Annotated in this window: 41 protein-coding genes; 22 read left to right on the top strand and 19 right to left on the bottom strand. The window is 71.3% G+C overall.

Going from position 1 to position 57,450, the window contains the following annotated elements; genetic code table 11:
• From VMR06_RS17210 to VMR06_RS17200, 3 genes are all read right to left on the bottom strand, one after another.
• A partial coding sequence (locus tag VMR06_RS17210) for an SDR family NAD(P)-dependent oxidoreductase (RefSeq protein WP_325378663.1) occupies nucleotides 1-542 on the bottom strand: 542 nt, incomplete at its 3' end.
• A gap of 168 nt (nucleotides 543-710) precedes the next feature.
• The gene (locus VMR06_RS17205) at nucleotides 711-3,905 is read right to left on the bottom strand and encodes a multidrug efflux RND transporter permease subunit (RefSeq protein WP_325378661.1); all 3,195 of its coding nucleotides are present in this window, start codon (nucleotides 3,903-3,905) and stop codon (nucleotides 711-713) included.
• Nucleotides 3,906-4,125: 220 nt separating this feature from the next.
• Entirely contained in the window at nucleotides 4,126-5,346 is a 1,221-nt protein-coding gene (locus VMR06_RS17200) for an efflux RND transporter periplasmic adaptor subunit (protein WP_325378659.1), read from the bottom strand.
• A gap of 201 nt (nucleotides 5,347-5,547) precedes the next feature.
• Here VMR06_RS17200 and VMR06_RS17195 point away from each other — a divergent pair, with 201 nt between their 5' ends.
• Complete coding sequence (locus VMR06_RS17195) at nucleotides 5,548-6,225, top strand: TetR/AcrR family transcriptional regulator (protein WP_325378657.1); 678 nt, start codon at nucleotides 5,548-5,550, stop codon at nucleotides 6,223-6,225.
• Nucleotides 6,226-6,415: 190 nt separating this feature from the next.
• Here the strand turns inward: VMR06_RS17195 and VMR06_RS17190 are convergent, their stop codons facing one another.
• Nucleotides 6,416-7,045, bottom strand: a complete 630-nt coding sequence (locus VMR06_RS17190) for a 2-hydroxychromene-2-carboxylate isomerase (RefSeq protein ID WP_325378655.1) — start codon at nucleotides 7,043-7,045, stop codon at nucleotides 6,416-6,418.
• Nucleotides 7,046-7,133: 88 nt separating this feature from the next.
• On the opposite strand from VMR06_RS17190, the gene VMR06_RS17185 reads away from it, so the two are divergent.
• The 3 genes from VMR06_RS17185 to VMR06_RS17175 all read left to right on the top strand — a co-directional run bounded on the left by VMR06_RS17185 (nucleotide 7,134) and on the right by VMR06_RS17175 (nucleotide 11,409).
• Nucleotides 7,134-7,697, top strand: coding sequence for an ECF-type sigma factor (locus VMR06_RS17185; RefSeq protein WP_325378653.1), 564 nt, complete (start codon nucleotides 7,134-7,136; stop codon nucleotides 7,695-7,697).
• Nucleotides 7,694-10,606, top strand: coding sequence for a tetratricopeptide repeat protein (locus VMR06_RS17180; protein ID WP_325378651.1), 2,913 nt, complete (start codon nucleotides 7,694-7,696; stop codon nucleotides 10,604-10,606). The genes VMR06_RS17185 and VMR06_RS17180 overlap by 4 nt, the downstream gene beginning before the upstream one ends.
• Nucleotides 10,607-10,719: 113 nt before the next feature.
• Nucleotides 10,720-11,409 carry a VIT family protein gene (locus VMR06_RS17175; RefSeq protein ID WP_325378649.1) on the top strand — a complete coding sequence of 230 codons (690 nt, stop codon included), beginning with the start codon at nucleotides 10,720-10,722 and terminating at the stop codon, nucleotides 11,407-11,409.
• A 177-nt stretch (nucleotides 11,410-11,586) separates the two neighbouring features.
• Here VMR06_RS17175 and VMR06_RS17170 read toward each other — a convergent pair whose 3' ends face one another.
• Nucleotides 11,587-12,444: an NAD(P)H-binding protein gene (locus tag VMR06_RS17170; protein WP_325378647.1), complete on the bottom strand. Its 858-nt coding sequence runs from the start codon at nucleotides 12,442-12,444 to the stop codon at nucleotides 11,587-11,589.
• A gap of 144 nt (nucleotides 12,445-12,588) precedes the next feature.
• Here VMR06_RS17170 and VMR06_RS17165 point away from each other — a divergent pair, with 144 nt between their 5' ends.
• Both VMR06_RS17165 and VMR06_RS17160 read left to right on the top strand, forming a co-directional pair.
• Nucleotides 12,589-13,032, top strand: a complete 444-nt coding sequence (locus VMR06_RS17165; RefSeq protein ID WP_325378644.1) for a helix-turn-helix domain-containing protein — start codon at nucleotides 12,589-12,591, stop codon at nucleotides 13,030-13,032.
• A gap of 32 nt (nucleotides 13,033-13,064) precedes the next feature.
• Nucleotides 13,065-17,459 carry a DEAD/DEAH box helicase gene (locus VMR06_RS17160; protein WP_325378642.1) on the top strand — a complete coding sequence of 1,465 codons (4,395 nt, stop codon included), beginning with the start codon at nucleotides 13,065-13,067 and terminating at the stop codon, nucleotides 17,457-17,459.
• 91 nt (nucleotides 17,460-17,550) lie between these two features.
• On the opposite strand, the gene VMR06_RS17155 is transcribed toward VMR06_RS17160, so the two are convergent.
• The 4 genes from VMR06_RS17155 to VMR06_RS17140 all read right to left on the bottom strand — a co-directional run bounded on the left by VMR06_RS17155 (nucleotide 17,551) and on the right by VMR06_RS17140 (nucleotide 20,364).
• The gene (locus VMR06_RS17155) at nucleotides 17,551-18,372 is read right to left on the bottom strand and encodes a YbaY family lipoprotein (protein ID WP_325378640.1); all 822 of its coding nucleotides are present in this window, start codon (nucleotides 18,370-18,372) and stop codon (nucleotides 17,551-17,553) included.
• 226 nt (nucleotides 18,373-18,598) lie between these two features.
• The gene (locus VMR06_RS17150; RefSeq protein WP_325378637.1) at nucleotides 18,599-19,510 is read right to left on the bottom strand and encodes a GGDEF domain-containing protein; all 912 of its coding nucleotides are present in this window, start codon (nucleotides 19,508-19,510) and stop codon (nucleotides 18,599-18,601) included.
• A gap of 210 nt (nucleotides 19,511-19,720) precedes the next feature.
• Nucleotides 19,721-20,020 (bottom strand): GlsB/YeaQ/YmgE family stress response membrane protein, encoded by a 300-nt coding sequence (locus VMR06_RS17145; protein ID WP_325378665.1) that lies wholly within the window; start codon nucleotides 20,018-20,020, stop codon nucleotides 19,721-19,723.
• A gap of 59 nt (nucleotides 20,021-20,079) precedes the next feature.
• Nucleotides 20,080-20,364: a hypothetical protein gene (locus VMR06_RS17140; RefSeq protein WP_325378634.1), complete on the bottom strand. Its 285-nt coding sequence runs from the start codon at nucleotides 20,362-20,364 to the stop codon at nucleotides 20,080-20,082.
• Nucleotides 20,365-20,507: 143 nt separating this feature from the next.
• Here VMR06_RS17140 and VMR06_RS17135 point away from each other — a divergent pair, with 143 nt between their 5' ends.
• Nucleotides 20,508-21,137, top strand: coding sequence for a DUF4126 domain-containing protein (locus VMR06_RS17135; protein WP_325378632.1), 630 nt, complete (start codon nucleotides 20,508-20,510; stop codon nucleotides 21,135-21,137).
• On the opposite strand, the gene VMR06_RS17130 is transcribed toward VMR06_RS17135, so the two are convergent.
• Nucleotides 21,094-22,104: a LysR family transcriptional regulator gene (locus VMR06_RS17130; protein WP_325378629.1), complete on the bottom strand. Its 1,011-nt coding sequence runs from the start codon at nucleotides 22,102-22,104 to the stop codon at nucleotides 21,094-21,096. The two genes, VMR06_RS17135 and VMR06_RS17130, sit on opposite strands and share 44 nt — an antisense overlap.
• A gap of 429 nt (nucleotides 22,105-22,533) precedes the next feature.
• Here VMR06_RS17130 and aceA point away from each other — a divergent pair, with 429 nt between their 5' ends.
• The 3 genes from aceA to VMR06_RS17115 all read left to right on the top strand — a co-directional run bounded on the left by aceA (nucleotide 22,534) and on the right by VMR06_RS17115 (nucleotide 27,915).
• On the top strand, nucleotides 22,534-23,838 hold the full coding sequence (aceA, locus tag VMR06_RS17125; RefSeq protein WP_325378627.1) for an isocitrate lyase: 1,305 nt from the start codon (nucleotides 22,534-22,536) through the stop codon (nucleotides 23,836-23,838).
• 161 nt (nucleotides 23,839-23,999) lie between these two features.
• Nucleotides 24,000-25,067 carry a GGDEF domain-containing protein gene (locus VMR06_RS17120; RefSeq protein WP_325378624.1) on the top strand — a complete coding sequence of 356 codons (1,068 nt, stop codon included), beginning with the start codon at nucleotides 24,000-24,002 and terminating at the stop codon, nucleotides 25,065-25,067.
• 202 nt (nucleotides 25,068-25,269) lie between these two features.
• Nucleotides 25,270-27,915 carry a putative peptide modification system cyclase gene (locus tag VMR06_RS17115; protein WP_325378622.1) on the top strand — a complete coding sequence of 882 codons (2,646 nt, stop codon included), beginning with the start codon at nucleotides 25,270-25,272 and terminating at the stop codon, nucleotides 27,913-27,915.
• Between the two features lie 47 nt (nucleotides 27,916-27,962).
• Here VMR06_RS17115 and VMR06_RS17110 read toward each other — a convergent pair whose 3' ends face one another.
• Entirely contained in the window at nucleotides 27,963-28,244 is a 282-nt protein-coding gene (locus tag VMR06_RS17110) for an NHLP-related RiPP peptide (RefSeq protein ID WP_325378619.1), read from the bottom strand.
• A 190-nt stretch (nucleotides 28,245-28,434) separates the two neighbouring features.
• On the opposite strand from VMR06_RS17110, the gene VMR06_RS17105 reads away from it, so the two are divergent.
• Nucleotides 28,435-29,601 (top strand): putative peptide maturation dehydrogenase, encoded by a 1,167-nt coding sequence (locus tag VMR06_RS17105; protein WP_325378617.1) that lies wholly within the window; start codon nucleotides 28,435-28,437, stop codon nucleotides 29,599-29,601.
• An 81-nt stretch (nucleotides 29,602-29,682) separates the two neighbouring features.
• Here the strand turns inward: VMR06_RS17105 and VMR06_RS17100 are convergent, their stop codons facing one another.
• Both VMR06_RS17100 and VMR06_RS17095 read right to left on the bottom strand, forming a co-directional pair.
• Nucleotides 29,683-32,616, bottom strand: a complete 2,934-nt coding sequence (locus tag VMR06_RS17100; RefSeq protein ID WP_325378614.1) for a serine/threonine-protein kinase — start codon at nucleotides 32,614-32,616, stop codon at nucleotides 29,683-29,685.
• A gap of 5 nt (nucleotides 32,617-32,621) precedes the next feature.
• Nucleotides 32,622-33,173, bottom strand: a complete 552-nt coding sequence (locus VMR06_RS17095) for an ECF-type sigma factor (RefSeq protein ID WP_325378612.1) — start codon at nucleotides 33,171-33,173, stop codon at nucleotides 32,622-32,624.
• A gap of 445 nt (nucleotides 33,174-33,618) precedes the next feature.
• Between VMR06_RS17095 and VMR06_RS17090 the strand changes: the two genes are divergently transcribed.
• Nucleotides 33,619-35,277 (top strand): hypothetical protein, encoded by a 1,659-nt coding sequence (locus tag VMR06_RS17090; RefSeq protein WP_325378610.1) that lies wholly within the window; start codon nucleotides 33,619-33,621, stop codon nucleotides 35,275-35,277.
• A 411-nt stretch (nucleotides 35,278-35,688) separates the two neighbouring features.
• On the opposite strand, the gene VMR06_RS17085 is transcribed toward VMR06_RS17090, so the two are convergent.
• From VMR06_RS17085 to groES, 3 genes are all read right to left on the bottom strand, one after another.
• The gene (locus VMR06_RS17085; RefSeq protein ID WP_325378608.1) at nucleotides 35,689-37,209 is read right to left on the bottom strand and encodes a hypothetical protein; all 1,521 of its coding nucleotides are present in this window, start codon (nucleotides 37,207-37,209) and stop codon (nucleotides 35,689-35,691) included.
• Between the two features lie 186 nt (nucleotides 37,210-37,395).
• Nucleotides 37,396-39,042, bottom strand: a complete 1,647-nt coding sequence (gene groL / locus VMR06_RS17080) for a chaperonin GroEL (RefSeq protein WP_325378606.1) — start codon at nucleotides 39,040-39,042, stop codon at nucleotides 37,396-37,398.
• Between the two features lie 66 nt (nucleotides 39,043-39,108).
• Entirely contained in the window at nucleotides 39,109-39,396 is a 288-nt protein-coding gene (gene groES / locus VMR06_RS17075; protein ID WP_067650820.1) for a co-chaperone GroES, read from the bottom strand.
• 492 nt (nucleotides 39,397-39,888) lie between these two features.
• Between groES and VMR06_RS17070 the strand changes: the two genes are divergently transcribed.
• The 9 genes from VMR06_RS17070 (at nucleotide 39,889) to VMR06_RS17030 (ending at nucleotide 50,621) form a co-directional block, all read left to right on the top strand.
• A complete protein-coding gene (locus tag VMR06_RS17070) occupies nucleotides 39,889-41,799 on the top strand; it encodes an endonuclease (RefSeq protein WP_325378571.1) in 1,911 nt (636 codons plus the stop codon).
• Nucleotides 41,800-41,896: 97 nt separating this feature from the next.
• Nucleotides 41,897-42,220, top strand: a complete 324-nt coding sequence (cutA, locus tag VMR06_RS17065) for a divalent-cation tolerance protein CutA (RefSeq protein ID WP_325378569.1) — start codon at nucleotides 41,897-41,899, stop codon at nucleotides 42,218-42,220.
• 22 nt (nucleotides 42,221-42,242) lie between these two features.
• Nucleotides 42,243-44,486: a protein-disulfide reductase DsbD gene (locus tag VMR06_RS17060; protein ID WP_325378567.1), complete on the top strand. Its 2,244-nt coding sequence runs from the start codon at nucleotides 42,243-42,245 to the stop codon at nucleotides 44,484-44,486.
• A gap of 3 nt (nucleotides 44,487-44,489) precedes the next feature.
• Entirely contained in the window at nucleotides 44,490-45,053 is a 564-nt protein-coding gene (locus VMR06_RS17055) for a TlpA disulfide reductase family protein (RefSeq protein ID WP_325378565.1), read from the top strand.
• A 122-nt stretch (nucleotides 45,054-45,175) separates the two neighbouring features.
• The gene (locus VMR06_RS17050; protein WP_325378563.1) at nucleotides 45,176-46,729 is read left to right on the top strand and encodes an AMP-binding protein; all 1,554 of its coding nucleotides are present in this window, start codon (nucleotides 45,176-45,178) and stop codon (nucleotides 46,727-46,729) included.
• Between the two features lie 2 nt (nucleotides 46,730-46,731).
• Nucleotides 46,732-47,688 (top strand): NAD-dependent epimerase/dehydratase family protein, encoded by a 957-nt coding sequence (locus VMR06_RS17045; protein ID WP_325378561.1) that lies wholly within the window; start codon nucleotides 46,732-46,734, stop codon nucleotides 47,686-47,688.
• A gap of 166 nt (nucleotides 47,689-47,854) precedes the next feature.
• Nucleotides 47,855-48,814, top strand: a complete 960-nt coding sequence (locus VMR06_RS17040) for a glycosyltransferase family 2 protein (RefSeq protein ID WP_325378559.1) — start codon at nucleotides 47,855-47,857, stop codon at nucleotides 48,812-48,814.
• On the top strand, nucleotides 48,804-49,190 hold the full coding sequence (locus tag VMR06_RS17035; protein ID WP_325378556.1) for a GtrA family protein: 387 nt from the start codon (nucleotides 48,804-48,806) through the stop codon (nucleotides 49,188-49,190). The genes VMR06_RS17040 and VMR06_RS17035 overlap by 11 nt, the downstream gene beginning before the upstream one ends.
• A 15-nt stretch (nucleotides 49,191-49,205) precedes the next feature.
• Nucleotides 49,206-50,621: a deoxyribodipyrimidine photo-lyase gene (locus VMR06_RS17030; RefSeq protein ID WP_325378554.1), complete on the top strand. Its 1,416-nt coding sequence runs from the start codon at nucleotides 49,206-49,208 to the stop codon at nucleotides 50,619-50,621.
• 16 nt (nucleotides 50,622-50,637) lie between these two features.
• Here VMR06_RS17030 and VMR06_RS17025 read toward each other — a convergent pair whose 3' ends face one another.
• Both VMR06_RS17025 and ilvA read right to left on the bottom strand, forming a co-directional pair.
• Nucleotides 50,638-50,958, bottom strand: a complete 321-nt coding sequence (locus VMR06_RS17025) for a hypothetical protein (RefSeq protein ID WP_325378552.1) — start codon at nucleotides 50,956-50,958, stop codon at nucleotides 50,638-50,640.
• Nucleotides 50,959-51,104: 146 nt separating this feature from the next.
• On the bottom strand, nucleotides 51,105-52,631 hold the full coding sequence (gene ilvA, locus VMR06_RS17020; RefSeq protein ID WP_325378549.1) for a threonine ammonia-lyase, biosynthetic: 1,527 nt from the start codon (nucleotides 52,629-52,631) through the stop codon (nucleotides 51,105-51,107).
• 102 nt (nucleotides 52,632-52,733) lie between these two features.
• Between ilvA and VMR06_RS17015 the strand changes: the two genes are divergently transcribed.
• A complete protein-coding gene (locus tag VMR06_RS17015; RefSeq protein WP_325378547.1) occupies nucleotides 52,734-56,027 on the top strand; it encodes a S41 family peptidase in 3,294 nt (1,097 codons plus the stop codon).
• A gap of 68 nt (nucleotides 56,028-56,095) precedes the next feature.
• Here the strand turns inward: VMR06_RS17015 and VMR06_RS17010 are convergent.
• Nucleotides 56,096-57,450 (bottom strand): hypothetical protein (locus VMR06_RS17010; protein ID WP_325378545.1); only part of this gene is annotated, 1,355 nt, incomplete at its 5' end.

Genomic DNA, 57,450 nt, shown 5'->3' with positions numbered 1-57,450 from the left:
TAGGCCAGCTGCACGGTCCACGCGTTCAGCGCAGACTTGGAGACGTTGTAGGCCGGCACCTTGAACGCGTAGATGCCCGAGGTCGGATCGCTGTGCAGCGTCAGCGAGCCGAGAATGCTCGACACGTTGACGATGCGCGCCGCCGGCGCCTTGTGCAGCAGCGGCAGGAACGCCTGCGTGACCGCGACCACCGCGAACAGGTTGGTCTCGAACGTCGCGCGCCAGACCTCCAGCGGCTGTGCGGACGGCGGCTTGGCGATATCGTCGAGCAGGATACCGGCATTGTTGACGAGGATGTCGAGACGGCCGTGGGCACGCTCCACTTCCGCCACGGCGGTGGCGATGCTGCCGGCGTCGTTGACGTCGAGCGCGATCGGCTCGACCGGCAGGCCGTCACGCTGCAGCTGGGCTGCAGCCTCGGCGGCCTTGCGCGGATCGCGTCCGGCCAGCAGCACGTGCACGCCGCGCTGCGCCAGCTGACGCACGGTTTCCAGGCCGATGCCGCGCGTGGCACCGGTGACGAGGGCGATGGTCTGGGTCATGTTCGAGTTCTCCGATGATGCCGGCGCGGTCGGTCCGCGCCGGAGAATGAGGGAAGGAAGGCTCCGCCGATGCCGGCGGCGGCCGGCACGTCGGAGCCGGGGCGCCTGCGCCGGCACGCCGTGGCGAGCATCCGCCGTCCGGACGAGCCGAAGCGCAGGCGCGGCATCTCAGTGCGCCGCCACCGGCGTCGAGGCCGGCTCGCCGGCGATCCGCGATGCCTGCGCGCGGCGGCGCCGCACCAGCAGATAGAACACCGGCGTCAGCAGCAGGCCGAAGAAGGTGACGCCGAGCATGCCGGAGAACACCGCCACGCCCATCGCACGGCGCATTTCGGCGCCGGCGCCGGTCGACAGCACCAGCGGCACCACGCCCATCACGAACGCCAGCGAGGTCATCAGGATCGGACGCAGGCGCAGGCGGCAGGCATCGAGCACGGCCTGCCAGACGGTCTCGCCCAGCGCCTCGCGGTCCTTCGCGAACTCGACGATCAGGATCGCGTTCTTGCAGGCGAGGCCGACCAGCACGATCAGGCCGATCTGCGTGAAGATGTTGTTGTCGCCGCCGGACGCGAGCACGCCGAGGATCGCGCAGAGCAGGCACATCGGCACGATCAGGATCACCGCCAACGGCAGCGAGATGCTCTCGTACTGCGCGGCCAGCACCAGGAACACCAGCAGCACGACCAGCGGGAAGATGTAGACCATCGTGTTGCCGGCCAGAATCTGCTGATAGGTCAGGTCGGTCCACTCGTAGGCCATGCCGTTGGGCAGCTCGGCGGCGAGCACTTCCTCGATCGCGCGCTCGGCCTGTCCGCTGCTGTAGCCCGGCGCCGGACCGCCGTTGATCTCGGCGGCCAGATAGCCGTTGTAGTGCGGCACGCGATCCGGTCCGGAGGTCTCGCGCGCGGTCACGAAGCTCGCCAGCGGAATCATGTCGCCGCGTGCGTTGCGCGTCTTGAGCCGGCCGATGTCCTCGGCGTGGATGCGAAAGCCCGGCTCGGCCTGCGCATTGACCTGGTAGGTGCGGCCGAAGCGGTTGAAGTCGTTGACGTAGAGCGAGCCCAGGTACATCTGCATCGTGTCGTAGATGTCCTGCAAGGCGACGCCGGCGGCCTTGGCCTTCTCGCGATCGACCTCGACGTCGATCTGCGGCACGTTGACCTGGAAGCCCGAGAACACGCCGGCCAGCTCGGGGCGCTGGCTGGCCTTGGCGACGACGTTCTGCACCTGGCGGTAGAGCTCGTCGGCGCCAAGGTTGGCGCGATCCTGCACCTGCAGCTTGAAGCCGCCGATCGTGCCCAGACCCTGCACCGGCGGCGGCGGGAAGATCGCGATGAAGGCGTCCTGGATCTTCGCGAACTCGCCGTTCATCGCGGCCGCGATCGCGCCGGCCGACAGCGACGGATCGCGGCGCTCCTCGAACGGCTTGAGCGGCGTGAACGCGATGCCGGAGTTCGGCGCGTTCGTGAAGCCGTTGATCGACAGGCCCGGGAACGCCGGCACCGACTCCACGCCCGGCGTCGCCAGCGCGATGTCGCCCATGCGCCGTACGACCGCCGTGGTGCGGTCCAGCGTCGAGGCGTCCGGAAGCTGCGCGAAGCCGACCAGATACTGCTTGTCCTGCGCCGGCACGAAACCGGTCGGCGCCTTCGAGAAGCCGACCGCGGTCAGCCCGATCAGGCCGACGTAGACGAATACCGCGACCGCGCTGGCGCGCAGGATCCGGTTGACCGTGCCGACGTAGCCGTTCGAGGCACGCGCGAAGAACCGGTTGAACGGCCGGAAGAACCAGCCGAGCGAGAAGTCCAGCAGACGCGTCAGACGGTCGCGCGGCGCATCGTGTGCCTTCAGCAGCAGCGCCGACAGCGCCGGCGACAGTGTCAGCGAGTTGATCGCCGAGATCACCGTGGAGATCGCGATCGTCAGCGCGAACTGCTTGTAGAACTGGCCGGACAGGCCGCTGATGAACGCGGTCGGTACGAACACCGCGCACAGCACCAGCGCGGTGGCGACGATCGGCCCGGTCACCTCCTTCATCGCCTGCACGGTCGCGTCCAGCGGCGCGAGGCCTTCCTCGATGTTGCGCTCCACGTTCTCGACGACGACGATCGCGTCGTCGACGACGATGCCGATCGCCAGCACGAGGCCGAACAGCGACAGCGTGTTGAGGCCGAAGCCGAACAGGTGCATGACGCCGAGCGTGCCGATCAGCGAGACCGGCACCGCGAGCAGCGGGATGATCGACGCGCGCCAGGTCTGCAGGAACACGATCACGACGATCACGACCAGCGCGATCGCCTCGAGCAGCGTGTGCAGCACGGCCCGGATCGAGCCGCGCACGAACACGGTCGGATCGTAGGCGGGGTCGTAGTCGATGCCCTCGGGGAAGGACTTCTTGAGCTCGGCCATCTTCGCGCGCACCGCGTCGGAAATCGCGATCGCGTTGCTGCCGGGCCGCTGGAAGATACCGATGCCGACCGCGGTCTGGTTGTTGAGCATCGCACGCAGCGCGTAGTTGTCCGAGCCGAGCTCGACGCGCGCGACGTCGCGCAGCCGCGTGATCTGGCCGGCGCTGCCGGTCTTGACGATGATGTCGGCGAAGTCCTCCTCGTCGACCAGGCGGCCGCGGGTGTTGACCGCGATCTGGAAGTGCGGCTTGGCCGAGCCGTCCGAGACGCTCGGCACCGACGGCGAGCCGAGCTGGCCGGCGGCGACCTGCACGTTCTGTTCGCGGATCGCGTTGGCGATGTCGGTGGCGGTCAGGCCGCGCGCGGCGACCTTCTCCGGATCGAGCCAGACGCGCATCGAGTAGTTGCCGCCGCCGAACTGCTGCACGTCGCCGACGCCGTCGATCTTGGCGAGCTCGTCCTTGATGTAGAGCGTGAGGTAGTTGGCGAGGTAGTTGAGGTCGTAGCGGCCGTCCGGCGAGGTCAGGAACACGCCCATCGTGATGTCGGGCGTGGACTTGTTGACCGTCACGCCGATGCGCTGCACGTCCTGCGGCAGCTTCGGTGTGGCCTGGGCGACGCGGTTCTGCACCAGCACCTGCGCCTTGTCGACGTCGGTGCCGAGCTTGAACGTGACCGTCAGCGTCATCACGCCGTCGCTGGTCGCCTGCGAGAACTGGTACAGCATGCCTTCCACGCCGGTGATCGCCTGTTCGAGCGGACCGGCCACGGTGTCGGCGATGACCTGCGGATTCGCGCCCGGATAAGTGGTGCGCACGACCACGGTCGGCGGCACCACCTCCGGATACTCGGAGATCGGCAGCGACGGGATCGCGATCAGGCCGGCCAGCAGGATCAGGGTCGACAGGACGCCGGCGAAGACCGGGCGCGTGATGAAGAACTGGGAGAAATTCATGTCAGGGTCCTTGGGCGCCCCGGCTGTCCGGGGCCGCGCGCCGCATCCGGCGGGCAGTCGGGAAACGATCGGCGCGATCGCGATCCTGGCCGGCGATCGCCCGCGAACCAGCCATACCGCACCGGTCCGCAACGAAGAAGTGGGGCATGCCACGCATGCGTTTCGATCCGGATGGCGGCAGGCGCCCGCGACGCGAGGCGCCCGCCGTCAGGCCGCACGGTCAGCGCTGGGCGCGTTCGCCGGGCGCGGCGCGGCTGGCGGCCAGACGCGCCGCATCGCGATCGGCTGCGACCTGCGCGACACCGGCGCGATCGGCGTCCATCTCGACGCGGGTCGGCTTGACCGTGACGCCGGGACGCACGTGCTGCAGGCCGTTGACGACGATCACGTCGCCGGCGGCCAGGCCGCTCTTGACCACGCGCAGGCCGTCGACCGAGGCGCCGAGCTCGATGAAGCGCGCCTCGAGCGTGTCGTCGGGCTTGAGCGCGAGCACGAACTTCTTGCCGAGGTCGACGCCGACCGCGCGATCGTCGACGAGGATCGCCTCGCGGCTCTCGCCGCCGACCAGCTTGATGCGCGTGAACAGGCCCGGCGTGAAGCGGCCATCGGCGTTGTCGAACACCGCGCGGCCGCGGATCGTGCCGCTCTGCGTGTCGACCTGGTTGTCGATGAAGTCCAGGCGGCCTTCGTGCGGATAGCCCTGCTCGTCGATCAGGCCCATGAACACCGGCGTCGCAGCGTGGCGACCGTCGCTGCCGCGCGCCGCGCTGCGCGAGAAGCGCAGATAGGTCTGCTCGTCGGCGTCGAAATAGGCGTAGACCGGATTGTCCGAGACCACGGTGGTCAGCACGCTCTCGCTGGTCGCCAGATTGCCGGCGGTGATCAGCGCGCGCGAGACGCGGCCGTCGATCGGCGAGCGCACCTCGGTGAACTCGAGGTTGAGGCGCGCGGCCTCCAGTGCGGCGGCCGCCGCACCGATGCCGTCGGCGCCGGTGCTGGCCAGCGTCGAGAGCTGGTCGAACTCCTGCTGCGAGATCATGTGCTGGGCGATCAGGCGCTTGCCGCGCTCGTGATTGGAGTCGGCCAGCTTCGCCTGCGAGCGCGCCTGCTTGAGCGCTGCCGACAGCCGGTTGACCTCGGCCTGGAACGGGCGGGGATCGATCCGGAACAGCAGCTGCCCCTTGCTGACGCGCGAGCCCTCGGCGAACTGCACCGAGTCGATGAAGCCGCTGACGCGGGGGCGCACCTCGACGCTCTCGACCGCTTCGAGGCGGCCGGTGAATTCTTCCCAGTCGCGCAGCGGCTTGGAGACGACCGCGGCCACGGTCACCGCGGGCGGCGGCGGCGCGGCGGCCGTCGCGACGTCGGCGCTGCCGCGGCTGCAGCCGGCCAGCAGCACGGCGAGGCCCAGAAGCACAACGGAGGTTCGGATCGCTGACATGGCACAATTCCTTCAAGACCGAAAAGCCAGACCCCCCGGTCCGTCCAGCGGCCGGCAGGCGAGAGAGGTGCGAGAGTTCCGTGCTGCGCCGCCGCTTGACCGCTGCCGCCGGGGCGTCGATCGTGCGAGGTACGTTACCGGTCAGTCACATTGTGCTAGTGTTACTGACCGGTAACTAACCTGTCAAGAGGAGTTTTCGTCATGAGCAAGCTCAAGTCCGAGGGGGTCGACAAGACCGCGTCGGACAAGCCGCGCGTGCGCGACCGCATCTTCGATACCGCCAGCGAGCTGTTCTATCGGCACGGCATTCGCGCGGTCGGCGTCGACGCGATCGCCAGCGAGGCCGGCACCAACAAGATGAGCTTCTACCGGAGCTTCCCGTCGAAGGACGACCTGGTCGCCGAGTACCTGTGCGGCCAGCAGCGCGAGTACTGGCAGTGGTGGGACGAGGTCGTCGCGCCGCACCAGGGCGATCCGCGGCGGCAGATCGAGGCGCTGATCGAATCGACGATCGACCTCGCCCGCCTCAAGGCCAAGACCGCCGAGGGCTGCCGGACCGCGCGCGGCTGCGCGCTCGGCAATGCCGCCGTCGAGATTCCCGAGGACAACGAGCGCCTCGGCGATATCGTCCACAACTACAAGTCCGAGATCCGGCGCCGGCTGCGCGCACTGGCCGCCGAGGCCGGCGCGCGCGACGCCGATGCGCTCGGCGATGCGCTGATGCTGCTGCTCGAAGGCGGCCTCTACACGCGCCTGACCTTCCCCGACAACACCGGCCCGATCGCGGCGATCACGCGGGCGGCGGGCTGGCTGCTCGATGCGTGCACGAAGCCCGGCTGCACGGCCGCGGCGGCGAAGGAGCCGAGCCGCCGCGACTGAACGGACCGGCAAGACCGGCCGCGGACCGTTCGCGGGCGCGCAGCATCATGGCGAGGTCCGCCGCATCGCCGGCTGCGCGCACGGTCGACCGGAATCCGGCCGAGCGGCGCGGACCGTCTTCGCCATCGTGACCGAGGGCCGACACGGCGCTCCGGCCGGGTCGAAGGCGGCATCACGCCGCCGCCGGCGCTCAGCGCCGCCGTTCGATGCCGACCGGCAGATCGGCCAGGCGCGCGTACTCGCCGCGCTCGAAGCGCTGCGGATCGTCGAGCCAGTCCAGCAGCATCGGCGTCGCGTCGTTGCCCCAGAAGCGCTGCCCGCCGACCGCCAGCGTCGGCACGCCGAAGACGCCGGCGCGGATCGCCGCCTCGGTGTTCGCGCGCAGGGCGCCCTTGACCGCGTCGCTGCCGATCGCGGCGGCGACGTCGTCGATGCCGAGCCGCGCGGCCGGTTCGGCCAGCGAAGCCGCATCGTCCCCGGCGCGGCCGTCGCGCCACAGATGGTCGAAGATCGTCACGATCGAGGTCCAGTCGGCGCCGGCGGCGAGGCACAGCCGCAGCGCCGCGACCGGATTGAACGGGTGCGCCGGCGGAAAGCGCAACGGCCGGCCGGCGTGCTCGGCCTGCCACTGGACCATGCGATAGGTGAAATCGCGCTTGCCGGGAATCTCGGCCGGGCCGAGCTGGCCGTGATGCTGCAGGATCGCGCCGAACAGGATCGGCACCGGCGTGACCGCGAGCCGCTCGCGCAATGCGAGCACGGCCGGCAGCTGCAGATACGCGAACGGCGAGACGAAATCGAAGTACCAGTGTGAACTCATTCCGGTTCCTGCTGTGATCGGGTGCGCCCGCACGGCGTGAAGCGGCACCGCATCCGCGCGCCGGCGGAGGCGCTACGATAGCGCAGCCATGGCCGACGCCGCCGACATCACCGCCCTGCTGGCCCGCGCCGGCAGCGGCGAGCGCCACGCGTTCGACGCGCTGCTGCCGCAGGTCTACGAGCGGCTGCGCCGGCTGGCGCATCGCCAGCTGATCGGCGAGAGCGCGCATACGCTGAGCACGACGGCGCTGGTCCACGAGGCCTGGCTCGGCATGGTGCAGCAGCGCGAGCTCGCGTTCGCGGACCGTACCCATTTCCTCGGCTACGCGGCGACCGCGATGCGCCACATCCTGGTCGACCACGCGCGGCGCAAGGCCGCGCTCAAGCGCGGCGGCGGCCAGCGCCTGCTCGACTGGCAGGCGCACGACGTACCGGTCGAGGATCTGGCCGCCGACCTGCTCTGTCTCGACGAGGCACTGGATGAACTCGCCGGTGTCGATGCACGGCTGGCGCGCGTCGTGGAGCTGCGCTTCTTCGGCGGCCTGTCGGTCGAGGAGACCGGCGAACTGCTCGGCATCACCGCGCGCAGCGTCGTGCGCGACTGGCGCAAGGCGCGCGCATTCCTGCATCAGACGCTGCAAGCCCCGACGTGAACCCGGCGCTGCGCGCACGCTGGACCGAGCTCGAGCCGCTGCTCGATCGCGCGCTCGATCTCGGCGCCGACGCGCGCGCGGCCTTCCTGCGCGAGGCGGTATCCGATCCGGAACTGCGGGTGCTGCTGGCCGGCCTGCTCGACGGCGACCGCAGCGAAGGCTTCCTCGACGCGAACGGCGCCAGTCAGGCCTGCCGCCTGCTGCACGAGGCCGCTGACGCGGTGCCCGACCGGATCGGGCCGTACCGCATCGTCCGGCTGCTCGGCGAGGGCGGCAGCGGCAGCGTCTACCTGGCCGAACGCGACGCCGACGGCTACACGCGCCAGGTCGCGCTCAAGCTGCTGCGCGTGGGCCTGCGCGATCCGGCCGAGCAGGCGCGCTTCCGCCGTGAACGGCGCATCCTGGCGCGATTGACCCATCCGTCGATCGCGCGCCTGCACGACGGCGGCTTCACCGCCGAGGGCGTGCCGTGGTTCGCGCTGGACTACATCGAAGGCCAGCCGCTGACGCGATGGTGCGACGAGCGCCGGCTCGGTCTGCGCGCGCGGCTGACGCTGCTGGTCGCGGTCTGCCGGGCGGTCGCGCATGCGCATCGCGCGCTGATCGTCCACCGCGATCTCAAGCCGGCCAACATCCTGGTCGACGGCGACGGCCGCCCGCACCTGCTCGATTTCGGCATCGCCAAGCTGCTCGACGCATCCGAACACGGCGAGGACACACGCACCGCGCTGCGCCGGCTGACGCCGGCCTACGCCGCGCCCGAACAGTTCACCGATGTCGCGGTCACGACCGCGACCGACGTCTACGCGCTCGGCGTGCTGCTGCACGAACTCGCGACCGGGCTGCGGCCGATCCTCGCCGCCGACGGCGAAGCGCGCGCGGCCTCGGCGACGTTCGACGCGCACGCCGGCCGCGACGCCGCGGCGTTGGCGCGCGGCACGACCGCCCGCGCGCTCTCGCGCAGCTTGCGCGGCGACCTCGACACGATCGTCACGACGGCGGTCGCGGTCGATCCGCAGCGCCGCTACGGCAGCGCCGAGGCGCTGGCCGACGATCTCGAGCGCCATCTGCAGCAGCAGCCGATCCGCGCGCGCCGCGCGTCGGCGCGCTACCGCCTCGGCAAGTTTCTCGGGCGCCATCGCGTGGCGGCGGTCGCCGCGCTGCTGATCCTGGCCAGTGTCGTGCTCGGCGTCGCGGCGACGCTGCGCGAATCGCAGACGGCACGGCAGGCGGCGCTCGCGGCTGCCCGCGCGGCCGAGCGCGCCGATGCGGTCAAGACGTTCACGCTGGCGCTGTTCGCCGGCGTCACGCCGGACGAGAGCCGCGGCCGCCTCGTCAGTGCGCGCGAACTGCTCGAGCGCGGCGAGGCGCGCATGGCCGAGGTGCTGGACCGCCAGCCGCAGCTGCGCAGCGAGCTGTCCGCGGCGCTGGCCGGCGCCTGGCGCCAGCTCGGCGCGCTCGACCGCGCCGACGCGCTCGCCGAGCGCGCGCTGGCGGCGGCCGACGACGGCGAGCGCCGCTACGCGGCGCTGCTCGAACTCGGCGCGGTGCGCGCGGCGCAGGGCCGCTTCGACGAGGCCGCGCAGGCGTTGCGCGCAGCCTCGGCCGCGGCGGCCGGCGCAGCGGCGCGCAGCGAGGCCGACGTCCGCCTCGCCGAACTGCTCGCCGAGGCCGGCCGGCCGCAGGAGGCGGCGCAGCTGATCGACGCGACGATCGGCGCCGACCGCCGCGATCCGGCCGGCGGCGACCGGCTGGCGCGCGATCTCGCCGCGCTCGGCAGCATCCGCTTCCGCGGCGGCGACCTGCCGGTCGCCGAGCAGGCTCTGCGCGAATCGCTGGCGCTGACGCGCCGGATGCGTCCCCAGGTACACACCGAAACCGCGCGGCGCGCGCACGATCTGGCCGTCGTGCTGCTGCAGAAGGGCGATGCCGCCGAAGCGGCGACGCTGCTGCAGGAGGCGCTGCACACGCGCGTCACCCTGCTCGGCGAGCGTCACCCGGACGTCGCGCAGAGCCGCTTCAATCTGGCGGTGGCGCGGCAGCGCCTGGGCGACTCCGATACGGCCGAACGCCTGTATCGCGAGGCGCTGGCCGTGCAGCGCGAACAGCTGGGACCGTCGCATCCGGACGTCGCCGGCACGCTGAACTCGCTGGCGATGCTGGCCTGGCAGCGCGACGACGTCGATGCGGCGATCATGCGCATCGGCGAGGCGCTGACCGCGGCACGGGCGGCCTACGGCGAGGCCCATCCGACGGTGGCGACGATGCTCGGCAACCTGGCCTCGTTCGAGCGCGTCAGCGGCCGTCTCGACGCGGCCGAACGCGACCAGCGCGCCGCGCTCGAGATCGCGCGCAGCGCACTCGGCGAGCGCCACTACCTGGTCGGCGTCGCCCGCATCGGTCTGGCCGGCACGCTGATCGAGCAGGGCCGGCTCGACGAGGCGATCGCCGCCTATCGCGACGGCCTGGCGATCCTCGAGGCCGGCCTCGGCGGCGCGCATGCCGACGTCGCGCAGGCGCGCGCCGCCTATGCCGAGGCGCTGCAGCAGGCCGGCCGCCTCGACGAGGCGGTCGCGGCCGCCACGGCGGCACGCGCGACGGCCGCCACGGCCCTGCCGGCCGGCCATCCGCGGCGCGCCCGTATCGAGCTGGCGGCGTTGCGTCTGGACGCCGCGGCCGGCGGCTGCGCGGCGGTGCGTCCGCAACTGACCGGCATCGTCACCGCGCTGGCCGGCGGCGGTCACGCGCTGCGCACCGACCGCGCGTCCGCGCTGCTGCTGCAGGCACGCTGTCTGCGCGAGGCCGGCCTGGATGCCGAAGCGGCCGAGGCCCTGGCGCAGGCCGACGCAACACTCGGCGCCGCCCGCTACGTGCCGCGGCGGCTGCGCACTGAACGCGCCGCGCTGTAGGTCGAGGAGCCCCCCGGGCTTGACCGCCGGTTCGCCGGCCGGAGGTCCACCCTGTCGCCGGCACCGTCCGGCTGGCAGACTCCGTCATTCCTTCCTGCCCTCGCCCAGCGCCGATGCCCAGTGCGATCCATCACCATAGCCAGCGCGTCGGATGGCTGCGCGCGGCGGTCCTCGGCGCCAACGACGGCATCCTGTCGACGGCCAGTCTGCTGGTCGGTGTCGCCAGCGCCGATACCGGCGCAGGCAACGTGCTGCTGGCCGGCGGCGCCGGTCTGGTCGCCGGCGCGATGTCGATGGCCGCGGGCGAGTACGTATCGGTCAGTTCGCAGGCCGATACCGAGCGGGCCGATCTCGAACTCGAACGGCGCGCGCTGGCCAGCGACGCCGAGAACGAACGCGACGAACTGGTCGACATCTACGTCGGCCGCGGCCTCGACCGCGCGCTGGCGCGGCAGGTCGCCGACCAGCTCAGCGCGCACGATGCGCTCGGCGCACACGCGCGCGACGAACTGGGCCTGACCACGACGCTGCGCGCGCGCCCGGTGCAGGCGGCGCTGACCTCGGCGCTGACGTTCTCGATCGGCGCGGCGATCCCGCTGGTCGCCGCGGTGCTGGCGCCGGCGGCGCGCATCGCGCCGGTGGTCGTGGTCGCCTCGCTGGCGTCGCTGGGCACCCTGGGCGCGCTGGCCGCGCGCGCCGGCGGCGCGCGTGCCTGGCTCGGCGCGGCGCGCGTACTGGTCTGGAGCACGCTGGCGATGGCGGCCACGGCCGCGATCGGACGCCTGGTCGGCATGGCGCTCTGACAGACCGGATACAGGACGGCCCGGGCGCTCGGCTGAACACCGGACGCTGCGTTCCCGAAGCGCCGGGGGACGCGCGGCGTTCGCGGAGCATGCGGCCGCCTGCGCGGGCGACGCGATGCGCGGCCGGCGCCGCGGGCCAGCGGCTCCGAATCCGCGCGGTCGGCGATCCGCAGGCGCTCAGGCCAGCGTGTCGAGATAGGTCCGCAGCGGCTGCGCCGGTCGGCCGGTCAGACGCGCCACGTCGTCCGACACCGCGGCGTACTCGCCGGCGGCCAGCGCGGCCTGGAAGCTGGTCACGCCGGTCACGACGAATTCGGGCAGCCCGGCCGCGCGCAGGCCCTGCGCGAAATCGGCGAGCGGCAGGTCGGCCGCCGTGATCGACCGTCCGAACACGTCGCCGAGCATCGCGGCGATGCGATGGCCGTCGAGCGCCTCCGGCCCGGTGATCTCGTAGATCCGCCCCTCGTGACCCGGCGCCGTCAGCGCCGCGGCCGCGGCCGCGGCGACGTCCTCGTGCGTGACGTAGGCCACCGGTGCGTCGATGCCGGGCAGCGCCAGCACGCCGCTGCGGCGCGCCTGCAGGTAGGCTCCGGCGTTGTTGGCCGCATAGGCGTTGTCGCGCAGGATCGTCCAGGCCAGGCCCGATTCGGCGAGCAGCGCCTCGGTCAGGCGATGCGCGCCGGCCCACTCGAACCGGCTGTCGGCGCTGGGATGCGTCGCGCTGGTGTAGACGATGCGCTCGACACCGGTGCGCTGCGCCGCCTCGATCGCCTGGCGGTGGTGGCGCAGCCGGTCGGCATCGATGCCCATGCTCGAGATCAGCAGCACGGTCTTGGCGCCGGCGAAAGCCGCCTCGAGCATGTCCGCCCGCTCGTAATCGGCGGCGGCGATGCCGAAGCCGCGAGCGGCCAGATCGGCCAGCCTGTCCGGCGAACGGGCGGCCAGACGCACCTGCGACGGTGCGACGCCGCGGGCCTCGAGCGCCTCGGCGGTGGCACGGCCGAGCCGGCCGGAGGCAGCGGTGATGACGATCATGACGGGCTCCTTCAGAGGGGATGGATGTTGGTTACCAAACGAGACCAAGATACGATTCCGCATCCAGCCTGCAAGAAGGGAGCGCAACGTGCCTCGGTTACCGCGCGATAACCGCAACGCCGCCACGGCGCCGGGCCGGCCGGCATGAGCCGGCGCCGCTTGACGCCGGACGGCGCGATCGACCCGGACTGCCCGGTGCGCGACGTGCTCGACCGCATCGGCGACCGCTGGACCGTGCTGGTGCTGAACGAGCTCTCGGCCGGCACGCGCCGCTTCACCGAGCTGCGCCGCGGCATCGCCGACATCTCGCAGCGCATGCTGGCGCAGACGCTGCGCACGCTCGAGACCGACGGCCTGGTGACGCGGACCGTCTATCCGACGATCCCGCCGCGCGTGGACTATGCACTGACGCCGCTCGGCCAGTCCCTGCTCGACCCGCTCGAGCAGTTGATCCGCTGGGCCGACGCCAGCCGGCCGGCGATCCATGCGGCGCGCCGGGCCGCGCTGGCGCGGGCGGCGGCCGCTGCCGGTACGGTGCCGCCGCAGCGCGCCGAGCAGAACCCGGGCGGCGCGCGACGGCCGCCTTGACTTCGCCGATGCAAGCCGCAGATTTTCAGGCGATGGCGTCTTCGTTCTCGCTCCAGGATTTCCACCCCGCGGTCGGCGCCTGGTTCGCGTCGCGCTTCGCTGCGCCGACGCCGGCGCAGCGCGACGCATGGCCGGCGATCGCCGCCGGCCGGCATACGCTGATCGCCGCGCCGACCGGCTCGGGCAAGACGCTGGCGGCCTTCCTCGCCGCGATCGACGGGCTGGTCCGCGAGGGCGTCGCCGCCGGCGGCCTGCCGGACGCGACGCGCGTGGTCTACGTCTCGCCGCTCAAGGCGCTCTCCAACGACATCGCGATCAATCTCGAGGCGCCGCTGGCCGGCATCCGCGAGGAACTCGCAGCGCGCGGCCTGGCCGATCTGGAGATCCGCAGCGCGGTGCGCACCGGCGACACGCCGGCCGCCGACCGCCAGCGCATGCTGAAGACGCCGCCGCACATCCTGGTCACGACGCCCGAATCGCTGTACGTGCTGCTCGGTTCGGACTCGGGCCGGCTGATGCTCGGCGACGTGCGCACGGTCATCGTCGACGAAATCCACGCGATCGCCGACGACAAGCGCGGCAGCCACCTCGCGCTGACGCTGGAGCGCCTCGAAGCGCTATGCCAGCGGCGCCTGGTGCGGGTGGGCCTGTCGGCCACGCAGAAGCCGATCGAGGAAGTCGCCAGATTCCTGGTCGGCGCGCATCAGGTCGACGGCGCGGGGCGGCCCGACTGCGTGATCGTCGACAGCGGCCACGTACGCGAGCGCGATCTGGCGATCGAGATGCCGCCGCTGCCGCTCGAGGCGGTGATGTCGAACCAGGCCTGGGAGCTGGTCTACGACCGCATCGCCGACTGCGTGCGGTCGCACCGCACGACCCTGGTGTTTGCGAACACGCGGCGCCTGACCGAGCGCGTCACGCGCCATCTCGGCGAACGCCTCGGCCACGAGCACGTGGCCGCGCACCACGGCAGTCTCGCCAAGGAGCTGCGGCTGCGCGCCGAGCAGCGGCTCAAACGGGGCGAGCTCAAGGTACTGGTGGCGACCGCCTCGCTCGAGCTCGGCATCGACATCGGCGAGGTCGACCTGGTCTGCCAGCTCGGCTCGCCGCATTCGATCGCCGCGTTCCTGCAGCGCGTCGGCCGGTCCGGACATGCGGTCGGCGCGACGCCGAAGGGCCGCCTGTTTCCGCTGTCGCGCGACGACCTGGTCGAATGTGCGGCCCTGCTCGACAGCGTGCGTCGCGGCGAGCTGGATCGGCTGCACGTGCCGGAGGCGCCGCTCGACGTGCTCGCGCAGCAGATCGTCGCCGAATCGGCCTGTGCCGAGTGGGACGAGGGCGCGCTGTACGACTGGCTGCGCCGCGCCTGGCCGTATCGCCATCTCACGCGCGAGCGCTTCGACGCGGTCGTGAGAATGCTCGCCGAAGGCTTCACGAGCCGGCGCGGCGCGCGCGCCGGCTATCTGCACCGCGACGCCGTGCACGGCCGCATCAAGGGCCGGCGCAATGCGCGGCTGACCGCGCTGACCTCGGGCGGCACGATTCCCGACACCGCCGACTACACGGTCGTGCTCGAGCCGCAGGCGACGATGGTCGGCACGGTCCACGAGGATTTCGCGGTCGAGAGCCTGGCCGGCGACGTGTTCCAGCTCGGCAATGCCTCGTACCGGATCCTGCGCGTCGAGCGCGGCCGCGTCCGCGTCGAGGACGCGCACGGGCAGCCGCCGAGCATCCCGTTCTGGGTCGCCGAAGCGCCCGGCCGCAGCGACGAGCTGTCGGCCAGCGTATCGCGACTGCGCGCCGAGCTCGACCGCCGCCTCGCCAACGGCGTCGAGGCGGCGCGCCGCTGGCTGATCGAGACGCTGGCCCTCGACGAGGCGGCCGCTGCGGCGATCGTCGAGTACCTGGCGCGCGCGCGGCAGGCGCTCGGCCTGCTGCCGACGCAGCAGCAGCTGGCGATGGAGCGCTTCTTCGACGAGTCCGGCGGCACCCAGCTGGTGATCCATTCGCCGTACGGCAGCCGCATCAACAAGGCCTGGGGCCTGGCGCTGCGCAAGCGCTTCTGCCGCACGTTCAATTTCGAGCTGCAGGCGGCCGCGACCGAGGATGCGATCGTCCTGTCGCTGTCGACCAGCCACAGCTTCGCGCTGGCCGACGTGGCGCGCTATCTGCATTCGGCCACTGCGCGCGACGTGCTGATCCAGGCCCTGCTCGATGCGCCGCTGTTCGGCGTGCGCTGGCGCTGGGCGGCGACCACGGCCCTGGCACTGCCGCGCTATGCCGGCGGCCAGCGCGTCGCGCCGCAGCTGCAGCGCATGAAGTCCGAGGATCTGCTGGCGACGGTGTTTCCCGATCAGGTCGCCTGTCTGGAGAACATCGTCGGCGAGCGCCAGATCCCCGACCATCCGCTGGTCGCACAGACGCTTCAGGACTGCCTCGGCGAAGCGATGGATGCCGACGGCTGGCTGGACCTGCTGCGCGGGCTGGAAAGCGGCGCGATCACGATGACCGCGCGCGACCTGGCCGAACCCTCGCCGCTCGCGGCCGAGATCCTGACCGCGCGGCCGTACGCGTTCCTCGACGATGCGCCGCTCGAGGAGCGCCGCACCCAGGCCGTGCAGATGCGCCGCTGGAGCGATCCGGAGACGGCCGACGATCTCGGCGCGCTCGACGCCGACGCGATCGCCGCGGTCCGCGAGGAGGCCTGGCCCGGCGCGCGCGACGTCGACGAGATGCACGAGGTGCTGATGGACCTCGGCTGGATCGGCGGCGACGAAGCCGCCTCCACGCCCGACTGGACCGGCTGGCTCGAACGTCTCGCGCGCGACCGCCGTGCGACGCGCGTGCACGCCGGCCCCGGCCGGGTGCACTGGTGCGCGGCCGAACGGCTGCCGCAGCTCGACGCCGTGTTTCCGGCGGCGCGCCGCGAACCGGCGATCACGGCGCCGCCCGGCTATGCCGACGCCGCGTGGACCGCCGAGACCGCCCTGGTCGATCTGCTGCGCGCACGCCTGACCGCACTCGGCCCGGCGCGGGCCGCGGATCTCGCCGCCGCGCTCGGCGTCCCGGTCGACGCGATCGAGGCCGCGCTGATCGCTCTGGAAACCGAGGGCTACGTCCTGCGCGGTCGCTTCACGCCCGGCACCGAGCACGAGGAGTGGTGCGAGCGTCACCTGCTCGCGCGGATCCATCGCTACACGCTCAAGCGACTGCGCCGCGAGATCGAGCCGGTCGAGCCGCGCGACTTCATGCGCTTCCTGTTCGAGTGGCAGCGGGTGGCGCCCGCCGCGCGCGCCAGCGGACCGGAAGCCCTGCAGGGCATCGTCAATCAGCTCGAGGGCTATCAGGCCGCCGCCGGCGCCTGGGAGACCGATCTGCTGCCGGCGCGTCTTGGCGACTACACGATCGGCTGGCTCGATGAGCTGTGCCGCAGCGGACGCGTGGTCTGGGCGCGCGTTGCCGACGCGGCGGCGGCGGGCCGCTCCCGCGCGGCCGGACCGCTGCGCAGCACGCCGATCGTGATCGTACCGCGGCGTTCGCTGGCGCTGTGGACCGGTCTTGGCGCTCAGGCCGGCGAGGCCGGTCCGGTGTCCTCGCGCGCGCAAGCCGTGCTCGACCTGCTCGACCGCGAAGGCGCGCTGTTCTTCGACGAGCTCGTGCACGGCACGCGGCTGCTCAGGACCGAGCTCGAGGACGTGCTCGGCGAGCTGGTCTCGCGCGGCCTGGTCCACGCCGACAGTTTCGCCGGATTGCGCGCGCTGCTGATGCCGGCATCCAAGCGCAGCTCGCACCGCACGCGCCGCATCCGCCACGGCGCCCTGCTCGGCATCGAGGACGCCGGCCGCTGGGTACCGCTGCGTGGCACGCGGCGCACGCCGGATGCCGGTGCGCGGGACGCCGGTCGGGCACCGGCCGCGGCCGACGAGGACACGCTCGAGCACGTGGTGCGCGTACTGCTGCGCCGTTACGGTGTACTGACCTGGCAGCTGCTGTCGCGCGAGGCGGACTGGATGCCGCGCTGGCGCGAACTGGTGCGCGTATGCCGCCGCCTCGAGGCGCGCGGCGAGATCCGCGGCGGCCGCTTCATCGCCGGCCTGTCCGGCGAACAATTCGCATTGCCCGAAGCGATCGCGGTGCTGCGTGCGGTGCGACGCCGGCCGGCCGATGGCGGTCTGGTCGTCGTCGCGGCGACCGATCCGCTCAATCTGGCCGGCATCGTCACGCCGGGCACGCGCATCGGCGCGAGCGTCGGCAGCCGCGTGCTATACGAGGGCGGCGTCCCGCTCGCGACGCTCGTCGCCGGCGCGATCGGCCGTATCGACGGTGGCGATCCGACGCGGCCGCTGCCGGCCGAATGGCGCGAGGCACTGATCCGCGGGACGCGCGCGGCGGCCGGCGCGACCGGCACGGTGGACCAGGCCCGCTGAGCGACCGCCGGCATGACGTCCGCAGCCGCGCCCGGACACGAAAAAGCCGGGACATGCCCGGCTCGTTCGTTTCGGGTGAGGCGAAGATCGATCAGGGACGCTTCGACGCCGGCAGTTTTTCCTGTGCCATCTTGAGCGTCTTGACCGCCTCGTCCTGGTAGGCCTTGACGGCCGCGTCGTCGATCTGGCCGCCCTTGCCGTCCTCGTTGAGGATCGCCGCGCCGCTCTCGTCCCAGCCGATCCGCGTCGAACCGGCGATCACGCCGAGCGGACGGTCGTCCTTGAACGCGTACTGCACGGTCGAACGGCCGGCCTCGCCACGGTCGGTGATCACGCGCGCGTAGCGCACGTGGCCTTCCGAGACGAACGCGTCCCAGGCCACCGAGACCTGGTCGTTGAGGTAGGAACCCTCGATGCGCTTCATGCCGCCCGAGTTGGAGCGGACCTTGTTGATCTCTTCCTTGAGCTTCTCGCCGGGCGTCGCCTCGGCGTTGAGCACGACCTCGGCGGTCGCGCCGTTGCCGCCGGTCAGCACCGGCGAATTCAGCGCCGGCATGAAGCGGCGGTCGCCGTCGACCAGCATCGCCTCGATTACGTAGGTATGGTTCGGATCGATCTTGGCCGGATCGAAATCGAGCGTGAACTGGAACGGCGGATTGCCGCCGACCGGCTGCACCTTCTCGGCGACCGCGATCTCCGGCTGCGAGAGGTCGACCAGGCGCACCGTCAGCTTGGCCTCGGGGCCCAGCGGAATCTGATCGCGCAGCGCTACGACGCCGCTGATCGAGGTGGCCACTGCGGCCGACGCGGGCGCCGGTGCCGTGCCGTTCGCCGGCGTGCCGCCCTGCTCGCCGGATTGGCATCCGCCGAGCGCCAGCAGGCCCACCAGCGCGGGGGCGAAGAGTTTCCGCATGAGTACACCTCCAGAAAGTTGAGTCGGCTAAATCAACGAAACGTATCGTAGAACGGATCGGGACGAAAGCACCCCCATCCGCGCGGTGTGCGGCGCGGCCGTCGGGGGTGCTGCGACGCATGAATGATAGCAGTACCGGTTCGGCACGCCGGATCGGGGCTGGCCCGCGTCCATAGGTCACGGTTATCGCGCCGCCGCTCGGAAGCTGGCCTGAACGCACGGCCGGTCAGTTCAGCGTCGAGCAGACCTTGTTGCGCCCGGCCTGCTTGGCGCGGTAGAGCTGTTCGTCGGCAGCGCGCAGCAGCTTGCTGACGGTATTGGTCTCGGCATCGCGGCTGGCCACGCCGATGCTGATCGTGATGCCGGGCGGCACCGGCGGACCGGTGTCGGCGTACAGGTCGAGCGCGGCGACCGCGGTGCGCACGCCCTCGGCGAACGACACGGCGTGCTCGAGCGGCTGCTCGGGCACGATGATCGCGAACTCCTCGCCGCCGATCCGCGAGACGATCAGCTCCTGCGGCGCCTGCTCGCGCAGGATCGCCGAGACCCGCCGCAGCACGATGTCGCCGGCCGGATGGCCGTAGCGGTCGTTGACTTCCTTGAAGTGGTCCAGGTCGATGATCAGCAGTGCCAGCGGCCGGCTGTGGCTGGCCGCGCGCGCCAGTTCCTTCTCGAGCAGTTCCAGGAACTGGCGGCGGTTGTAGAGCTCGGTCAGCGGATCGATCGTCGCCAGCAGGTAGAGCTCTTCGTGATAGCGCACCTCGAGCGATGAGGTGTCCATGAACTTGAACACCCAGCTGCCGATCGTGATGTGGTCGCCGTCCTTGAGCTCGGCCTCGATGATCGGCTGGTCGTTGATGAAGGTCTTGTTGGTCGAATCCAGATCCTTGATGCGATAGCCGGACGGCTCGAGCCAGATGCGGCTGTGCAGCCGCGAGATGCTGTGCTCGAGCAGCTGCAGGCCGGCCTCGGGCGAACGCCCGATCAGCAGCGGAGCGAGGCCCAGATCGATGCGCTGGCCGAGGCGCTGGCCCTGCAGCACGATCAGGCAGGCCTGGCCGTGCTCGACGCCGAGCTCACGCTGTGGCCGGATCGTGCGTCGCTGGGTGGTGCTCGGATCGTCGTCGCGCGAACTCATGGGTGTCGAGGCAGGGCCAGCACGAACACGCCGGACGTGTCCGGCAGGAGACGGATGACCGGTTCGGACGGCTGTTTCAGAGGAGAGGCTTGCGCTGCGGACGCCACGCCGCTTCGGGCGTTAGCGTAGCAGACCCGGGCCGGCGGGGAAGCGGGCCGGCGGGCCGGAAGCGTCGCGCGGCCGGCGGCCGCACGACGCCGTGGAGCGGCGTCAGGCTCGTTTGATCAGCCCGATGATGACCAGCAGGATGACCGCGCCGATCAGCGCGTTGATGATCGCGGCGACGATGCCGCCGCCGATCGCGAGGCCGACCTGCGGCAGCAGCCAGCCGGCCAGGAACGCGCCGACGATGCCGACGACGATGTTGCCGAGCAGGCCGAATCCGTGCCCCTTGACGATGATGCCGGCCAGCCAGCCGGCGACGGCGCCCACGATGAGCCAGACGAGGACAGTTTCGATTGCCACGTTGTGATCCCCTTTCCCAGCGTCGCCCGATGCGACGGGGCTCATTCTGCGCCGAGCCCGGCCGCCGATCATGGCGCACCGCGTCAGCCGCCGATGCGCCGGACTCAGGGACCGGGCTGGCCCGGCTCGCGGGCGCCGGGCTTGGGCGGCGGCGCGGCGGCGCGGCGGGCCTGGGCCCGCTCGCGGATCGCCGCCAGCGCCTCGGGCCCGAGCATCGCCGAATCGGGCCGCGCGCGCGCGGCCACGCGCTCGGCGGCGATCGAGAACACGAGGCCGAACAGGCCGATCGTCGTACTCAGGATGCCGAGGCCGAGGATGCCCGGGCGGTGCGTCGTCAGCGACACGCCGATGCCGAGCACGATCAGTCCGAACATGATCCAGCGAACCATCCGCACCTCCGTCGAGCCGGCCGCACCGGGACCGTGACGCTAGCAGAACCGCGGCGCGACCGGCGCCCGCCGATCGGCTGTTTGCGGCCGCGAGCCGGCGCGCTACCCTGCGAACGGGCGCACCGCCCGATCCGGTCGTCATCATGGAATCGATCTCGCACGTCGCGCTCGCCGCGGGCCTGGCCTGGGCCAGCGGATTCCGTCTGTACGCGGCGGTCTTCGTGATCGGCCTGCTCGGCCGGTTCGGCTATCTCGCGCTGCCGGACGCGCTGCAGGTGCTCGAGCACGACTGGGTGCTCGGCGCCTCGGGCCTGATGCTGGTCGGCGAGTTCCTGGCCGACAAGGTACCGGCCTTCGATTCGCTGTGGGATGCGCTGCACACGTTCGTGCGCATCCCGGCCGGCGCGTTCCTGGCCTGGGGCGCGATGGGCGACGCCGGGCCTGCCGCGCAGATCGCCGCCGCGCTGCTCGGCGGCGTGGTCACCAGCGGCACGCACCTGTTCAAGAGCGGCGGGCGCGCGGCGATCAACACATCGCCGGAGCCCTTCAGCAACTGGGCCGCGAGCCTCGGCGAGGACGGGCTCGTGCTCGGCGGCCTGTATCTGGCGATCGCGCATCCGATGCTGTTCCTGGTCCTGCTGCTGGCGTTCCTGATCCTGGTCGCCTGGCTGGTGCCCAAACTCTGGCGCTTCGTCGGCCGCGTGCTGCGCCGCCTGCGCGACGGGCCGGTCAGCGCTCGGAATGACCCGATTCGAAGTAGTCCCGACGCATGAACAGGCCCGGCCGGATCAGATCCACGAAGGCGCGCGCCTCGGCGCTCAGATAGCGGCCCTTGCGGATCACGACGCCGTAGCTGCGCTGCGGAAAGTACTGACGCAGGTTGCGCACGGCCAGGCGGCCGCGGTCGGCGTCGGTGATGCAGATGCCGGTCACGATCGAGATGCCCAGCCCCATCGCGACGTACTGCTTGATGACCTCCCAGCCGCCGACCTCGATCGCGACGTGGAACGGCACCTTGCGCTGCTGGAAGATCAGATCGACCAGGCGGTAGGTGGTCAGCCGCTTCGGCGGCAGGATCAGGCCGTACGGCGACAGATCCTCCAGGCGCACGTCGCTGCGCGAGGCCAGCGGATGGTCCGGCGCCATGATCAGCAGCGGATCGAAGTGGTAGATCGGCTCGTAGCTGAGGTCGACCGGCACCTCGAGCATCGAGCCGACCGCGAAGTCGACCTGGTCCGAACGCAGCAGCGCGAGACCGTCGCGGCCGGTCACGTTGTGCAGATGCAGGCGCACCGACGGATGCGCGGTCCGGTAGCGCGCCACCATCGACGGCAGCAGGTACTGGATCGTCGAGGCGCCGGCGGCGATGTTGAGCTCGCCGCCGGCCAGTCCCTGCAGCCGCGACCGGAACTCGCCGTCGAGCGCGTCGAAGCCTTCGATCAGCGGCTGCGCCAGTTCATACAGCAGTTGCCCCTCGCGGCTCAGCGCGACGCGCCGCCGCCGGCGCTCGACCAGCACCACGCCGAGTTCCTGCTCGAGCGCGGCCAGCTGCAGGCTGACCGCCGGCTGCGACAGGAACAGCGCTTCGGCCGCGCGCGACAGCGTGCCGAGTTTGGCGATCGTGCAGAACGCACGCAGCTGTTTGACGCGGCTGCCCTTGTAATAGAAGCGCGCGGACGCTGCCGGACGCTGTGAAGAGGCGGCCGGCACCGCCGATTCCGGTCGTTTCTCGTCGTTCATCGCCCATCCTTTCAAGCGCTTGGCGGCTAATTTAACATTTCTTATGGTCTGCATTTAAACATTTGCTTTGTAAATTTGCGGCATCGCGCCATAGTCTGGCGGTTCCGAAAGCCGGAGTGGCGTCATCGTGGCGATGCTGAGTTCGACCGACCCTGGCCCCGCGCCGCACACGGCGGGCTGCTCGACGGCGCGCCGCCGCCGGCGCGCGATGCTCGCTGAATGCCCCGCTGCGGGAACCGGTGCGGCAAGAACCCGTTCACGCGCCGCCGGGAATCCTCGGCTGCGTGGCCGCACGGCGCTCGCCATGCCGCATCTCGGCGACGGTCCGAGCCGGCGCGGCATGCTTCGCCGGTGCCGGCCGTCCGGCCCGTTCGCATCCCTGCCCGTTTCGTTCGAGACCGGCCTCACCCCCACCAGGAGCCCCTTCCGATGAGCAAGACCTCGCTGCCGACCGCCGACCAGATCACGCTCGACTGGAACAACAACGCGCGCTGGACCGGCATCAAGCGCAACTACGGCGCCGAAGACGTCGTACGCCTGCGCGGCACCGTCGCGGTCGAGCACTCGATCGCCCGGCTCGGCGCCGAGAAGCTCTGGAAGTACCTGCACACCGAGGATTTCGTCAACGCGCTCGGCGCACTGACCGGCAATCAGGCGATGCAGCAGGTCAAGGCCGGCCTCAAGGCGATCTATCTGTCCGGCTGGCAGGTCGCGGCCGACGCCAACCTGGCCGGCCAGATGTATCCGGACCAGTCGCTGTACCCGGCCGACTCGGTGCCGGCCGTGGTCAAGCGCATCAACAATGCGCTGCTGCGCGCCGACCAGCTCTACCACGCCGAGGGCGACGACAGCATCGACTTCCTGCAGCCGATCGTCGCCGATGCCGAAGCCGGCTTCGGCGGCGTGCTCAACGCGTTCGAGCTGATGAAGGCGATGATCGAAGCCGGCGCCGCCGGCGTGCATTTCGAGGATCAGCTGGCCAGCGTCAAGAAGTGCGGCCACATGGGCGGCAAGGTGCTGGTGCCGACGCGCGAGGCGGTCGAGAAGCTCAATGCCGCGCGGCTGGCGGCCGACGTCTGCGGCGTGCCGACCCTGCTGGTCGCGCGCACCGACGCCGAGGCCGCCAACCTGCTGACCAGCGACGTCGACGAGAACGACCGTCCGTTCACGACCGGCGAGCGCACCGTGGAAGGCTTCTACAAGACCCGCGCCGGCCTCGACCAGGCGATCTCGCGCGGCCTGGCCTATGCACCGTACGCGGATCTGGTCTGGTGCGAGACCGGCAAGCCGGATCTGGAATTCGCACGCAGGTTCGCCGAGGCGATCCACGCCCGGTTCCCCGGCAAGATGCTCGCGTACAACTGCTCGCCGAGCTTCAACTGGAAGAAGAACCTCGACGACGCGACGATCGCCAAGTTCCAGAAGGAAATCGCCGCATACGGCTACAAGTTCCAGTTCATCACGCTGGCCGGCTTCCATGCGCTCAATTATTCGATGTTCCATCTCGCGCACGGCTATGCGCGCCGCCAGATGAGCGCGTTCGTGGAGCTGCAGGAAGCGGAGTTCGCGGCCGCCGATCGCGGCTTCACGGCGGTCAAGCATCAGCGCGAGGTCGGCACCGGCTATTTCGACCAGGTCACGCAGGCGATTCAGCAGGGTCAGTCCTCGACGACCGCGCTGACCGGCTCGACCGAGGAAGAGCAGTTCCACGGAGGCACCAAGAGCGCGGCCTGACCGGCGCCGGATCGGGACCGGGCGGCCCGACCTGGCCGCCCGACCCGGTCCGGCCTCGCGCCGGCGGCGCCGCATGCGCCGCCGGACCGCGGCCGCACTGGCGCGCGGCTTCCGGTAGGCTATGATCAGGGGTTTGGTACGAACCACGCGGGGTGGTCATCGTGTCCTCAGTGCCGCCGGTATCGCAAGCGGGTGCCGAACCGTCCGCGGCGCGGTCGCCCCCGCCTGCCCCGGCCACCCATCCGCGACAGCTCTCCGCGGCCGAACTGGATCTGTTCATCCGTGTCGGCACGCCGCGCGACGCCAACGGCGGCGACCTGATCTTCCACCGCGGCGAACAGGGCCGCAGCATGTTCGTCGTGCAGGCCGGGCAGGTGCGCCTGCAGTTCGGCGACAGCGTCGTCGACAAGCTGATCGGCCCCGGCGAGTTCTTCGGCGAACTGGCACTGTTCATCGGCAACCACGCCCGCGTCGCCAACGCGATCGCGTCGGAGCCGAGCCGGCTGTGGGTAGTCGGCCACGACACGTTCTCGGCCCTGCTCGACAGCGAGCCGCGCCTGCTGGCGCTGTTCATGCAGCGTTCGTTCGCCTACCTGGTCGCCAGCGAGCAACAGCTGATCGCCAATCTGCGCCGGCGCAACGAGGACCTGATGGTCACGCTCGACTCGCTGCGCCAGACCCAGACCCAGCTGACGACCGCGCAGCGCCTGGTGCAGACCGACGAGCTGACCGGGCTGTGCAACCGGCGCGGACTGTCGATCTACCTGGACCAGCTCCAGCAGCGGCGCGTACCCGATACCCTGCTCGGCCTGCTGCTGATCGACGTCGACCATTTCAAGCAGATCAACGACCGCTGCGGACACCTGATCGGCGATTCGGTGCTCAAGGCGATCGCCGACGCGCTGCGCGAGGCCGCCGCGGCCTGCGACATGCCGTGCCGCCTCGGCGGAGACGAATTCGCGTTCCTGGCGCAGATCGCCTCGCTGGACGAGCTGCGCGCGCGGGCCGACCGGATCGCCGCGTCGATCCGCGCGCTGCGCATGCCGATCGGGTCCGAGACCTTGCGCATCGCGGTCAGCATCGGCGGCGGCCTGTGCCCGTCCGACGGCGGCTGGACGGCCTGGTACAGCGAGGCCGATACGGCCCTGTACGGGGTGAAGGGCAACGGCGGCGATGGTATAAACGTAAAGCATATGGACGCCGGCCGGGATTCTCCGGCATTCTGCTAGCCAGGACCGCCCGCCCGCAGAGGGCCGGGCGGATTCGCGTGGACCAGCGGGAGCGGCACCGACACGATCGTCGGTATCGAAGAACAAGCGCATCCGAGCATGGCGCCGGAGGCGTACCTAGATCGACCGGACGACGTATCCGGTCCACCAGGTGCGAGATCCCCCAGGGATTTCGCCTGTAGCCAGGGAGTGTCGTCGCTTCATGGAAGCCACCGCCCAGTCATTGCCCGATCCCGCGCGCGATCGCGCCAAGCCGTTGCTGCGCACCCTGGTGCTGTGCGACCTGGTCGACTCGACCGCCCTGGTCCACAAGCTCGGCGATCTGGCGGCCACCCATCTGATCCGCCGCCACGACCGGTTCGCGCGCGCGCTGCTGCAGGTCCACGACGGCCACGAGATCGACAAGACCGACGGCTTCCTGCTGATGTTCGACCGGCCGATCCAGGCCGTGGCGTTCGCGCTGGACTATCAGCGCAACCTGCATCAGTTCAACCTGCAGGAAGGCAGCGAGCTCAAGGCGCGGGTCGGCATCCACGTCGGCGACGTGCTGCTGTGGGACAACGGCGAGGAGGAGATCGCCAAGGGCGCCAAGCCGGTCGACATCGAGGGGCTGGCCAAGCCGGTCACCTCGCGCCTGGCATCGCTGGCGCGGCCCGGACAGATCCTGCTCTCGGGTGTCACCTGGTCGCTGGCGCATCGCGCCCAGGGCGAGCTGAGCGAGCCGGTCGACAAGATCCGCTGGCGCGCGCACGGCCGCTTCCGCTTCAAGGGCGTGCCCGAGCCGATCCCGGTGTTCGAGGTCGGCGAAGAGGGCCTGGCGCCGTTCCGGACGCCGCCGTGGTCCGGCAAGGCGCACCGCGAGGTGCCGTTCTGGCGGCGGCCCTCGGTGCTGGTGTTCGAGGCGCTGCTGATCGCGCTGGCGATCATCGTGCCGGTCTACATGATGCTGCGCTCGCCGCCGGCGATCGCGTTCGCGAGCCGCGACTGGGTCGTGGTCGGTGACTTCCAGAACCACACCGACCAGTCGATCTTCGACGACTCGCTGCAGGTCGCGTTCCGGATCGGCCTGGAGCAGTCGCGCTACGTCAACATCCTGTCCGACCTCAAGGTCCGCGACACCGTCATGCGCATGAAGCGCGACCCCACCGCCACGCCGATCGACCGCGCGATCGGTTCGGAGGTGGCGCTGCGCGACGGCGCGCGTGCGCTGATCCTGCCGAGCATCGCCGAGATCGGCGGGCGCGTCCGCGTGACGGCCGAAGTCGTGGACCCCAAGACGCAGACCACCGTGTACTCCGAATCGGCCGACGGTGTCGGCGCCGATTCGGTGCTGCCGTCGCTCGACAAGGTCAACCGCCAGCTGCGCGAACGGCTCGGCGAAGCCGTCGCGGTGATCTCGACCGATGCCAAGCCGCTCGAGAAGGCCACCACGTCGAATCTCGACGCGCTGCGCGCCTATTCGCTCGCGGTCGCCGAGGACAGCAAGGGCAATACCAAGGAAGCGATCCCGCTGTTCCGCCAGGCCGTGGCGCTGGACGGTGATTTCGCGCTGGCCCGGGTCGGCCTCGGCCGCACCCTGCTGCTGAGCGGATCGGCCGACGCCGCCGAGGTCAAGCGCGAGCTCGAGCAGGCGGTCAACATGGTCGACCGCCTGTCCACGCGCGACGCGCTCTACGCACAGGCCTGGCTGGCCAACAATGCCGCGCCGCGCGCCGCACTCGAGAAGTGGCAGCTGATGGAACAGCTGTATCCGGACTCGACGCCGGCCAGCGGCGGCATGGGCTATTTCTCGTGGCAGGCCGCCAACGATTTCGGCGAGGCGATCCGGGCGATCGAGAAGATCGCGGTCGCGACCAATCCGCGCCGCGGCATGGCCGATTACCTGCTGGCCACGCTGTACCTCGGACAGGAGCGCTTCGCCGATGCCCATGCGCGCTTCAAGGATGCGCAAGCCAACGGCTTCAGCTCGCGCAACCTGTTCTATGCGCATCTGTTCGCGGCGCAGCGCAGCTTCGACCAGGCCGACGCCCTGCTGACCGGCGGCAAGAGCACCGGCATCGCCACCAGCGACGCCGACATCTGGTACACGCGCGTCGCCCTGGCGCTCGACCGGGGCCGCTGGAACGATGCGCTCGGGTTGCTGGAACAGGCGCAGGCCGAGACGCGGACGCTGCGCGGCAGCCGCCATTACGATCTGCAGACCATCGAGCAGATCATGAAGGCGCGCAGCGCGCCCGGTGCCGACAGCCGGGCCGCGCTGGCGGCGTACTTCAAGCAGATCGAAGGCTCCACGCTGCAAGCCCCGTCGCGCCAGTTCAACCAGCTGATGGTGGCCTATCTGGCGGCGACGCAGGACGACGTCGAACTCGCGCAGCGGGCGCTGGCCGCGGCTGCGGCGTTCAGTCGCAAGGGCGACTATCCGTACCTGTCGAGCCTGATGACCGTGGTCGAGGCCGAGCTGCTGCGCGCCCAGGGCAAGCCGCGCGAGGCGATCGCCCTGCTCGAACCGTACATGGACGGACGCGAGTACTACTTCAGCCATCAGGTCCTGCTCGACGCCCATCGCGCCGCAGGCGACGACGCGGCCGCGCTGAAGCAGGCGCGCTGGCTGGCCGAGCACCGCGGCAGGGCCTATGCCGAACAGTTCGGTCAGCTCGCGCTGATTCCGTTCAACGTCATGCTGTCGGATCTGGCCTGGCTCGAGGCCTCGACGCTGGCGGCGCGGGCCGGACGGGCCGAAGACGCCGCCGACGCCAAGTCACGCCTGCTGACGGCCTGGCCGGAGGCGATGTCGCTGGGCTTCGTACGCCGGCAACTGGCGCCGGACGAACCGCCCGCCAAACGCTGATCGCAAACGTCGACGCGCCGATCGCGCCGCCGCCGCGCCGCGGCCGATCAGCTCGACCCGAGCTTCACCCAGGGCACGTTCATCGCCATCGTCGCGTTGACGGCTACCTCGCGCTGTTTCTGCATCAGGTCGCTCAGCGCCGTTTTCGGCGGCAGCGGCTTGGGCTTGAGGCAGGCGGCCGGCAGCCGGTTGATCAGTTCGACCGGGATGCCCAGCTCCTGCAGCGCCTCGGCCGGCGCCGACTCGAACCGGGTCCGAAAGGCGTCGTCGGACGAAATCCGCTGGAGCAGGCTTTCCGCCTGCGAGGAAGTCAAAAGACCGTCGCTCATTGGTATTCCCCTGAATTACGGCTGCCATCATAGCGTTGGCCTCGCGGACTTGCCATTACACGGGGACCCTCCGAACGTCGCATGTCCCTCGCGCAATGCACCCGATCGGCCGGCCGTTCGACCAGGGCCACGCCGTCCGAAGCGGCGCCTACAATGGCGCTTCGTTCATCGGTAACTCCAGGATCGCGCCATGCGTCTACGCCGCTGCCAGTTCGTGATGTTGGAGCTGCGCGAACGCCTTGGCGTGGATCTGCAGCTCCTGCTCGCCGACCAGCCGCGCCTGGCATTCCAGACGCAGTGGGTCGCGTTGGCGGCCCACCTGGAACATCCGGTGACGCTCGACGCACAGGAGATCACCGTCATCGGACGGCTGTCGGCCAGCGAGTGGATCACGTTGGAGGAGGCCGGTCTGCAGCGCGACGATGCGGCGCTCGCGCAGCTGCGCGAGAAGGGTCTGGTGTTCGAGGCAACCGACTCGAATGCGGCGCATGACGCCGACACGCGGCTGCGCGGCTGCCACTGGCACGGCCTGGCCGCGGTCGCGCATCGGCACCTGCGCTGGTCCGGTGTCGACAGCATCGCCGAACAGCAGCGCTTCGCCGAGCTGTTCGACGGCGAGCCGATGGCGCATCTGCACGATCCGCCGCCGCCGGTGTTCGCACTCGGTTCCGCGCAGCCGCGCGTGGCGCTGCCGAGGGCAGCGTCCTCGCCGCTGCTCGACCTGCTCGCGCGCCGCGTCACCTGCCGCAACTTCGACCAGAGCCGCCCGCTGCCGCAGGCGGCGTTCGCGTTCGTGCTCGACGCGACGTTCCGCGCCCTGGCGCAGGTCGAGGTCACCGGCGTGAGCGTGCTCAAGAAGGGCACGCCGTCGGCCGGCGGCCTGCACCCGACCGAAGCTTACCTGCTGATCCAGAACGTCGAGGGCGTCGCGCCCGGTCTCCATCACTACCACGCGCTCGATCATGCGCTCGAGCCGCTGCAGACGCTCGATGCGGCCGACGTGCGCCGGCTCGCCTCGCGCCTGCTCGCGGTGCAGGACTATCTCGCCGATGCGCCGGCGATCGTCGTCTACGTCAGCCGTTTCGAGCGCAATTTCTGGAAGTACCGCCAGCACGCCAAGGCCTACCGCGCCGCGATCCTCGACGTCGGCCACCTGTCGCAGACGCTGTATCTGGCCGCGACCGAACGCGGGCTCGGCGCGTTCTTCACGGCCGCGGTCAACGAGGTCGACATCGAGCAGGCGTTCGGGCTCGATCCGATGCAGCAGGGCGTGATCGGTGTCGGCGGCTTCGGCCGGCGCGGCCCGACACGGCACGAGATCGAGTTCGATCCGCTGCACGCGGTCTGGCCGGACTGAAGCGCACGGCGGCGCGTGCGCAGCCGCCATGGTTCGCGTCGCCAGCGGCAGGCGCGACCCGCCACGGCGGCGGCGCGCGCTTCAGCGCCGCGTGACCGCCGTCGCGGCCTCGGGTCCGAGCGCGGCGGCCAGCCGCCGAGCCTCGCGCAGCGCAAGCGTCTGGTCCGGTGCGGTCAGGCGTCCGACCGCGCGCTGGGCGTCCTCGCGCGCACCGGCGAGATCGCCGCTGTCGCGGCGCAGGCGCGCACGCTCCAGATACAACGATCCGAGGAAGGTGCCATCGGTCTCCCCGGCGCCGGGCTCGGCCGCTTCCAGGATCGCCCGCGCCGCCTCGAACAGCGCCGCCGCTTCGTCACGTACGCCCGGATCGCGCGTCGCTACCAGGCTCGCGGCCAGGGCGACGCGCGCCGCCGCGACCTCGGCATGCGCCTCGCCGTAGGTGCGCAGCAGCGATGCCAGTCCCTGCCGGCGCAGCGCGACGGCCTCCTCATAGCGGCCTTGCGCATGGCGCAGGCTGCCGGTGACCGTGGCCGCATACATCTCGCCGTACGGATCGGAGCCCCCACTGCGCGCGCGCGTGCGGGCCGCCGCTGCGGCTGCCTCGGCGACCTCGGGCTCGGCGTCGGCGACGCGGCCGGCGGCGATCAGCACGTCGGCGAGCTTGAACCGGGTCAGCCAGGCGTAGACGCTGTCGCCGCCGGCTGAGCGGAACGCCTCGATCGAGGCGCGGTAGCGCCGCACCGCCAGGTCGAGATCGCCCTGCGCGAGCGCCAGGTTGGCGTGGAACTGCAGCGCCTGCGCGTACTGGCCCGACGGCGTGCCGCCGAGGATCGCGATCGCCTCACTGAGCGAGCGATCGGCTGCCTCGAAGCGGCCGGTGCGCCGCTGCAGATCGCCCAGGCGCAACAGCGTGCCGCCGATCAGCACGTGGCCGGCCGGCAGCTGCGCGCGCTCGATGCGCAGCGCCGTCTCGTAGTCGACCAGCGCCTCGTCGTAGCGGCGCTGCACGCGCAGCGCGTCGCCGCGCCGGCTGTGCAACGTCACGCCACGCGCGTGATCCTCGCCGTGCGTGGCAGCGACGATCCGCAGCGCCTCGTCGAACAGCGACAGGGCCTCCGGATAGCGGCCGCGCTCCTGCACGATGTTGCCGAGCACGCCGAGCGGCTCGATCAGCTCGGCATGGCCGTCCCCGTATCGTGCACGCGCAACCTCCAGCGCATGGCGCGCGAGCCGCTCGGCCTCCTCGGAGCGCCCCTCGATCATCTCGATCACCGCCAGGCGCGCCTCGGCCTCGACGGTGCTGGCATGGTCGGCGCCGCGGCTCTGCCGCAGCTGCGCGACGGCCTCGCGCAGCATCGTACCGGCGCGTGCGCTGTCGCCGGTCGCGTAGACCGCGCCGGCATGGGCGGCCAGTGCCTCGGCGGCCGCGGCGCTGTGCGGTCCCGACAGCGTGGTCTGCAGCGCCCAGGCGCGGCGCAGCGTCGCCTCGCCACCGGCGCGGTCGTCGAGGCCGACCTGCAGCTGGCCCAGGTCACGCAGCAGCTCGGCCTGCAGTTCGGGCTCGGCGGCCAGGGTCGCGTCGATCTGCGCAACGCCCTCGCGGATCAGCTCCGGCGCGGTGCGCGCCTGTGCCTTGGCCCGGCTGATCGGATCGTGCTCGCGGAACAGCGTCAGCATGAAATCCTTGACGCGCTCGGTACGCGCCAGCTGGCGCTCGGCGTGCTGGCGCTCGGTCGCGGCCTGACGCGCCTGCTCGCGCGCGATGCGCGCCTGCCACAGCGCCGCGCCGAGGCCGGCCAGCAGCGACAGCGCGATCAGCGTCGCGGCCGCGACGCCGAGCCGATGCCGCCGCGCGTAGCGACCGAGGCGATATGCCGCCGAATCGGCACGCGCGGCGATCGGCCGGCCGTCGAGCCAGCGGCGCAGATCCTCGGCGAACGCCGCCGCGGTCGGGTAGCGGCGGGCCGGCTCGCGCTGCAGCGCGGTCGCGGCGATCACGTCCAGATCGCCGCCGAGCCGGCGCGCCAGGCGCCGCCCGTCGGCCGCATCGCCGTACAGCGCGGCCAGACGATCGCGCGACTGCCGGACGGCCATCAGGCTGAGCCGCTGACTGGTCTCGTGCGCGGCCTCGTGCGCGAGCTGGGCCGCGCTGGCAGCGCGTCGCTGCTGCGGCAAGGCACCGGTCAGCAGCTCGGACATCAGCAGGCCGAGCGCGTAGACGTCGGCAGTGGTGCCGACCGGCTCGCCGAGGATCTGCTCCGGCGCCGCATAGGCCGGCGACAGCACGCGCGCGCCGGTGCCGGTGACGGTCTGCTCGCCGGTGTCCTCGATCAGCTTGGCGATGCCGAAATCGAGTACGCGCGGCTCGCCATCCGCGTCGACCAGCACGTTGGACGGCTTGAGGTCCCGATGCACGACCAGGTGCGCGTGCGCGTAGGCGACCGCGTCGGCGACCTTCGCCAGCAGCGCGATCCGCGCCGCGACGTCGAGCCGGCGTTCGGCCGCATGCACCGTGACCGGGCTGCCATGGACGTGCTCCATGACGTAGAACGGGCGGCCGTCCGCGGTCATGCCACCGTCGAGCAGGCGCACGATGTAGGCGTGGCGCAGCCGCGCCAGGATGCGCCGCTCCTGCACGAAGCGGCGCACGATCGCGGCGCTGTCCATGCCGCGCTTGATGATCTTGACGGCAGCCTGCTGCTCGTACGCGCCGTCGGTGCGCTCACCGAGCCAGACCACGCCCATGCCGCCCTCGCCGATCGGATGCAGCAGCCGGTACGGGCCGGCCCGGCGGTCGGGCGGGGCGCCGTCGAGCAGATCGGGCACCGCCCCGGCGACGCCGGCGTCGAGCACGGCGCTGCCGCCGGCATCGGCCGCCAGCAGCGCGCGCACCTCGGCGGCCAGGGCCGGATCCTCGAGCGCGTCCAGACGCCGCGCCCGCGTTTCGGCGTCCAGATCGACCAGCGCATCGAACGCAGCCGCGACGCGCTTCCAGTGTTCGGCGGCCTCGTTCATCGCCGCTATGCCGCCGACAGCGCGTGCTGCAGGAACGCGCGGGCGCGCCGCCAGTCGCGCTTGAGCGACCGCTCCGAACGGCCGATCTGCTCGGCGATGTCGGCCAGCTCCAGCCCGCCGTAGAAGCGCATCTCGACCAGGGCCGCCAGCGGCGCGTCGAGTTCGCCGAGCCGGACCAGGGCATCGTCGAGCGCGAGCAGATCCTCGTCGCGCTGCTCGGCGGCCAGATGCAGAGCACCGGTATCGAGCGCGGCGAACTGCAGATCGCCGCCGCGCCGCAGCGCACTGCGCGCGCGGACGTGGTCGACCACGATCTGGCGCATCGCGCGCGCGGCGACCGCGAAGAAATGGCCGCGGTCGTTGACCGCCAGCGCGCCGTGATGGGCCAGCTTGAGATAGGCCTCGTGCACCAGCGAGGTCGCGCGCATCGCCGGCTCGCCGCGCAGCTGGCCGGCCGCCAGCCGCCGCAGCTCGTCGTAGAGCAATGCGAATACGCGTGCCGACGCGTCCGGGTCGCCGTCGCGCGCCTTGCCGATCAGTTCGGTGATCTCGGCCACGGGCCCTCCCCGTCTGCTGGCCGGTACGGTGCCATGCGCCGCCGTGACCTGGCAATCGCCAGCCCCGCGACCGACCGCGGCGGGCCCGGCAGGCGGGCGCCGACCGAGCCCGACGCCCGGTCCGGCCCGGCGCGGGAATCGGGGCGCGCGAGCGGCCGGCGAGGCGGCCCCAAGCCCGTCCCAAGCAATCCCCAATGCGTGCGGCCAAGCCGTCGAAGGTCCTGCGGCTTTCCTAAAGCCTCCGGGGCGAATGCGCGTCACGCTGCCTCGCCGCCGCGCATGCCGCGATCCGCACCCAGATCCGAGGAGTCCCGCCATGGATGCCCTGCCGTCCCGCCCCGTCCACCACAGATCTGCGATCGCCGATGACCGGGCCGCCTTGCACCCGCTATCGACCCGGGCGACGGCAGGTCGCGCCGGGCGCCGCCCGCTGCTGCCGCTGGCGATGCAGATGCTGCTCGCCTCGGCCGGCGGCGCGGCCGGCCCCGCCGCTGCCGCGATCTTCACCGTCGGCTCGCCCTCGGGCTCGGGGCAGCCGTGTACGCACGGCACGATCCAGTCGGCGATCAATGCGGCCAATGCCGGTCCCGGATTCGACACGATCCGTCTGACGCGGTCGCTGAGCTACGAGCCGGAAGCCAATGCCGTGGTCACCAGCCAGGATCTCAACATCGTGGGCGGCTTCGCGACGTGCTCGCAGAGCGACGGCGACGGCATCAAGACCGTGGTCAGCGGCGGTCTGTCCGGGACGCAGCCGGTGTTCTCGATCACCGCCAACGGCAGCGCGATCGTCAAGCTGCGCCATCTGGAGATCAGGCGATCGCCGGGGAGCGGCATCGCGTTTTCCGGCAACGGCATCCTGCAGGTGATCGAGAGCACGATCACGCTCAACCGCGGTGGCGGCATCGCCGCTTCGGCGACCGGAACCGATGCCGAACTGATCCTCGACACCGGCACCCTGGTGACGTTCAACGGCGGCGCCGGCGTCGCCCTGCACGGCCCGATCGAGATGACGATGATCGCGCCGCAGACGATGATCGCCTACAACACTTCGGGCTCGGCAGGCGGAGGGCTGTACGTGGGCGCCGGCGCGCATGCCTACGTCGGATCGCCGGGATTTTCCGGCCTGCCCGCGATCTATGCGAACGAGGCGACGTCGCTGGGCGGCGGCATCTACAACGAAGGCACGCTGAAGCTGTTCGCGACGCAGCCGTCCAGGCCGGTCGGCGTGGTCGGCAACGCCGCTTCCTGGGGCGCCGGCATCGAATCGCGCGGGACGACCTGCGCCTGGGACTTCAGGATCGACGACAACACCGGATGGCGCGGGCCCGCCGTGCATGTGAGCGGGGTCCTCATCATGAACCGGGACGGCTTCGCCGAATGCACGCCACATCCCGCCGCGGTGCGGTGTACGGCCGGCGACACCTGCAACAGCGTCTCCGGCAACACCTCCGAGGATCCCAACGGCGCCGGCGCGATCCATCTCGACGACGGCTACCTGTCCGCCGACCGCATCCGCCTGCGCGACAACCGCGCCCGCTTCATGGTCTACGGCAGCGACAGCGACATCACGCTCCGAAACTGCCTGATCGCCGGCAACATCGCCGACGACGCGCTGCTCGCCGCTGACGGAGCCACGACGATCGGCAACGCGCTGGTGATGCTCAACTGCACCGTGTCGCGCAACCAGATCGGCAGCCATACGCTCTCCGCGAGCAACTATCTGGGAATCAGCAAGAGCATCCTCGACCAGCCCGGTCGCGGCGTGCGCTATCTCGGCAGCTCCGGCTACTTCGTCGATCACCTCCTGGCCGCCGATCTCGGTGGCCTGCCGGCGCTGCCGACGATCGTGCAGGCCGACCCGATGTTCGTCGCGCCGGATGCAGGCGACTATCGCCTGAGGTTCCTGTCGCCGGCCGTCGATTTCGCGCCGGCCGACAGCTTCAGCAGCGTCGATCTCGCCGGCCGTCCGCGCGATGTGGATCTCACCCATCAGGCCAACAACTACGGGCCGCGCGACCTCGGCGCGTTCGAGCGCGAGCACGGCCCTTGGGACTGCGGCGCCGAGGACGCGGTCTTCTGCGACACCTTCGACTTCAAGTGAGCGGCCCGGCGGCCTGGACACGATAGGGAACCGGATGCATCGAAGCTGTGGCTCGCGCTGAGCCTGGCCTCGACCACGCCCGCCGCACCGAATCGGGTCGTCAACGGCGGGTTCGGCACCGATCTGTCGGGCTGACGCATCGCTCACCGCACCCCCGGGCACCGCTGGACCTTGACTCGCGGCCCAGCTCAAGCTCGGCCCGGGTCATCCACACGCCGGCCGACGGCACGGACCGGGTTTTCCCACCCGTGCAGTGCATTCCGCTCACAGCCGGGTCGCTATCGCATCCTCGCGCACGGCCGTCTCGCCGAGCCAGGCCAGTGGCCACCTCGTCGCGAACGTCCGGTTGTCGTTTCCCGGGGGAAACGTCACGCCGTCGTCAGCGCAGCCTGCGGCGGCCCGCCCGGACCGTCACTCGAAGTCGCCGTCGAACAGCCGATCGAAGCGCGCGCGGACGAGGGTCACGAAATCGATGCCCTTGGAGTTCCCGTCCTCGAAGAAGGTGCGGCCGAACATCAGCGCGGACCCCTCGCCGTACGCCATGCCGTGGATCTGCGAATACGGGCCGCTCATGCCGGCGCCGGTCGGATCGTGGACCACGTAGTTGCGCCAGCCGGCCGTGCCGAAGCCGGTGTCCAGCGAGCCATCGCCGTTCAACCGCACCAGGGTGAAGCGCGTGCGCGTGCTCTCGCTCGCGCTTGGGAATGGGAACGACGTGCGAGCAAGCAGGATCTGGCCGCCGGGCAGCAGCGCAAGCGTGCTGGAGGTTTCGCCGAACGGCGACAGCGTGGTGTTGCCTGGCGGCGCCATCAGACGCAGCCCGAAACTCGCATCGAGCATGCCGGCCGGATCGAACCGCGTCACCAGCGCGCAACAGCTCTGCGAGCCGTTGTTGCCGTTGCCGGCGACGATCGCACGGCCCCGCCGGTCGAGCACCACGGCGGCGGCATCGATGCCGTTGAACCCGGCCGGCGCTTCGACGTCGACCCGTCCCTGCGTTCCGAACTGCGGGTCCGGCTGACCATCGGGGAGCAGTTGCAGCAATACCAGGTTCGGCCCGTTGCTGTTGCCGCGCAGGCCAGCCAGCAGAACGCGATGGTCCGGTCGCACGGCCAGGGCGCGCAGATCGCGCACGCCATTGGTGGCGGGCACGGCGGGGGAGACGAAACCCTTGCCGCCGCCGAAGCTCGGATCGTTGCTGCCGTCGGGCCGGAAACGCCACACCTGCCACTGAAAGGCCTGGACGCCGGCCAGCAGCCAGCGCCCGGCACCATCACGCGCCAGCGCCGAGACGCGGAAACCGGTTCCGGGCACGGAGGGGGGGCCGGCCGGAAAATCCTCATCGGGGCTGCCGTCGTGATGGAAGCGCAGCAGGCAGACGCCGGTCCAGATCACCGCGCCGTCGCCGTCGACGGCCACGCGGACCGGATGCGACCCGCCGCAGGGCGCGTCGATCTCGACGCGACCGTCGCCGGCGAAACTCGTGTCCCAATCGCCGTTGCGATGCATGCGCACCAGCCACTGCGCGTCGTCGCCGTCGTTGAGGGTCCAGTAGAAACGTCCGTCCGAGAGCGCGGCCAGTCCGCCGAGCCACTCGGGCGAGCCGAGCGTGCTGTCGGGTCGCGCGATCAGCAGTTCGCCGCCGTTGCCGAAGGTGGCATCCAGCTCGCCGGTCGCGAGGGCCTGCCCGGTCGCGACCAGGGTCCAGGCGACCGCCAGGCAGCGGCCCAGGCGCGTGCATGTACGAAGTGCGTGCATGGCGGCTCCTCGTCCCCGCCGCTTCGGACGCAGCGTAGCGCCATCGGCGCCTCGGAGCCAGGTTGCCGACCGCGGCGCCGGGTACAGGGCATGCTGGCGCCCTGCCCGGCAGGTCCGGAGCCATCGGCGCGATGCGGGGTCCGGTCGGGCAGGACCCGGTGTTTCAGCGAGCACTTCGGCCGCTCGACCGGCACCAGCCGCGGCCCGCATCGCGGCGTGCGCCCATCCACCGGCCGGACCCGGGGCGGTCGCGCTCGCCGCCACGGCGCTGCGGACGGCGCGTTCCGCACCGAGCCCCCGGAAAACACGAAGCCCGGCACAAGGCCGGGCTTCGTGGTCATTCGGGAAAGTGGACGGGAATCAGAAATCCATGCCGCCCATGCCGCCCATGCCGCCGCCGGCCGGGCCGTGGCTGTGGGCTTCTTCCTTCTTCGGCGCTTCGGCGACCATCGCCTCGGTCGTGATGACCAGGCCGGCGATCGACGCGGCGTTCTGCAGCGCGGTGCGCGTGACCTTGGTCGGGTCCAGGATGCCGAGCTCGACCATGTCGCCGTACTCGCCGGTCGCGGCGTTGTAGCCGAAGTTGCCCTTGCCCTCGGCGACCTTGTTGAGGATCACGCTGGGCTCTTCGCCGGCATTGGTGACGATCTCGCGCAGCGGCGCTTCCATCGCGCGCTTGGCGATCTGGATGCCGTGGGTCTGCTCCTCGTTGTCACCCTTGAGCTTGGCCAGCGCCGACAGCGCGCGGATCAGCGCGACGCCACCGCCCGGGACCACGCCTTCCTCGACGGCCGCACGCGTGGCGTGCAGAGCGTCCTCGACGCGCGCCTTCTTCTCCTTCATTTCCACTTCCGTCGCCGCGCCGACCTTGATGACGGCCACGCCGCCGGCCAGCTTGGCCACGCGCTCCTGCAGCTTCTCGCGGTCGTAGTCCGAGGAGGTCTCCTCGATCTGCGCCTTGATCTGCTTGATGCGCGACTGGATCGCGGCCGCCTCGCCGGCGCCGTCGATGATCGTCGTGTTCTCCTTGGTGATCACGACCTTCTTGGCGCGGCCCAGATCCTTGAGGGTGGCCTTCTCGAGCTGCAGGCCCACTTCCTCGGAGATCACCTGGCCACCGGTCAGGATCGCCATGTCCTCGAGCATCGCCTTGCGGCGGTCGCCGAAGCCCGGCGCCTTGACGGCCGCGACCTTGACGATGCCGCGGATCGTGTTGACGACCAGGGTCGCCAGCGCCTCGCCTTCGACTTCCTCGGCGACGATCAGCAGCGGCTTGCCGGCCTTGGCGACGCCCTCGAGCACCGGCAGGAGCTCACGGACGTTGGAGATCTTCTTGTCGTACAGCAGCACGAACGGGTCTTCGAGCTCGACCTGCTGGCTCTGCTGGTTGTTGATGAAGTACGGCGACAGGTAGCCGCGGTCGAACTGCATGCCCTCGACGACGTCGAGCTCGTTGTCCAGGCCCGAACCTTCCTCGACCGTGATCACGCCTTCCTTGCCGACCTTGTCCATCGCCTCGGCGATCAGCTTGCCGATCAGCTCGTCGCCGTTGGCCGAGATCGTGCCGACCTGGGCGATCGACTTGGAGTCCGCCGACGGCTTGCTGAGCTTCTTGAGTTCCTCGACGGCGGCGATGACGGCCTTGTCGATGCCGCGCTTGAGGTCCATCGGGTTCATGCCGGCGGCGACGGCCTTGAGGCCTTCGCGGATCAGCGCCTGGGCGAGAACGGTCGCGGTGGTGGTGCCGTCACCGGCCACGTCGGAGGTCTTGGAAGCGACTTCCTTGACCATCTGCGCGCCCATGTTCTCGAACTTGTCGGCCAGCTCGATCTCCTTGGCGACGGACACGCCGTCCTTGGTGATCGTCGGCGAGCCGAAGCTCTTCTCGAGCACGACGTTGCGGCCCTTCGGGCCCAGCGTCGCCTTCACGGCGTTGGCGAGGGTGTTGACGCCGCGCAGGATGCGCGCACGGGCGTCTTCGGAGAAACGAATGTCTTTGGCTGCCATGGAACGGATTCCTTCGATGGATTGCGTGGGGGTGCGGATGCGTCGAGTGCGGCGCGCGGCGCCGGCTTACTCGATGACCGCCAGGATGTCTTCTTCGCGCATGACCAGCAGGTCTTCGCCGTCGACCTTGACCTCGGTGCCCGAGTACTTGCCGAACAGGACCTTGTCGCCGGTCTTGACCGCGATCGGACGGACCTTGCCGTCCTCGAGAATCTTGCCGTTGCCGGCCGCGATGACTTCGCCGCGGCTGGGCTTCTCGGCGGCGCTGTCGGGGATGACGATGCCGCCGGCCGAGACCTTTTCCTCTTCCAGGCGCTTGATGATCACGCGATCGTGCAGGGGGCGCAGTGCCATGGGGTGCTTCCTTCAGCAGGTGGGTTGAATGGTTAAGTTGTTGAATTACATACACATAATCAAGCGTTGTTAGCACTTGATCGCAGTGAGTGCCAATTCTAGCGGCGCACTCCGGTCAACGGAAGCCACCGCAGGCGTGGCTGCCACTTGGAGGCGCGCCGGGCCGCTTCAAGGGCTGCGCAGCATCGGCAGCGTCGGGGCCGCCCCGGCGTCGGGCGTCGAAGGCACCGGATGGCGGCCGCGGCCGGCCCGCCGGCACCGATCACGCAAGCCATGTGGTCCGGGGCGGACACCGCCGCCGGCAGGCGGCCGAATGGCAGCGGCCGAGGCGATCCCCGGCCGGACGATCACCCGATGCCACGCGTGGACGCGCCGGTCGTCTCGCGCCGCACAGACGTGACGGCGCTACGCGCCGCCGTCACGACACCCTGCTAGAGTCGCGCCTCTTTTTTTCGTGCCCGGCTGCGGGACGCCTCGGGGAGGAGGCAGGCGATGAGCCATCACATCCTGACCGCGCTGCGCGCCTGCGCCGCACTGCTGCTCGCCAGCGCGAGCGGCGCCGCGCTGGCGCAGTCGATCGCGCTGACGCCGGACACGCCGGCGAACGAGAGCTTCGATTCGCTGGCCGCCAGCGGCACCGCGACGACGCTGCCGAACGGCTGGTACCTGCTCGAGACCGGCAGCAATGCCGACGGCCGCTACGCCGCCGACACCGGCGCGGCCAACGCCGGCAACACCTACAGCTACGGCGCGTCCGGCGGCAGCGAGCGCGCGCTCGGCATGCTGCGCTCGGGCTCGCTGACGCCGATGATCGGCGCGCGGCTGCGCAACGACTCGGCGCAGACCATCGATACCATCGCGGTCGCCTACGTCGGCGAGCAGTGGCGCCTCGGCACGGCCGGCCGGCCGGACCGCCTGGCGTTCGAGTACAGCCTCGACGCCAGCGGCCTCGGCAACGGCAGCTGGACGCCGGTCGGCGAACTCGACTTCGTCGCGCCGGTCACCGGCGGCGCGATCGGCGCGCGCGACGGCAATCTCGCCGCGAACCGCAGCGCCGTCGAAGCGGCGATCGACGGGCTCAGCCTCGCGCCGGGCGCGGAGCTGTGGGTGCGCTGGGTCGACGCCGACGCCAGCGGCGCCGACGACGGCCTGGCGATCGACGAGGTCCGCTTCACCGCGAACGGCGGCACCTCGCCGCCGCTGCCGCCGAGCGTGGTCTCGACCGTGCCGGCCGACGGCGCCGCCAATGTGCCGGCCGCCAGCGACATCCGCGTGGTGTTCAGCCAGTCGGTGACGACCGACGCGGATGCCTTCGATCTGGCCTGCGGCGGCCAGCCGATCGCACTGACCGAGACCGGCAGCGGCACCACGCGCACGCTGACGCCGGCCACCGTACTGCCGGCCGGCGGCGGCTGCGCGTTCGCGATCGACGCCGACGCCGTGCGCAACGGCGCCGGCCTGCCGCTGGCCGCGCCGGTCAGCATCGCGTTCACGGTCGCCGACGGCTCGACCGCCGGCTACTACGCGCAGGTCAATACCAGCAGTCCCGGCCAGCTGCGCTGCACGCTGCACGCGACGATCCGCGGCCATACCGCCTATCCGTACAGCGGCAGCGGCACCAGCACCTGGACGATCCTCGAGCTCGCGCAGGCGCATCCGACCGACCCGAACCGCATCCTCGACGTCTACCGCAACCGGCTCTACGTGCGCGGCAGCGACCGCGCCGGCACCGGCAGCGGCCTGACCTACAACCGCGAACACACCTGGCCCAACTCGCTCGGCTTTCCGAGCACGACCGGGGACCTCGGCCTGCCGAACGCGCCGTACACCGACACCCACATGCTGTATCTGTCCGACACGCAGTGGAATGCCGACCGCGGCAACAAGCCGTACGCGTACTGCCCGGCCTCGGCCAGCTGCGGCGAGCGCATCACCGAGGCCAACTTCGGCGTCGGCGGCGGCAGCGGCGTCTATCCGGGCAACTCCAACTGGGTCAGCGGCAGCTCGTTCGAGGTCTGGAACTTCCGCAAGGGCGACCTGGCGCGCGCGGTGCTGTACATGGCGATCCGCTACGAGGGCGGCACCGACCCGACCAGCGGCCAGCGCGAACCGGACCTGGAGCTGACCGACGATCGCAGCCGCATCGTCGGCACGTCCAACTACGACGTGCCGGCCTACATGGGCCTGCTGGCCGACTTGCTGGCCTGGCACGTGGCCGATCCGCCCGATGCCGCCGAGGTCGCGCGCAACGACGTGATCCAGACCTTCCAGGGCAATCGCAACCCGTTCATCGACCATCCCGAATGGGCGACCCGTGCATTGTTCGAGTCGGTCACGCCGGCCGTCTGCGAGCCGGCCTCGAACGAGGCGCTGTTCGTCGACGGCTTCGACGGCACGCCGTGACGCGGGCCGCCGGGCGGCGCGGCCCGGCGGCCCGATCCTCGGAAGTTGACGCGGACTGTGCGACCATCGGCGGCCTTTGCCGGTCCGCCGCCTCGCCATGTCCGCCTCGATCGTGCAGTGCACCTGCCCCGACGCCGATTCCGCGTCGCGCATCGCGCGCGCCCTGGTCGAAGCACGTCTGGCCGCCTGCGTGCAGGCGGTCGGCGGCGTCAGCTCGACCTACCGCTGGAACGAGACGATCACGGTCTCGACCGAGGTGCTGCTGCTGATCAAGACGCGGCGCGAACGCCTCGACGCGGTGCGCGACTGCGTGCTGGCGCTGCACCCGTATGAACTGCCGGAGATCGTCGCGGTCGATATCGCGTCGGGCCATCCGCCCTACCTCGACTGGATCGCGCGCGAGACCGCCGCTCCGGCCTGATCGCCCTGTGAGGAGTTGTCCCTTGTTGCGTTGTCTTTTCGCCGCCGCGCTGGCCCTGACGTCCCTCGTATCCACCGTCGCGGCGCAGGAGCAGGACGGTCTGCTGCCGGTCGAGCAGGCGTTCGTGCTGCGCGCCGAGATCCGCGAGCCCGGCCGCATCGCGCTGGAATGGACGGTCGCGCCGGACTACTACCTCTACAAGTCGCGGATCAGCGCCAAGACCGGGCAGCCGGGCCTCGCCCTCGGCGCACTCGATCTGCCGGCCGGCATCCCGAAGCACGACGAGTTCTTCGGCGACGTCGAGATCTACCACGGCACGGTCGCGGCCAGCCTGCCGTACGTGCTGAGCGATCCGAACGCGACCGCGGTCGAGTTCACCGTGACCGTGCAGGGCTGTCACGAGGTCGAGCCGCTGATCTGCTATCCGCCGCATCCGACCACGCTGCGGCTCGAGCTCCCGGCCACGCCGGCCGGCGCGCCGCCCGGCGGCGGCCTGATCGCGCTCAGCGGTGCCAGCGGCGGACTGCTCGGCCAGGTCGGCGGCCAGGACGCGCTGCCCGAGGACCAGGCGTTCGTGTTCGAGGCGATCCCGAACGGCCCCGGCGAGATCCTCGCGCGCTGGACGCTGCCGGACGGCTACTACCTGTATCGCGACAAGACCGAGTTCGCACTCGAAGGCGGCGGCGCCGAACTCGGTGCGCCGCGCTGGCCGCCCGGCCTCGATCACGTCGACGAGCATTTCGGCAATGTGGTCGTCTACTACCGCCAGGTCGAGCTGCCGATCCCGCTGCGCCGCGCCGACGCGCAGGCCGCCACCGCGACGCTGCGCGCCGCGTTCCAGGGCTGCAAGGAAAACGGCATCTGCTATCCGGTGATGACGCGTTCGATCGCGCTCGCGCTGCCGGCGCTGACCGAAGCCGAGCTCGCACAGGCCAATGCCGCGTTCGTGCCGGCCGCGGCGGTGCCGGCCGCCGCAGCCCAGGGCACCACCGGCGCGGCCGCCGACGCCTCGGCCGACAATGCGCTGCGCAGCCAGCCGCCGCAGAGCGGTGCCGCGTCGCTGGCCGGCGCGCTGCTGCTGGCCCTGCTCGGCGGCCTGATCCTCAACCTCATGCCGTGCGTACTGCCGGTGCTGTCGCTGAAGGTGATCGGCCTCGCGCAGAGCGGCGAAAGCCTCGCCAAGGCGCGCAGCCATGCGCTGTGGTACACGCTCGGCGTGCTGGTCTCCTTCGCCGTGGTGGGCCTGGCGGTGATCGCGCTGCGCGCGGCCGGCCAGGCGCTGGGCTGGGGTTTCCAGCTGCAGCAGCCGGCGTTCGTCGCGCTGCTGGTCTACGTGCTGCTCGCGGTCGGCCTGAGTCTCTCCGGCGTGTTCACGATCGGCGCCGGTCTGGCCGGTACCGGGCAGACGCTCGCAAACCGCTCGGGTCCGGCTGGGGACTTTTTCACCGGCGTGCTCGCCTGCATCGTCGCCAGCCCGTGTACGGCGCCGTTCATGGGGCCGGCGCTCGGCTTCGCGTTCGCGTCCTCGTCGCTGGTCGCGCTGCTGATCTTCCTCGCGCTCGGCCTCGGCCTGGCGCTGCCGTTCCTGCTGATCGGCTTCGTGCCGGCGCTGGCCTCGCGGCTGCCGCGACCCGGCGCGTGGATGGAGACGTTCAAGCAGGTGCTGGCGTTCCCGATGTATCTGACCGCGGTCTGGCTGGCCTGGGTGCTCGGCAAGCAGCGCGGCGTCGACGCGGTCGGCCTGGTGCTGGCCGGCGGCGTGGTGCTGGCGCTCGGCCTATGGTGGTACGAGCGCAGCCGCTGGGGCGGACGCACGCTCGGCCGCGTGCTGGCGCTGCTGGTCGTGCTGGCCGCGCTGCTGCCGCTGATCGGCATCGCGCGCCTGCCGGTGCCGAGCGCGACCATCGGCACCGGTGCCGATGCGGCCGTGCCGTACTCGGCCGAGAAGCTCGCGGCACTGCGCGCCGAAGGCCGTACCGTGTTCGTCAACATGACCGCGGACTGGTGCGTGACCTGCAAGGCCAACGAGAAGAACGTGCTCGGCACCGATCACTTCAAGGCCCTGCTCGCGGCCGCCGACGCGGTCTACATGAAGGGCGACTGGACCAATGTCGATCCGGCGATCACCGCGTTCCTGCAACAGCATCGGGCGGTCGGCGTGCCGCTGTACGTCGTGTTCGAAGGCCGCGAAGGTTCCGGGCGCGTGCTGCCGACGCTGCTGACCGCCGGCATCGTCGAAGAGGCGCTGCCGCCGGCGCGGCGCTGACCGATGCGGCTCGAGCGCACCCATCTGCTGATCGTCGCGCTGGCGCTGGCGAGCGCCGGCGCCGGTCTCGCGCTCAGCGTCTGGCTGCGGCCGTCGCGGCCGGCCGCGGCGCTGCCGGCCGATCTGCGACCGCTCGACGTCGGCGACCGCCGCCTTGACGTCGCCCTGCCCGACCGTGACGGCCGCCCGCGCCGTCTGTCCGAATGGGACGGCCAGCTCGTCGTGCTGAACTTCTGGGCCAGCTGGTGCGGTCCGTGCCGCGAGGAGATGCCGATGCTCGACGCCGCGCGGCGTCGCCATGCCGGCCACGGCGTGGAGATCATCGGCGTGGCGGCCGAAGAGGCCGAGCCCGCGCTGGCGTTCCTGCGCACGCATCCGGTCGACTATCCGATCCTGATCGACGCGCCGGGCGCCGGCCCCGATCTGTCGCTGCGCATGGGCAATACGCGCAGCGTGCTGCCGTTCAACGTGCTGATCGGCCGCGATGGCCGCATCCTGGCGCAGCGCATCGGCAACATGAACGAGTCGACGTTCGAGGCCTGGCTCGCGCCGCACCTGACGCAGTGAGACGCAACGTACGGCGCGGCCGGCACGGGCCGATGGTCCGGCGGCGATGGTTCCTGCTAAGTTAGCCGCGCCGACCGGCGATCGTCTGTGCGCCGCGCTCCGGCAGGGATATAGGGCCTGTGATGAACAAACCCCTCTGGGAACCGAGCGACGAGCGCATCGAGCGCGCGAACCTCAACCGCTTCATGCGCTTCGTGCGCGAGCAGACCGGCAACGAGGACATCCGTCGCTACGCGCCGCTGTACGACTTCTCGATCCGTCACCCGACGCGCTTCTGGCCGCTGGTCTGGGAGTTCTGCGGCATCCGCGCCAGCGGTGATTTCGAGCCGGTGCTGACCGAAGCCGAGCACATGGCCGATGCGCGCTGGTTTCCGGAGGTCCGGCTCAACGTCGCGCAGAACCTGCTGCGTCATCGCGACGATCGCATCGCGCTGATCGACCGCGACGCGCACGGCGCTCAGCGATCGCTGAGCTACGCGGCGCTGCACGGCGAGGTCGCGCGACTCGCCGCGGCGCTCGGCGCGTCCGGCGTCGCCAGCGGCGACCGTATCGCGAGCACACTCCAGGGCGGTCTCGAGCGTGTGATCGCGCTGCTCGCGACGACCGCCGTCGGCGCGATCTGGGCGCCCTGCCCGCACGACGGCGCCGGCCTGCCGGACACGACGTATCTCGCCGCGCTCGCGCCGAAGCTGCTGTTTCTCGGCGGGGAACGCGCGGTCGCGTCTGCGGCCGCCCTGCGCGAGGCCGCGCCCTCGATCGGCACGATCGTCACGACGGCGAGCGCCGCAACGGCACCCGGCCTGGTGACCTGGGACGCGTTCGCGGCCGGCGATGCGCAGCACCCGGCTTTCGAGCCGCTGCCGTTCGCGCATCCGCTCTACGTGCTGCCGGCCGCGGTCGCCGCGAGCGCGACCACCGAAGGTCTCGTGCACGGCGCCGGCGGCGTACTGATCCAGCACCTCAAGGATCTCGTGCTGCAGCTCGATCTCAAGCGCGAGGACCGCATCGTCGTCGCGACCGGCGACCTGGCGACCTGGCATTGGCTGGTATCGGCACTGGCGGTCGGCGCGACGCTGGTCTTCGTCGACGAGGCGACCGCGGCCGGTAGCGAGGCGCTGTGGAACGTACTCGACGAGATCGGCGCCAGCGTGCTGGTCACGCGCAGCGACGCGCTGGCCGCGTCGGCCGCGGCTGGGCTCGCGCCGATGCAGACGCACAAGCTGCAGCACCTGCGCACGATCGTCGTGACCGGGCCGGTGCCGCCGCCGGAGGCCTACGACTACGTCTACACGGCGATCAAGCAGCGCGTGCTGCTCTGCGCGGTCGCCGGCGGACCGGATCTGCTGTCGTGCCTGGCGACCGGCAATCCGCTGCTGCCCATCCACCGCGGCGAGCTGCAGGGCCGCAGCCTGGGCCTGCGCGTCGAGGTGATCGACGCCGACGGCCATCCACAACGCGACCGCAGCGGCGCGCTGGCCTGTCTCGCACCGTTTCCGGCGCTGCCGCTCGGCTACTGGAACGACGCCGGCGGCCAGCGCTATCGCCGCGACGGGTTCGCCGGCGCGCCCGGCAGCTGGCGTCCGGGCCTGCAGGCGCAGCTGACGCCACGCGACGGACTGCTGGTCTCGACGACGGCCGCGTGGCCGGTGGCCGCATCAGCCGCCAGCGCCGCCTGACGATGGCATCCTCGCGCAGCGCCGCCGATGGCGTGCTCGTGCTCGGCTCGGCCGGCTTCACCGGCCGTGCGATCGTGCGTCATCTGGCCGGCAGCGGCCGTCCGATCGTCGCGCTCGGACGCTCCGAGCGCGTCGGCCGCGACGGCGCGGTCACGCGCGTGCGCGGCTCGATCGAGGACGCCGGCCTGCTGGCCGACCTGCTCGGCCGGTGCCGCACGGTCGTGCACACGGCCAGCGTCACGACGCCCGGCACCTCGGCGCGCGAGCCCGGCCTCGAGGTGCTCGGCAATCTGCTGCCGCTCAGCCGACTGCTCGAACTCGCGCCGGCGTTTCCGGACCGCGAGCTGATCTACCTGTCCTCGGCCGGCGCGATCTACGGCGACGGCGCCGACGGCGCCGACGAGGACACCGCGCTGCGGCCGCGCTCGTACTACGGCGCCGGCAAGGCCGCCGCCGAAGCATTCGTGCATGTGTGCACCGCCACCACGAGCTGGCGCGCGGTCGCGCTGCGGCCGACCAATGTCTACGGACCCGGACAGACCGTCGGCACCGGCTTCGCGATCGTGCCGACGCTGTTCGGCCGCGCGATCGACGGCACGCCGTTCCCGATCTGGGGCGACGGCTCGAGCGTGCGCGACTACTGTCACGTCGACGATCTGGCGCGTCTGGTCGCCACGATCGTCGCGGCCGGCTGCCCGGCCGGCTTCAGCCGCTACAACGTCGCCAGCGGCCATGTCGCATCCGTGCTCGAGCTGATCGAGGCCTGCTCGCAGACCTGCGGGCGCCCGATCGCGGTCGAGCGCCTGCCGCCGCGCGGCGTCGACGTCGCGCGCGTGGCGCCGGACGGACGCGCCGTACAGGCCGATTTCGGCTGGCAAGCGACGATCGATCTGGCTGCCGGACTCGCCGATACCTGGGCCTGGTTCCGGGAGGACGGTACGGGCGGCGGCGCGCGGTGACGTGAGCGACCCCGTGCGCGCCGAGCCCGAGCTGCCGATCGGCGTATCGAGCCGATCGCATGCGCAGCCGGACTGCGCAACGCGGCGATCGTTCGCATGGCACGGCGCCATCCTCGTCCGTCCCCGGGCAGGCTAGACTTCCCGGCCCGTTCCTCGCCGTACGCCCATGGATGCCGCCTCTCCCGCCCTGGATGTCTCGATCGTCGTGCCGGTCTACGGCGGCAGCGCCGCGCTGCCCGAGCTGCGCGAACGCGTCGCGGCCGCGATGCGTGCTGCGGGCCTGCGCCATGAGCTGATCCTCGTCGACGATCGCGGCCAGGCCGAGGCCTGGCCGACGATCCAGGCGCTCTCGGCTGCGCATCCGGAGGTCGTCGGGCTGCGCCTCTCGCGCAATTTCGGCCAGCACGCGGCGACCGTCTGCGGCATCGCCGAGGCGCGCGGCGCCTGGATCGTGACGATCGACGACGACCTCGAGCATGCGCCCGAGGCGATTCCGGCCCTGCTCGCCGCCGGCAGCGCCGACACGCCGCTGGTCTACGGCACGTTCGCGCAACGCACCCATGCCGGCTATCGCAACCTCACCTCCGAGCTGATGCGCCATGCGCTCAAGCGCGCGTTTCCGGACCTCAACGAGTCCTACACCTCGTTCCGCGCGATTCATGCGCCGCTGGCGCGGCATCTGGTCGCGCTCGGCCACAACCGGCCGTACATCGACGGCATGCTGTCGTGGCTGACCTCGAGCGTCGCGACCGTGGAGGTCAGCCATGGCGAGCGCCAGCACGGGCGCAGCACGTACACGCTGCGCAAGCTGATCTCGCATGCGCTGAACATCTTCGTGACGTTCTCGCATCTGCCGCTGCGCGTGGCGACCTATGGCGGCGGCGTGCTGGCGGCGATCAGCTTCGTCTATCTGGCCTATGTCGTGATCGGCCGGCTGACCGGTCACATCACCGATCCGGGCTACACCTCGCTGATGTCGGTGGTGCTGCTCGCCTGCGGCATCCAGCTGCTGATCCTCGGCGTGATCGGCGAGTACATCGGGCGGCTGATGAGCGCGGCGTACCGGCGGCCGGTCTACATCGTCGCGCATCGCATCGGCCGGAACGACGGCGCCGATGAGCGCTGATCTGCGCCGCCGCGTCGCCGGCGAGTTCGTGCGCTTCCTGATCGTCGGCGGTACCAATACCGCGGTCGCCTATGCGCTGTACCTGCTGCTGCTGCGCTGGCTGCACTATCCGGTCGCCTACAGCCTGGCGTATCTGGCCGGCATCTCGGTCGGCTATTTCATGAACACCTGGTTCGTGTTCCGGCAGAAGCCAAGCCGCCGCGCCGCGCTGCGCTATCCGCTGGTCTATCTGGTGCAGTACCTGTTGAGCCTGCTGGTGCTGCACGTCGCGGTCGATCTGCTCGGCGTGCCGGCCTGGCTCGCGCTCGCCTTTGCGATCGTCGCGACGATCCCGGTCACGTTCGCGCTGTCGCGCCTGATCATCCACGCACGCTGACGAGCACGCCGAACGATGAGCACGGCGATCGTCTGGTTCCGCCGCGACCTGCGTCTCGACGACAACGGCGCCCTGCAGGCCGCTTTGGATGCGCACGATCGCATCGTGCCGCTCTACATCGACGCACCGGACGAGGACGCGCCGTGGGCGCCCGGTGCCGCGAGCCGATGGTGGCTGCACCACGCGCTCGCCGCGCTGGATCGGCGCCTCGCCGAGCGCGGCGCCACGCTGCACCGGCTGCGCGGCCCGAGTCTCGACGCGTTACGCGCCGTGATTCACGCCAGCGGTGCCGTCGCGGTCCATGCGCAGCGGATCTACGAGCCGATCGCCGCCGCGCGCGACCGCCGCGTGAGCGATGCCCTCGCGCGCGACGGCGTCGCGATGCACCTGGCGACCGGCGCGCTGCTGACCGAACCGCAGGCCGTCGCAACCGGCGCCGGTACGCCGTACCGCGTGTTCACGCCGTACTGGCGCGCCGCGCGCGCGCTGCTGCGGCCGCGCGCGCCGTGGACGGCACCGGCGCGCCTGCCGTCGGCATCGATCGACGCTTCGCTGCCGCTCGAGGCATTCGGCCTGCTGCCGTCGATCCGCTGGGATGCCGGCTTCGACGCGGCCTGGCAGCCCGGCGAAGCCGGCGCTCAGCAGGCGCTCGAGGATTTCCTCGGCATACCGCTGCGCGAATACGCCGAGGCACGCGACCGCCCCGACCAGGTGGGCACTTCGCGCCTGTCGCCGCATCTGCACTTCGGCGAGATCTCGCCGAACCAGGTCGCGCACGCCGTGCTGCGCAAGGCCGCCGACCTCGATGCCGGCGCGCGCCAGGGCGCCGAAGCGTATCTGCGCGAGCTCGGCTGGCGCGATTTCTCGCAGTATCTGCTGCACCACAATCCGACGATGGCCGACCGGCCGCTCGATCCGCGCTTCGAACGTTTCGCCTGGGTGCCGCGCGACCATCATGCGCAGCGGCGCTGGCAGCAGGGCCTCACCGGCATTCCGATCGTCGACGCCGGCATGCGCGAGCTGTGGACGACCGGCTGGATGCACAACCGCGTGCGCATGCTGGTCGCGAGCTTCCTGACCAAGAACCTGCGCCAGCACTGGCTCGACGGCGCACGCTGGTTCTGGGACACCCTGGTCGATGCGGATCTGGCCAACAACTCGCAGGGCTGGCAATGGACGGCCGGCTGCGGCGTCGACGCCGCACCGTATTTCCGCATCTTCAACCCGGTCACGCAGGGCCTCAAGTTCGATCCACACGGCCACTACGTGCGGCGCTGGATCCCGGAACTCGCCGGCATCGCCGCGCCGCTGGTGCACCAGCCCTGGCACGACCCGGACCTGCTCAGGCGCAGCGGCTATCCGGCGCCGCTGGTCGATCTGGCCGAGACGCGCACGGCGGCGCTGGCGGCGTGGAAGTCGCTGGGCGGCTGACTCATCGGCGCAACGCTCAGTCGTGCCGAGACGTCGATCGTGCTCTGGCTCGCAAGCGACGGATCGGCGCCGACAGCAGCGCGAAGACAATGCAGTAGAGCGATACGTCAGCCAATGCGACCGTGGCGAACAGCCAAGCCGGGAACGTCGGCGGGTCCGCACGGTAGTGAAGCACCGCTGCCATCCAGACGAGGATCTGCGGCACGGCATAAACCAAGGAGACCGTACGCCGATCGCCACGTAGGCGCCGCGCGACCGTCTGGCCTGCGTGGATCCAATTGAGCACGACCGTGGCCGACGCCAGGAACAGCAGCAACGCGGAAAGCGTAGCGATCATCTCAGTCCCTTCTGCGTCGCTTCATCGATCCCTTCTTCAAGTCCATTGCTCCGCACATTCGGCTCCGTTCCACGACTGCTCTTATTGTGTTTTGGTCACGGACGCGATCTCAAGAACGTCCATCCGCCGCCAAAGCTCCGTTACGCTCAACCGCGCAACAGCAACCGGTACGCCGGATTCTCGCTCTCGTCGGTGTACGCATAGCCGAGCTGCGCGAGGAACGCGGGCCAGGCCGCGCGGTCGCGCTCGGGCACCTGGATGCCGACCAGAATGCGGCCGAAGTCGGCGCCGTGGTTGCGGTAGTGGAACAGGCTGATGTTCCAGGCCGGGTCGAGCGCGTCGAGGAAGCGCGCGAGCGCGCCGGGGCGCTCGGGGAAGTCGAAGCGGCACAGGCGTTCGTCGACGGCCAGCGGCGAGCGGCCGCCGATCATGTGGCGCAGGTGCAGCTTGGACAGCTCGTCGTGCGTGAGGTCGAGCGTCGCGAAGCCGTGCGCGCGGAAATGCGCGGCGACTGCGGCGCCTTCGTCGCGCGCGCCGATCTGCAGGCCGACGAAGATGCGCGCCTGATGCGGATCGTCGATGCGGTAGTTGAACTCGGTGATCGCGCGGCCGCCGAGCAAGGCGCAGAAGCGGCGGAAGCTGCCGCGCTCCTCGGGGATCGTCACCGCGAGCAGGGCCTCGCGCGATTCGCCGACCTCGGCGCGTTCGGCGACGAAGCGCATGCGGTCGAAATTGAGATTGGCGCCGCTGGCGATCGCGACCAGGCCGGCGCCTTGCAGGCGCTCGCGCTCGGCGACCTGCTTGAGTCCGGCAACCGCGAGCGCGCCGGCCGGTTCGAGCAGGCTGCGCGTATCGGTGAAGACGTCCTTGATCGCGGCGCACAGCGCATCGGTGTCGACGCGCTCGATCGCATCGACGTGCCGGCGGCACAGCGCGAAGGTTTCCGCGCCGACCTGCTTGACCGCGGTGCCGTCGGAGAACAGGCCGACGTCCTCTAGCATCACGCGCTCGCCGCACTCGAGCGAGCGCGCCATCGCGTCGGAGTCGGCGGTCTGCACGCCGATCACGCGGATCTCGGGCCGCAGCGCCTTGACGTAGGCGGCGACGCCGGCGATCAGGCCGCCGCCGCCGACCGGCACGAAGATCGCGTCGAGCGGACCGGGGTGCTGGCGCAGGATTTCCATCGCGACCGTGCCCTGGCCGGCGATGACGTCGGCATCGTCGAACGGATGGACCAGGGTCAGGCCGCGCTCGGCGCCGAGCGCGACGGCATGGCGATACGCATCGCTGTAGGACTCGCCGGCCAGCACGACCTCGACCGCGTCGCCGCCGTGGCTGCGCACCGCGTCGATCTTGACGCCCGGCGTCGTCACCGGCATCACGATGACGGCGCGGACGCCGAGCCGGCGCGCGGCCAGCGCGACGCCCTGGGCGTGATTGCCGGCGGAGGCGGCGAAGACGCCGCGCGCACGCTCCGCTTCGCTCAGCCGCACCATCTTGTTGTAGGCGCCGCGCAGCTTGAACGAGAACACCGGCTGGTTGTCCTCGCGCTTGAGCCAGACGCGGTTGCCGAGACGCGCCGACAGCGCCGGCGCGTAGTCCAGCTCGGTCTCGCGGGCGACGTCGTAGACGCGCGCGGTCAGGATCCGGCGCAGGGTGTCGTGATCGGTCATCGTGCACGGCAGCATAGCAGCGCCTGCCACCTGCCAGATGGCAGGGGTGGGACCTCGCGCGCCTCGGTACCATCGCCTCTTTCGTCCCTGCCGGAGCCCACGATGACGCTCTCCCGCCTTGCCCTCGGCCTGCTGGCCCTGACCGCCGCGACGGCGCAGGCTGCCGACGGCTACTACCGGTTTCCGGCGATCCGCGGCGACACGGTCGTGTTTACCGCGGAGGGCGATCTGTGGACCGTGGCCGCGGCCGGCGGCAGTGCGCGGCGGCTGACCAGCCATCCGGCCGAGGAGACGCGTGCGGCGATCTCGCCGGACGGCCGGCGCGTCGCGTTCTCGGCCAATTACGAGGGTCCGACCGAGGTCTACGTGATGCCGCTGGCCGGCGGCGAACCACGGCGCCTGAGCTTCGACAACGGCCGCACGCTGAGCCTGGGCTGGACCGCCGACGGCCAGGTGCTGATGACCGCGATGGATGCCAGCGGCCTGTCCTCGCAGCGCGTGATCGTGCGCGTCGATCCGGACAGCGGCGCGCGCACGGTGCTGCCGCTGGCCGACGCCAACGATGCCGCGATCGATCCGAGCGGCCGCTGGGTCTACTTCATCCGCTTCGGCCTGTCGGTGACCGGCGACAACGCGCGCGGCTATCGCGGCGGCGCGCTCGGCCAGCTGTGGCGTTACGACCTGACCGGCCACGCCGAGGCAGAGCGGATCGGTCCGCGCGCGGAAAACCTGCGCCGCCCGCAGTGGTGGAACGGCCGCGTGGTCGTGATCAGCGATCGCGATGGTCGCGACAATCTGTGGTCGCTGGCCGCCGACGGCAGCGATCCGCGCCCGCTGACGCAGCGGCGCGATTTCGACGTGCGCACGGCCAGCCTCGACGGCGACCGCGCGGTCTATCAGGCCGGCGCCGATCTGCGCGTGATGGACCTGCGCAGCGGCGAGGACCGCGTGCTCGGCATCGGCCTTGCCGGCGATTTCGACCAGCGTCGCGAGCGCTGGCTCGACAAGCCGCTGCGCTATCTGGAATCGGCCAGCCTGTCGGCCGACGGCGAGCGGCTGGCGCTGACCGCGCGCGGCCAGATCGCGCTGGCCGGCACCGGTCCGCTGCGTCGCGTCGACGTCGCCGCGGCGACCGGCACGCGCGTGTCGAGCGCGGTGTTCAGCCGCGACGGGCAATGGATCTATGCGATCAGCGACGCGAGCGGCGAGGAGGAGGTGTGGCGCTTTCCGGCCGACGGCAGTCCCGGTGCGAAGGCGCTGACCGACGACGGCGATACGCAGCGCTGGGGCCTGTACCTGTCGCCGGACGGCAAGCAGCTCGCGCACGACGACAAGCGCGGCCGGCTCTGGCTGCTCGACCTGGCCAGCGGCCGCAATCGCCTGATCGACGACGGCGGCAAGGACGGCAACGAAGGCTACGACGACGTCGTCTGGTCGCCGGACAGCCGCCATCTTGCGCTGGTGCGCCTGTCCGACGATCGCGACCGCGATCGCAGCCGGCTGGCGCTGTACTCGCTCGACGGCGGCACGCTGCAGTGGCTGACCAGCGCCAAATACGCCTCGGCCTCGCCGGCGTTCAGTCCGGACGGCCGCTGGCTGTGGTTCCTGTCCGACCGCCAGTTCAACCTGGCCAACGGTTCACCGTGGGGCGACCGCAATACCGGTCCGGTGTTCGACCGGCGCACGCGCCTCTACGCGCTGGCGCTGCAGGCGGGCAACCGCTTTCCGTTCCAGGCCAAGGACGAGCTGGCCGCCGGCCAGCGCGACGAGGCCAAGGACGAGAAGGACGACAAGAGCGGCAAGGACAAGGACGACAAGAAGTCTCCGAAGCTGCCGGCGATCCAGCGCGAAGGACTCGCCGAGCGGCTCTACGAGCTGCCGCTGCCAGCCGGCGACTACCGCGCCTTGCGCGCGAACGACAAGCGGCTCTACGTACTCGACCGCGAAGGCGGCAAGACCGTGCTGAAGACGACCGCGATCGGCAACGAGGACATCAAGCTCGAGACCTTCACCGGCGACGTCGCCGAGTACGCGCTGTCGGCCGACGGCAAGAAGCTCTACTTCCGCAAGTCCGGCCCGAGCCGCGACGAACCCGGCCTGATGGCGATCGTCGAGGCCGGCGCGAAGGCGCCGGATGATCTGGGCAAGGCGACCGTGCGCGTCGGCGACTGGAACCTGCGCGTCGATCCGCGCGCCGAGTGGCGGCAGATGTTCGACGACGCCTGGCGCCTGCATCGCGATCACTTCTTCGACGCGAAGCTGCGCGGCGTCGACTGGGCCGCCGTGCGCACGCGCTACGCGCCGCTGGTCGAACGCCTGACCGACCGCAGCGAGCTCGACGATCTGCTCGGCCAGATGATGGGCGAGCTCGGCGCGCTGCATTCGCAGGTCGGCGGCGGCGAGCTGCGCGAGGGCGCGCCGGTGCCGGAGACGGCCGGACTCGGCGCGCGCTTCGAACGTGCCGACGGCGGCTGGCGCATCGTGCGGATCTACCGCACCGAGGCCGAGCTGCCGTCCGAGCGCGGACCGCTGCAGCAGCCGGGCATCGACGTGCGCGAAGGCGATCTGCTGGTCGCGATCAACGGCCGGCCGACTGCCGACCTGCGCGATCTGTCGGACCTGCTGCGCGGCCAGGCCGGCCAGCAGGTGCTGATCGAGGTGCGCCGCGGCGCGGCCGCGAGCCGGCGCTTCGTCGTCGTGCCGGCCAACGGCATGCGCGAGTCGGGCCTGCGCTACAACGACTGGGAGCAGGCGCGCCGCGAGCGCGTCGAGCAGGTCGGCGGCGGCCGCATCGGCTACCTGCACCTGCGGGCGATGGGGCCGGGCGACATCGCGACCTTCGTGCGCGAGTTCTACGCGCAGTACGATCGCGACGGCCTGATCATCGACGTGCGCCGCAACCGCGGCGGCAACATCGACAGCTGGATCGTCGAGAAGCTGCTGCGCCGCGCCTGGGCGTTCTGGGCGCGGCCCGATGCGCCGCCGTACACCAACATGCAGCAGACCTTCCGCGGACACCTGGCGGTGCTGACCGACGAGCTGACCTATTCGGACGGCGAGACGTTCTCGGCGGCGGTCAAGGCGCTCAAGCTCGGGCCGCTGATCGGCACGCGCACCGCCGGCGCCGGGGTCTGGCTGTCGGACCGCAATGCGCTGATCGACCGCGGCCGCGCGCGCGTCGCCGAGTTTCCGCAGTACGGCGTCGACGGCCAGTGGCTGGTCGAGGCGATCGGCGTGGAGCCGGACATCCACGTCGAGAATCCGCCGCATGCGACGTTCAACGGCGAGGACCGTCAGCTCGACCGCGCGATCGGCTATCTGCAGGACAAGCTGCGCAGCGATCCGGTGCCGGCGCTGACGCCGCGGCCGATCCCGGGCCTGCCGATGCGCGACTGACGCAGCCGGCGCCGCGGGCGATCGCGGCACGGCCGGCGGCGCAGCGTGCCGCCGGCCGATGCGCCGGCTCAGGGCTCGAAGCCGTACGCGAAGATGCGGTCGCTGTGCGTCCAGCGCGCGATCTCGACCGGCTCGCTCCAGTAGCGGTCGATCGCGCCATTGCCGAGCTGGCCGTAGGCGCCGTTGCCCCAGCAGCGCGTGCGGCCGTCGACGTGCGTGGCACAGCTGGTCTCTTCGCCGAGCCGCAGCGCGGCGACCGGCGCGTCGAGGCCGAGCACCGCCACCGGCAGCCGCCGCGTCGTCGTGCTGCCGTCGCCGAGCTGGTAGCGATTGTTGTAGCCCCAGCACACGGCCTGGCCGTCGCCGCGCAGCGCGCAGCCGTGGTAGTCGCCGACCGCGAGCGCGGTGACGCCGGCGGCCAGCCCGTCGACGCCGGTCGGCAGCGGCCGCGTCGTCACCGTGCCGTCGCCGATCTGGCCGCTGCTGTTGTAGCCCCAGCAGCGGACCTGTCCGCCGGTCGTCAGTCCACAGCTGTGCTCGCCGCCGGCATGGACGGCCGCGTAGGCGACACCGGCATCGGCGACCGCGGTCGGGATCAGCCGGTCGGTCGTGCTGCCGTCACCGACCTGGCCGCGGTTGTTGCGCCCCCAGCAGCGCAGCGTGCCATCGGCGAGCCGCGCGCAGGCGTGCTGCTGGCCGAGACTGAGCGCGACGACCCCGCTCGACAGGCCGGCGACCGGCGTCGGCGCGTTGCGGTCGACGAGGCTGCCGTCACCGAGCTGGCCGACCTGGTTGCGGCCCCAGCACCGCACGCCGCCGCCGGCGTCGAGCGCGCAACTGAAGGACAGGCCGGCGGCGATCGCGACCGCGTCGTCGAGCCCGGCGACGCGGACCGGCGTGCGCCGCGTGATCGTGGTGCCGTCGGCGACCTGGCCGTACTGGTTGCGGCCCCAGCACCAGACGCTGCCGTCGCTGCGCACCGCGCAGGCGTGATGCTCGCCGGCCGCGACCGCGCGCACGCCTACTTCGAGCCCCGCGACCGCGCGCGGACCGGCCTGGTCGACGCCGTTGCCGCTGCCGCTGGTCATGCCGTCGCCGACCTGGCCGTAGACATTGGAGCCCCAGCAGGCGGCGCCGCCCTCGACCGTCGTCGCGCAGCCGTTGCGCGCGCGCAGCGACAGCGCGGCGGCCGGCATCGGCAGACCGCCGATCGGCTGCGGCCGCGTGCTGTAGCCGAGGTTGCCCCAGCTGGTGTCGCCGTAGCCGCCCTTGCCGTATTCGGTGCTGCCCCAGCAGCGGATCGCATTGGCGCTGCCGCGCACGCAGGTATGGTCGGTGCCGGCGGCGAGCTCGAGCACCGGTCCGGACAGGCCGGCGACCGCGACCGGACGGTTCGCGCTGGCGGTAGTACCGTCGCCGAGCT

Source organism: Dokdonella sp. (assembly GCF_035511235.1).
Lineage (GTDB): Bacteria > Pseudomonadota > Gammaproteobacteria > Xanthomonadales > Rhodanobacteraceae > Dokdonella.
This window is presented reverse-complemented; position numbering and strand designations above follow the sequence as displayed.

Bases quoted from the DNA above. Each gene is read 5' to 3' on its own strand.
- VMR06_RS17205 (WP_325378661.1), bottom strand. From the start codon at position 3,905: ATGAATTTCTCCCAGTTCTTCATCACGCGCCCGGTCTTCGCCGGCGTC.
- VMR06_RS17200 (WP_325378659.1), bottom strand. From the start codon at position 5,346: ATGTCAGCGATCCGAACCTCCGTTGTGCTTCTGGGCCTCGCCGTGCTG.
- VMR06_RS17195 (WP_325378657.1), top strand. From the start codon at position 5,548: ATGAGCAAGCTCAAGTCCGAGGGGGTCGACAAGACCGCGTCGGACAAG.
- VMR06_RS17190 (WP_325378655.1), bottom strand. From the start codon at position 7,045: ATGAGTTCACACTGGTACTTCGATTTCGTCTCGCCGTTCGCGTATCTG.
- VMR06_RS17185 (WP_325378653.1), top strand. From the start codon at position 7,134: ATGGCCGACGCCGCCGACATCACCGCCCTGCTGGCCCGCGCCGGCAGC.
- VMR06_RS17175 (WP_325378649.1), top strand. From the start codon at position 10,720: ATGCCCAGTGCGATCCATCACCATAGCCAGCGCGTCGGATGGCTGCGC.
- VMR06_RS17170 (WP_325378647.1), bottom strand. From the start codon at position 12,444: ATGATCGTCATCACCGCTGCCTCCGGCCGGCTCGGCCGTGCCACCGCC.
- VMR06_RS17165 (WP_325378644.1), top strand. From the start codon at position 12,589: ATGAGCCGGCGCCGCTTGACGCCGGACGGCGCGATCGACCCGGACTGC.
- VMR06_RS17160 (WP_325378642.1), top strand. From the start codon at position 13,065: ATGGCGTCTTCGTTCTCGCTCCAGGATTTCCACCCCGCGGTCGGCGCC.
- VMR06_RS17155 (WP_325378640.1), bottom strand. From the start codon at position 18,372: ATGCGGAAACTCTTCGCCCCCGCGCTGGTGGGCCTGCTGGCGCTCGGC.
- VMR06_RS17150 (WP_325378637.1), bottom strand. From the start codon at position 19,510: ATGAGTTCGCGCGACGACGATCCGAGCACCACCCAGCGACGCACGATC.
- VMR06_RS17145 (WP_325378665.1), bottom strand. From the start codon at position 20,020: ATGAGCCCCGTCGCATCGGGCGACGCTGGGAAAGGGGATCACAACGTG.
- VMR06_RS17140 (WP_325378634.1), bottom strand. From the start codon at position 20,364: ATGGTTCGCTGGATCATGTTCGGACTGATCGTGCTCGGCATCGGCGTG.
- VMR06_RS17135 (WP_325378632.1), top strand. From the start codon at position 20,508: ATGGAATCGATCTCGCACGTCGCGCTCGCCGCGGGCCTGGCCTGGGCC.
- VMR06_RS17130 (WP_325378629.1), bottom strand. From the start codon at position 22,104: ATGAACGACGAGAAACGACCGGAATCGGCGGTGCCGGCCGCCTCTTCA.
- aceA (WP_325378627.1), top strand. From the start codon at position 22,534: ATGAGCAAGACCTCGCTGCCGACCGCCGACCAGATCACGCTCGACTGG.
- VMR06_RS17115 (WP_325378622.1), top strand. From the start codon at position 25,270: ATGGAAGCCACCGCCCAGTCATTGCCCGATCCCGCGCGCGATCGCGCC.
- VMR06_RS17110 (WP_325378619.1), bottom strand. From the start codon at position 28,244: ATGAGCGACGGTCTTTTGACTTCCTCGCAGGCGGAAAGCCTGCTCCAG.
- VMR06_RS17105 (WP_325378617.1), top strand. From the start codon at position 28,435: ATGCGTCTACGCCGCTGCCAGTTCGTGATGTTGGAGCTGCGCGAACGC.
- VMR06_RS17100 (WP_325378614.1), bottom strand. From the start codon at position 32,616: ATGAACGAGGCCGCCGAACACTGGAAGCGCGTCGCGGCTGCGTTCGAT.
- VMR06_RS17090 (WP_325378610.1), top strand. From the start codon at position 33,619: ATGCAGATGCTGCTCGCCTCGGCCGGCGGCGCGGCCGGCCCCGCCGCT.
- groL (WP_325378606.1), bottom strand. From the start codon at position 39,042: ATGGCAGCCAAAGACATTCGTTTCTCCGAAGACGCCCGTGCGCGCATC.
- groES (WP_067650820.1), bottom strand. From the start codon at position 39,396: ATGGCACTGCGCCCCCTGCACGATCGCGTGATCATCAAGCGCCTGGAA.
- VMR06_RS17070 (WP_325378571.1), top strand. From the start codon at position 39,889: ATGAGCCATCACATCCTGACCGCGCTGCGCGCCTGCGCCGCACTGCTG.
- cutA (WP_325378569.1), top strand. From the start codon at position 41,897: ATGTCCGCCTCGATCGTGCAGTGCACCTGCCCCGACGCCGATTCCGCG.
- VMR06_RS17055 (WP_325378565.1), top strand. From the start codon at position 44,490: ATGCGGCTCGAGCGCACCCATCTGCTGATCGTCGCGCTGGCGCTGGCG.
- VMR06_RS17050 (WP_325378563.1), top strand. From the start codon at position 45,176: ATGAACAAACCCCTCTGGGAACCGAGCGACGAGCGCATCGAGCGCGCG.
- VMR06_RS17045 (WP_325378561.1), top strand. From the start codon at position 46,732: ATGGCATCCTCGCGCAGCGCCGCCGATGGCGTGCTCGTGCTCGGCTCG.
- VMR06_RS17040 (WP_325378559.1), top strand. From the start codon at position 47,855: ATGGATGCCGCCTCTCCCGCCCTGGATGTCTCGATCGTCGTGCCGGTC.
- VMR06_RS17035 (WP_325378556.1), top strand. From the start codon at position 48,804: ATGAGCGCTGATCTGCGCCGCCGCGTCGCCGGCGAGTTCGTGCGCTTC.
- VMR06_RS17030 (WP_325378554.1), top strand. From the start codon at position 49,206: ATGAGCACGGCGATCGTCTGGTTCCGCCGCGACCTGCGTCTCGACGAC.
- VMR06_RS17025 (WP_325378552.1), bottom strand. From the start codon at position 50,958: ATGATCGCTACGCTTTCCGCGTTGCTGCTGTTCCTGGCGTCGGCCACG.
- ilvA (WP_325378549.1), bottom strand. From the start codon at position 52,631: ATGACCGATCACGACACCCTGCGCCGGATCCTGACCGCGCGCGTCTAC.
- VMR06_RS17015 (WP_325378547.1), top strand. From the start codon at position 52,734: ATGACGCTCTCCCGCCTTGCCCTCGGCCTGCTGGCCCTGACCGCCGCG.